Source organism: Peptoniphilus obesi ph1 (assembly GCF_000311865.1).
GTDB classification, from domain to species: domain Bacteria; phylum Bacillota; class Clostridia; order Tissierellales; family Peptoniphilaceae; genus Peptoniphilus_E; species Peptoniphilus_E obesi.
The window spans coordinates 1-49,007 of record NZ_HE978582.1 but is presented as its reverse complement, the minus strand read 5'-3'; the positions used below and the strand labels follow the sequence as shown (position 1 = coordinate 49,007).

General features: G+C 30.8%; 44 protein-coding genes and 8 pseudogenes. 46 read left to right on the top strand and 6 right to left on the bottom strand.

From position 1 onward, the window contains the following. The 18 genes and pseudogenes from HGPB_RS06080 to HGPB_RS05995 all read left to right on the top strand — a co-directional run. On the top strand, positions 1 to 498 hold a 498-nt coding region (locus HGPB_RS06080; RefSeq protein ID WP_019132813.1), incomplete at its 5' end, for a copper amine oxidase N-terminal domain-containing protein. A 14-nt stretch (positions 499 to 512) separates the two neighbouring features. Continuing rightward, positions 513 to 1,250, top strand: coding sequence for a CD1107 family mobile element protein (locus HGPB_RS06075; protein WP_019132812.1), 738 nt, complete (start codon positions 513 to 515; stop codon positions 1,248 to 1,250). Between the two features lie 73 nt (positions 1,251 to 1,323). Further along, entirely contained in the window at positions 1,324 to 1,935 is a 612-nt protein-coding gene (locus HGPB_RS06070; RefSeq protein ID WP_019132811.1) for a DUF6088 family protein, read from the top strand. Further along, the gene (locus HGPB_RS06065) at positions 1,928 to 2,911 is read left to right on the top strand and encodes a nucleotidyl transferase AbiEii/AbiGii toxin family protein (protein WP_019132810.1); all 984 of its coding nucleotides are present in this window, start codon (positions 1,928 to 1,930) and stop codon (positions 2,909 to 2,911) included. The genes HGPB_RS06070 and HGPB_RS06065 overlap by 8 nt, the downstream gene beginning before the upstream one ends. A 92-nt stretch (positions 2,912 to 3,003) precedes the next feature. Next, positions 3,004 to 4,725: a DNA topoisomerase 3 gene (locus tag HGPB_RS06060; protein WP_019132809.1), complete on the top strand. Its 1,722-nt coding sequence runs from the start codon at positions 3,004 to 3,006 to the stop codon at positions 4,723 to 4,725. Continuing rightward, complete coding sequence (locus HGPB_RS06055; protein WP_019132808.1) at positions 4,718 to 5,656, top strand: DNA cytosine methyltransferase; 939 nt, start codon at positions 4,718 to 4,720, stop codon at positions 5,654 to 5,656. The genes HGPB_RS06060 and HGPB_RS06055 overlap by 8 nt, the downstream gene beginning before the upstream one ends. 56 nt (positions 5,657 to 5,712) lie before the next feature. After that, positions 5,713 to 7,215, top strand: coding sequence for an SIR2 family protein (locus HGPB_RS06050; RefSeq protein ID WP_019132807.1), 1,503 nt, complete (start codon positions 5,713 to 5,715; stop codon positions 7,213 to 7,215). Between the two features lie 2,354 nt (positions 7,216 to 9,569). After that, a pseudogene (locus HGPB_RS09160) lies at positions 9,570 to 13,574 on the top strand (helicase-related protein); the annotation flags it as partial. Positions 13,575 to 14,150: 576 nt separating this feature from the next. After that, positions 14,151 to 15,821, top strand: coding sequence for a group II intron reverse transcriptase/maturase (gene ltrA, locus HGPB_RS06040; RefSeq protein ID WP_019132805.1), 1,671 nt, complete (start codon positions 14,151 to 14,153; stop codon positions 15,819 to 15,821). Positions 15,822 to 15,909: 88 nt separating this feature from the next. Continuing rightward, positions 15,910 to 17,283 (top strand): annotated as a pseudogene (locus HGPB_RS06035) (helicase-related protein); the annotation flags it as partial. 43 nt (positions 17,284 to 17,326) lie between these two features. Continuing rightward, positions 17,327 to 17,986: a DNA-binding protein gene (locus HGPB_RS06030; RefSeq protein WP_019132803.1), complete on the top strand. Its 660-nt coding sequence runs from the start codon at positions 17,327 to 17,329 to the stop codon at positions 17,984 to 17,986. 323 nt (positions 17,987 to 18,309) lie between these two features. Further along, positions 18,310 to 18,522 carry a helix-turn-helix domain-containing protein gene (locus tag HGPB_RS06025; RefSeq protein ID WP_004838415.1) on the top strand — a complete coding sequence of 71 codons (213 nt, stop codon included), beginning with the start codon at positions 18,310 to 18,312 and terminating at the stop codon, positions 18,520 to 18,522. Positions 18,523 to 18,542: 20 nt separating this feature from the next. Then, a complete protein-coding gene (locus HGPB_RS06020) occupies positions 18,543 to 19,241 on the top strand; it encodes a response regulator transcription factor (protein ID WP_004835594.1) in 699 nt (232 codons plus the stop codon). A 3-nt stretch (positions 19,242 to 19,244) separates the two neighbouring features. Next, positions 19,245 to 20,153: a sensor histidine kinase gene (locus tag HGPB_RS06015; protein ID WP_004835597.1), complete on the top strand. Its 909-nt coding sequence runs from the start codon at positions 19,245 to 19,247 to the stop codon at positions 20,151 to 20,153. Positions 20,154 to 20,278: 125 nt separating this feature from the next. Next, positions 20,279 to 21,040 carry an ABC transporter permease gene (locus tag HGPB_RS06010; protein ID WP_425357416.1) on the top strand — a complete coding sequence of 254 codons (762 nt, stop codon included), beginning with the start codon at positions 20,279 to 20,281 and terminating at the stop codon, positions 21,038 to 21,040. A gap of 14 nt (positions 21,041 to 21,054) precedes the next feature. Next, entirely contained in the window at positions 21,055 to 21,978 is a 924-nt protein-coding gene (locus HGPB_RS06005) for an ABC transporter ATP-binding protein (RefSeq protein WP_016648533.1), read from the top strand. Further along, the gene (locus HGPB_RS06000) at positions 21,971 to 22,702 is read left to right on the top strand and encodes an ABC transporter permease (RefSeq protein WP_019132802.1); all 732 of its coding nucleotides are present in this window, start codon (positions 21,971 to 21,973) and stop codon (positions 22,700 to 22,702) included. The genes HGPB_RS06005 and HGPB_RS06000 overlap by 8 nt, the downstream gene beginning before the upstream one ends. Then, positions 22,703 to 23,455: an ABC transporter permease gene (locus HGPB_RS05995; RefSeq protein WP_019132801.1), complete on the top strand. Its 753-nt coding sequence runs from the start codon at positions 22,703 to 22,705 to the stop codon at positions 23,453 to 23,455. A 44-nt stretch (positions 23,456 to 23,499) separates the two neighbouring features. Here HGPB_RS05995 and HGPB_RS05990 read toward each other — a convergent pair whose 3' ends face one another. The 3 genes from HGPB_RS05990 to HGPB_RS05980 form a co-directional block, all read right to left on the bottom strand. Continuing rightward, positions 23,500 to 24,831 (bottom strand): relaxase/mobilization nuclease domain-containing protein, encoded by a 1,332-nt coding sequence (locus tag HGPB_RS05990; RefSeq protein WP_019132800.1) that lies wholly within the window; start codon positions 24,829 to 24,831, stop codon positions 23,500 to 23,502. Position 24,832: 1 nt separating this feature from the next. Then, entirely contained in the window at positions 24,833 to 25,189 is a 357-nt protein-coding gene (locus HGPB_RS05985) for a plasmid mobilization protein (protein WP_019132799.1), read from the bottom strand. A 281-nt stretch (positions 25,190 to 25,470) separates the two neighbouring features. After that, positions 25,471 to 26,463, bottom strand: a complete 993-nt coding sequence (locus HGPB_RS05980; protein WP_019132798.1) for a helix-turn-helix domain-containing protein — start codon at positions 26,461 to 26,463, stop codon at positions 25,471 to 25,473. 264 nt (positions 26,464 to 26,727) lie between these two features. Between HGPB_RS05980 and HGPB_RS05975 the strand changes: the two genes are divergently transcribed. From HGPB_RS05975 to HGPB_RS05910, 14 genes and pseudogenes are all read left to right on the top strand, one after another. After that, positions 26,728 to 27,339, top strand: coding sequence for an MptD family putative ECF transporter S component (locus HGPB_RS05975; protein ID WP_019132797.1), 612 nt, complete (start codon positions 26,728 to 26,730; stop codon positions 27,337 to 27,339). After that, positions 27,339 to 28,082 carry an energy-coupling factor transporter transmembrane component T gene (locus HGPB_RS05970; RefSeq protein ID WP_019132796.1) on the top strand — a complete coding sequence of 248 codons (744 nt, stop codon included), beginning with the start codon at positions 27,339 to 27,341 and terminating at the stop codon, positions 28,080 to 28,082. The genes HGPB_RS05975 and HGPB_RS05970 overlap by 1 nt, the downstream gene beginning before the upstream one ends. Further along, positions 28,079 to 29,563: an ABC transporter ATP-binding protein gene (locus tag HGPB_RS05965; RefSeq protein WP_019132795.1), complete on the top strand. Its 1,485-nt coding sequence runs from the start codon at positions 28,079 to 28,081 to the stop codon at positions 29,561 to 29,563. Before HGPB_RS05970 ends, HGPB_RS05965 begins: the two co-directional genes overlap by 4 nt. Before the next feature lie 169 nt (positions 29,564 to 29,732). After that, positions 29,733 to 30,344, top strand: coding sequence for a TetR/AcrR family transcriptional regulator (locus tag HGPB_RS05960; RefSeq protein ID WP_019132794.1), 612 nt, complete (start codon positions 29,733 to 29,735; stop codon positions 30,342 to 30,344). Between the two features lie 16 nt (positions 30,345 to 30,360). Next, entirely contained in the window at positions 30,361 to 32,103 is a 1,743-nt protein-coding gene (locus tag HGPB_RS05955; protein WP_019132793.1) for an ABC transporter ATP-binding protein, read from the top strand. Continuing rightward, positions 32,103 to 33,827, top strand: coding sequence for an ABC transporter ATP-binding protein (locus tag HGPB_RS05950; RefSeq protein ID WP_019132792.1), 1,725 nt, complete (start codon positions 32,103 to 32,105; stop codon positions 33,825 to 33,827). The genes HGPB_RS05955 and HGPB_RS05950 overlap by 1 nt, the downstream gene beginning before the upstream one ends. 398 nt (positions 33,828 to 34,225) lie before the next feature. Continuing rightward, positions 34,226 to 34,636: a sigma factor-like helix-turn-helix DNA-binding protein gene (locus HGPB_RS05945; RefSeq protein WP_009345230.1), complete on the top strand. Its 411-nt coding sequence runs from the start codon at positions 34,226 to 34,228 to the stop codon at positions 34,634 to 34,636. A gap of 435 nt (positions 34,637 to 35,071) precedes the next feature. Further along, on the top strand, positions 35,072 to 35,281 hold the full coding sequence (locus HGPB_RS05940; protein ID WP_009345237.1) for an excisionase: 210 nt from the start codon (positions 35,072 to 35,074) through the stop codon (positions 35,279 to 35,281). 77 nt (positions 35,282 to 35,358) lie between these two features. Further along, complete coding sequence (locus HGPB_RS05935) at positions 35,359 to 36,594, top strand: tyrosine-type recombinase/integrase (protein ID WP_019132791.1); 1,236 nt, start codon at positions 35,359 to 35,361, stop codon at positions 36,592 to 36,594. A gap of 144 nt (positions 36,595 to 36,738) precedes the next feature. After that, a pseudogene (metG, locus tag HGPB_RS05930) lies at positions 36,739 to 37,203 on the top strand (methionine--tRNA ligase subunit beta); the annotation flags it as partial. Between the two features lie 231 nt (positions 37,204 to 37,434). Beyond that, positions 37,435 to 37,572 (top strand): glycine zipper domain-containing protein, encoded by a 138-nt coding sequence (locus tag HGPB_RS08995; protein WP_019132789.1) that lies wholly within the window; start codon positions 37,435 to 37,437, stop codon positions 37,570 to 37,572. Between the two features lie 14 nt (positions 37,573 to 37,586). Next, positions 37,587 to 37,907: a hypothetical protein gene (locus HGPB_RS05920; RefSeq protein WP_019132788.1), complete on the top strand. Its 321-nt coding sequence runs from the start codon at positions 37,587 to 37,589 to the stop codon at positions 37,905 to 37,907. A gap of 103 nt (positions 37,908 to 38,010) precedes the next feature. Further along, positions 38,011 to 38,931: a toll/interleukin-1 receptor domain-containing protein gene (locus HGPB_RS05915; protein ID WP_019132787.1), complete on the top strand. Its 921-nt coding sequence runs from the start codon at positions 38,011 to 38,013 to the stop codon at positions 38,929 to 38,931. A gap of 44 nt (positions 38,932 to 38,975) precedes the next feature. Next, a complete protein-coding gene (locus HGPB_RS05910) occupies positions 38,976 to 39,470 on the top strand; it encodes a hypothetical protein (RefSeq protein ID WP_019132786.1) in 495 nt (164 codons plus the stop codon). A 343-nt stretch (positions 39,471 to 39,813) separates the two neighbouring features. Here the strand turns inward: HGPB_RS05910 and HGPB_RS05905 are convergent, their stop codons facing one another. Then, complete coding sequence (locus HGPB_RS05905) at positions 39,814 to 40,242, bottom strand: Dps family protein (protein ID WP_019132785.1); 429 nt, start codon at positions 40,240 to 40,242, stop codon at positions 39,814 to 39,816. Positions 40,243 to 40,562: 320 nt separating this feature from the next. Between HGPB_RS05905 and HGPB_RS05900 the strand changes: the two are divergent. From HGPB_RS05900 to HGPB_RS05850, 14 genes and pseudogenes are all read left to right on the top strand, one after another. Beyond that, positions 40,563 to 40,703 (top strand): annotated as a pseudogene (locus HGPB_RS05900) (DUF3847 domain-containing protein); the annotation flags it as partial. A 241-nt stretch (positions 40,704 to 40,944) separates the two neighbouring features. Next, on the top strand, positions 40,945 to 41,556 hold the full coding sequence (locus HGPB_RS05895) for a class I SAM-dependent methyltransferase (RefSeq protein ID WP_019132783.1): 612 nt from the start codon (positions 40,945 to 40,947) through the stop codon (positions 41,554 to 41,556). Positions 41,557 to 41,559: 3 nt separating this feature from the next. Next, positions 41,560 to 41,808 (top strand): annotated as a pseudogene (locus tag HGPB_RS05890) (tyrosine-type recombinase/integrase); the annotation flags it as partial. 144 nt (positions 41,809 to 41,952) lie between these two features. Next, positions 41,953 to 42,417: pseudogene (metG, locus tag HGPB_RS05885) on the top strand (methionine--tRNA ligase subunit beta); the annotation flags it as partial. A gap of 182 nt (positions 42,418 to 42,599) precedes the next feature. Beyond that, positions 42,600 to 42,834, top strand: a pseudogene (locus HGPB_RS08645) (DUF3847 domain-containing protein). A gap of 194 nt (positions 42,835 to 43,028) precedes the next feature. After that, on the top strand, positions 43,029 to 43,343 hold the full coding sequence (locus tag HGPB_RS05880) for a hypothetical protein (RefSeq protein ID WP_019132780.1): 315 nt from the start codon (positions 43,029 to 43,031) through the stop codon (positions 43,341 to 43,343). Next, entirely contained in the window at positions 43,330 to 43,578 is a 249-nt protein-coding gene (locus tag HGPB_RS09065) for a response regulator transcription factor (RefSeq protein ID WP_081578482.1), read from the top strand. The genes HGPB_RS05880 and HGPB_RS09065 overlap by 14 nt, the downstream gene beginning before the upstream one ends. A gap of 34 nt (positions 43,579 to 43,612) precedes the next feature. Continuing rightward, positions 43,613 to 43,834 carry a hypothetical protein gene (locus tag HGPB_RS05875; RefSeq protein ID WP_019132779.1) on the top strand — a complete coding sequence of 74 codons (222 nt, stop codon included), beginning with the start codon at positions 43,613 to 43,615 and terminating at the stop codon, positions 43,832 to 43,834. Between the two features lie 35 nt (positions 43,835 to 43,869). After that, a pseudogene (locus tag HGPB_RS08635) lies at positions 43,870 to 44,031 on the top strand (ClbS/DfsB family four-helix bundle protein); the annotation flags it as partial. A gap of 109 nt (positions 44,032 to 44,140) precedes the next feature. After that, entirely contained in the window at positions 44,141 to 45,703 is a 1,563-nt protein-coding gene (abc-f, locus tag HGPB_RS05870) for a ribosomal protection-like ABC-F family protein (RefSeq protein WP_019132777.1), read from the top strand. Positions 45,704 to 45,825: 122 nt separating this feature from the next. After that, the gene (locus HGPB_RS05865) at positions 45,826 to 46,167 is read left to right on the top strand and encodes a cupin domain-containing protein (RefSeq protein ID WP_019132776.1); all 342 of its coding nucleotides are present in this window, start codon (positions 45,826 to 45,828) and stop codon (positions 46,165 to 46,167) included. Next, positions 46,157 to 46,918 carry a DNA/RNA non-specific endonuclease gene (locus tag HGPB_RS05860; RefSeq protein ID WP_019132775.1) on the top strand — a complete coding sequence of 254 codons (762 nt, stop codon included), beginning with the start codon at positions 46,157 to 46,159 and terminating at the stop codon, positions 46,916 to 46,918. Before HGPB_RS05865 ends, HGPB_RS05860 begins: the two co-directional genes overlap by 11 nt. A 10-nt stretch (positions 46,919 to 46,928) precedes the next feature. Continuing rightward, positions 46,929 to 47,555: a tRNA (guanosine(46)-N7)-methyltransferase TrmB gene (gene trmB / locus HGPB_RS05855; protein WP_019132774.1), complete on the top strand. Its 627-nt coding sequence runs from the start codon at positions 46,929 to 46,931 to the stop codon at positions 47,553 to 47,555. 70 nt (positions 47,556 to 47,625) lie between these two features. Next, complete coding sequence (locus HGPB_RS05850; protein ID WP_148497899.1) at positions 47,626 to 48,126, top strand: hypothetical protein; 501 nt, start codon at positions 47,626 to 47,628, stop codon at positions 48,124 to 48,126. A 25-nt stretch (positions 48,127 to 48,151) separates the two neighbouring features. On the opposite strand, the gene HGPB_RS05845 is transcribed toward HGPB_RS05850, so the two are convergent. After that, positions 48,152 to 48,355 carry a DUF4177 domain-containing protein gene (locus tag HGPB_RS05845; RefSeq protein ID WP_019132772.1) on the bottom strand — a complete coding sequence of 68 codons (204 nt, stop codon included), beginning with the start codon at positions 48,353 to 48,355 and terminating at the stop codon, positions 48,152 to 48,154. 14 nt (positions 48,356 to 48,369) lie between these two features. Next, a complete protein-coding gene (locus HGPB_RS05840) occupies positions 48,370 to 48,822 on the bottom strand; it encodes a VOC family protein (RefSeq protein WP_019132771.1) in 453 nt (150 codons plus the stop codon). Positions 48,823 to 49,007 lie beyond the last annotated feature (185 nt).

Sequence of the window (49,007 nt, the reverse complement as noted above, 5' to 3'; positions counted from 1 at the left end):
AAGATGAAAAAGCAAGAGGAACAACAATCCAAAAAACAAGTTAAAGATGAAAAAGAATTTGCAGTTTTCCAAGTAGACAAAAACTTTTATAACATTATCAATAAAGATGGTAAGACAACAGTATATATGGATGTAAAAACTTATGTAGACCAAGGAAGAACTATGATTCCAGTAAGATATATTGCTTATACTCTCGGTTTTAATGTTGAGTATGACAACTCTACTCGTGAAGCTATTTTCTCAAATAAAGAGAATAATATCCTAGCTAAAAAGACATTAAGACTAAATATTGATACTGGTGTTATGAAAGATTCAGATGGAAAGGTCTACAATTCAGATGTTAAGCCAGTGATTATAAATGGAAGAATTCATGCTTCAATTTCAAACATTGCCAAAGCTTTTGGAGCAAGTCATGGAGATATTAAAGATGGCAAAAACCAAACAATAGAATGGGACAATGCTAGAAAAGCAGTCTATGTATTTAAAAATGTAAAATAAGAAAGGATAGAAAAATGAATATGAGCATTAAACGAGGAGTAGCCATAGCGTTACTCCTTTTTACACCATCAAAAGAAGAAATTCCTTATCAAGATGTTCCAAGAATACCAGGAAATACAGGTGAAGCAAATAAGCCTTCAAATAATCCTCCTAAGAAAACACCACTTGTAAAAGGTGGTAATACAAAGGCAGTAAATAGTCTAGCAACACAGGAAAATAAGGCAAGAGGTTCAGTAATTGAAAATGTAGATAGGAATGGAAAAGATATTACACCAAGTGGAGATACGGAAAAAGATAAAGAAAATCCAGTAGATGTAAGACAATTTTTAACATTTCAAACTAAAAGTGGAAAAACTATGCACTTAATAGTGGATCACTCATCAAACCAAGATAATGTAAGGCTATTGACAGAAGTAGGAGAGCAAGACCTACTTAATATGATTGAATCAGAAGATAAAAATACTATAAAGGTTGAAGAACCTAAGAAAGAAGAAGTGAAAAAAGAAGAGCCTACGGTTGTTCCAGTAAAAGAAGAAAAGAAAAGTGGAATAGGTTCATTTCTAATTGTTGCACTTGTAATTGGAGGAGTAGTAGGGGCAGGATACTATTTTAAGGTAGTTAAAGCAAAAGAAGATAGAATGTTGGAAGATTTTGAAGAAGATGATGAGGATTATATTAGTGAGTCAGAAGATGAATCTGACAATGATGAAAGTCATGAAGAATCTTTAGATGAAGATGATGAACTATTATAAGGATATTAAATTTAAGTACAATTGAACTCTTGTCACGAATATGATATAATATCCGTGACAAAGGAGGATTGTAATGAGTTCATATACAGAAAAAATATCAGATAAAATAAATGATTTTGACTCACATAAAGTATTTTTTGCAAATGACTTTTTAGATATTGCATCTAATGCTACGGTTAGACAAATATTAAAAAGATTAGCAGATGAAGATAAAATCAAGCGTGTCATCGATGGTTTTTATTACAATCCAAGATATAGTGAATTAATTGGAGAGTACGAAGCAGTATCAATTCACGAGTTAGCACTTGCTATAGCAAGAAAATACAATTGGAATATTGCACCATATAATAGTACAGCCTTAAACTTATTAGGACTTTCAACACAAGTTCCAACTCACTATAAATATATATCTAGTGGAAGATACAAAGAATATAAAATTGCAGATACTATTTTAGAGTTTAAAAAAGTAAATCCTGGAGAAATTGCCAATATGTCTTTGAAGACAGCGACAGTTATTCAAGCAATTAAGTCTTTAGGTAAAGAAAATATAACCAACGAAGTTATACAAAAGATAGGAGAAAACTTAACTGAAAAAGAAAGAAAAGATTTAATGAAAGAATCAAAATCAGTTTCATCATGGATATATGAAGTGATAAGAGAAATTTGTGAGGGCAAAAATGAATAAGTTTTATATAGAAAACAAAGAAGACTTAAGAGTTTTAATAGTCAATACTGCAAGAAAGAAAAATATATCTGAAGCAGTCATTGAAAAAGACTATTGGGTTACTTTTATCTTAGACTATCTATTTAATGAAAACAAATGGAAGGAATATTTAACCTTTAAGGGTGGCACATCACTTTCAAAATGTTTTGGACTCATTGAAAGATTTTCTGAAGACATAGATCTAATCTTAGACTGGCGAGTATTAGGTTACGAAGAAAAAGAACCTTGGTTAGAAAGATCAAATACTAAACAGGATAAATTCAACAAAGAAGTTAATGAAAAGACAGAAATATTTTTAAGAGATGAATTATTAAAAGTTTTAGAAGAAGATTTAAAGAACATGGACTTTGAATTTTGGGTTGATAGTCTTGATCCACAAACAATTCTATGCAAATATCCTAAAATTTTTAAATCTAATTATTTGACGCAAAATATAAGGCTTGAAATAGGAAGCCTTGCAGCATGGACACCTGCAATCGAAGTTAAAGTTTCGCCAATAATTGGAGAAGCCTATCCGAATGTTTTTAAAGAAAAAACTAATATAAGAACAGTATCAGCAGAGAGAACTTTTTGGGAAAAAGCAACCATTTTACACCACGAAGCAAATAGACCAGAATTTTCTCCTATGCCACATAGGTATGCAAGACACTTTTATGACCTATATAAAATAGCAAATTCAGATTTTAAAAATAAAGCCTTGAAGGATAAAGAATTACTAAAGAAAGTGACTGAATTTAAAATGAAATTCTACCCTAGAAAGTGGGCTAGGTATGAAGATGCATTAGTTGGCAAATTGAAGTTAGTTCCAAAAGAGTATCGATTCTCTGAAATAGAAAAAGATTATAAGGCTATGGCAGAAATGATTTATGGAGACTATCCAACATTTGAAGAGATTATAAAAGTTCTTCAAGAACTAGAAAAAGAAATTAATAAGTAAATCGAATTCTCCCGAAAATAATACAATATTCGGGAGAAAAACTTTGAGCGAGAGAGAAATCTTTCGCTCTTTTTTTATTTATGGAGGTATGAATGAAGTTAGTAATAGCAGAAAAGCCAAGTGTAGCAGTTACAATTGCAAAAGTAATTGGAGCAAGAACAAGAAAAAACGGATATTATGAGGGGAATGGATACATTGTTTCATGGTGTGTAGGTCATTTAATTCAAATGGCAAGTCCAGATAAGATAGACGAAAAATGGAAAAAATGGACAATAGAAAATCTTCCTATAATCCCAGAAGAATATATTTATAAAGTATCTAAAAACACTAAAAAACAATATGGAGTTTTAAAGAAACTTTTAAACGATAAGAACATCGACACAGTTATAAATGCTTGTGATGCTGGTAGAGAAGGAGAGCTTATTTTTAGGCTTGTATATAATCAAGCTAAATGTAAGAAGAAGATTCAAAGACTTTGGATATCTTCAATGGAAAACAAAGCTATTGAAGATGGCTTCAGAAATCTTAAAGATGGAGAAAACTTTGAAGACCTATATAGATCGGCAAATGCAAGAGCTATTGCGGATTGGCTGGTAGGAATGAATTTAAGTAGACTTTATTCTTGCATTTACAAGGAAACATATTCTGTTGGTAGAGTACAAACTCCAACTCTATATTTAATAGCTAAAAGGGATAGTGAAATAAACCTATTTAAGAAGCAAAAATATTATACAGTTGACCTATCTTATAAAGGATTGAAACTTGTATCAGATAGGATTGATAAAATTGAAGTTGCAGAACAACTATTAAACTTGCTAGAAGATGAAATAGTTATTACAGATGTAAAAGATAAAGATATAAGCACAAAACCAGATAAGCCTTTTGATCTCACTACCTTACAAAGAGAAGCAAATAAATATTTTGGATATTCAGCAAATGACACTTTAAATCTGGCACAAGGTCTTTATGAAAAAAAGCTAATCACATATCCAAGAACAGATAGTAGGTATTTAACCGATGATATGGTTAATACTATGAAAGAATTATTAGAAGGAGTTGAAGATGATTTTAAAATCAATGAATCAAATTTTAAGTCTATTTTTAATTCATCTAAGGTTACAGACCACTATGCAATTATTCCTACTATATCTGGCATTGGAAAAGCTAAAGATTTATCTGACAAAGAAAGTAAAATTTATAATCTAATTAAGGATAAATTACTTGCTTCATGTTCGGATAACTTAAAGGAATCAAGTAGAAAAATCAGATATGAATATGATAAATTTAACTTCAATGCAAGTGGCAAGACTATAATCGATGAAGGTTATACCAAGTATCTAAAGCCTTATGGAAAGGAAAGACAAGAAAATGAATTACCAGATGTAAAGACTGGAGATAAAATTAAGCTAACTTCTAAAAATATATCGGAGAAATTTACCAAAGCTCCAAGTCATTATAATGAAAATACACTTTTAAAGGCTATGGAGAGTGCAGGAGTAGAATCCCTGGATAAAGAAATAGAAGTGGAAAGAAAAGGCTTAGGAACACCAGCTACAAGAGCAGGAATTATCGAAAATCTTATCCATAAGGATCTCATAAGAAGAGATAAGAAAAATCTACTTGTAACAGAAAAAGGCAATAGACTTGTATCAATTGTAGAAGATAAGTTTAAGTCTGCAGAAACGACATCTGAATGGGAAATGAAACTTGCAAAGATTAGCTCTGGAAAAGTAGATAAAGAAGACTTTTTAAGAGAAATAGAAGATAGTATAAGGGAGCTTGTAGATAGGTACAAGAATAATCTAAATGAATAAGGTAAAAATATTAGAGCTTTTCGGTGGCATAGGTGCTATTAGAAAGGCTTTTATTAATTTGAAAATACCTTATGAAGTTGTTGATTATGTAGAAATAGATAAGGCTTGTGTTAAATCATACAATGCACTTTATGGAGAAGACTATAAGCCAAAATCAGTAGTAGGATATAAAGCTCCTAATGAAAAGATAGACTTAATTATGCATGGAAGTCCTTGCCAAGACTTTTCAAGAATAGGGAAAAAGCAAGGAGGAGCAAAGAATTCTGGAACTAGATCAAGCTTACTATTTGAAACAATTAGAATAATAAAAGAAATGAAAGAAAAACCTAAATGGATAATTTGGGAAAATGTAAAGGGAGTCCTTGATAGAAATATGAGGGACTCCTTTTTTATTTATCTAAAGGAGCTAGAGAACCTTGGATATGAGAGTAAGTATGAAATTTTAAATGCAATGGACTTTGGGATACCTCAAAAAAGAGAAAGGATATTTGTTGTTTCATGTCTTGGAGCAAATAGCTTTTCTTTTAATAAATTGGAGAGGAAAGAAACAAGACCACTAAGTGAATTTTTAGAAAAGGATGTAAGTGAACTTTATACAATGACCCAACCTTATATGCTGAAATTTTTAAATAAAGGTATAGATAATAGTTTTAGAGGGCGACTAAAAGTGATTAAAGATTTTTCTTATACTATTTCTACAAAACAGATGAGAGTACCTAATTCTGGAATAATAGATATTGGAAATGGTCAGTATAGGTATTTAACAGAAAGAGAATGTCTAAGACTAATGGGTTTTGATGATAGTGATATAGACAAATTAGAGAAAGTACATCCAAGAAGAAAAAATTGTACTTCAAGCAAGCTATATAAGCAGGCCGGCAATTCTATTGTGGTTGATGTTTTAATGGCAATTACTAAAGTGTTAATGTAGGTTAGTGTAATTAATATACTAAAGATGATATAATAAATAATAGAAAGGACATAACGATGGATATTAGAAAATTTATTTCAAAATTTAAAAATCATCCAGTTCTTTTTATTGGTACTGGCATGAGTTTAAGGTATTTAGAAAATTCATTTAGCTGGGATGCCTTATTAAAAAGAATTTCTTTTGATTTAACTAACAGCGATGAATTTTTTTATGATATAAAATCAAAGTATCATGATGAATATGGATATAAATATGACTTAATAGCATCGGATTTACAAAAAAGATTCGATGAGGATGTGATGAATGATAGAAATGGGAAATTTAAATATATAAATGATGAATTTTATGAATTGATGGATAAAGGTAGAAACATAAGTAGATTTAAAATTTATATATCTAAGATCCTTAATGAACTTGATTATAAAAACATTGATGAATTAAATGAATTTAAAAAATCAAGAAAGAATATCAGCTCTATTATAACTACAAATTATGACGTTATGCTCGAAGATATATTTGGATTTAAACCATTAATAGGTAATGATATTTTATTAAGTGACCCATATGGATCTATATATAAAATTCATGGATGTGTTACTCAACCTGATAAAATAATAATTACCAATCAAGACTATAATAAATTTAACGAAAAATATGAATTAATAAGAGCTCAACTTCTATCTTTATTTATGCATAATCCAATAATATTTATGGGTTATAGTATAAGTGACAATAATATCAAGAGTATATTAAAAACCATTTTTACTTATGTTGATCCAAATTCAGATGAAGCGGAAAAAGTCAGAAGGAATTTTTTATTAGTAGAACATGAGAAAGATTCTGATAATACTCAAGTAGTAGATCATGATATAGATATCCAAGGAATTCCAACAATAAAGATAAATAAAATAAAGACTGATAATTTTACTTTAATATATAAAACCTTAGCAAACTTACAATTGCCAGTATCTGCAATGGATATAAGGAAAGTTCAAAATGTTTTTAGAGATATAAAATCAGGTGGAGATATAAAAGTTAGTATAACTGATGATTTAGACTCTTTAAAAAATTCAGAAAAAGTTATAGCTGTGGGATCTGTTAATACAATAAAATATTCATTTCAAAATACAAGCGAGATTATGAAAAATTATTTTAAAATAATTGAAGAAGAAAACTTTCAGTTGCTTGAAGTTATAGATAAACTAACAATTCAATCTCAACAATTTTTTCCTATTTTTGGTTTTTCAAAAATAAATAAAAACATTAAACGCACAGAAGATCTTAAAGAAAAACAAAGAGAAAAGATGAGAGTTTTAGAAAAAACAATGATGGAAAAGAAAAATTTAAAGGAAACTCCGAATACAATTAGAGAAATTTTAAAGAGTGAGACGATAGGAATCAGTTTAAAACCTAATTTAATAGCTTATCAAATTTTAAAAGGTAATGTAACTTTGGAAGATGCAGAAAATTATTTTAAGTCGTTGAGTGAAGAAGATAAGACAAAAACAGAATATAGAAGGCAATTGTGTGCGTATGATCTAAAAAAATATGATAAATAACACAAGTAATAATATACAATAAAAAGTCGGTAGATAAACAAAAATCTATCGTCTTTTTTATTACTCTAAAAAGGAGGTAGAAAATGCAAGTAAATGATTTTAAGAATATACAAGAAGCAATTAAGTATGAAGTTTTGCAAGATGAAAAAGAATATTTAAAACTCTTAAAAGTTATAGGCAATAATCAGAAATATGATTTTTCTAGTCAATTGAGTATATATAACAAAGAACCTGAAGCTAGAGCTTGTGCGACTTTTGATATGTGGAAGAAATATTTTGGAAGAGTTGTTATGAGAGGTCAAAAGGGTATTCCGATTTTAGTTGGAAGTGATGTAAATCAAAGAATTTCATACATCTTTGATATTAGTCAGACCACATCAATGGATAGGAATATTAATGAGGTTAGCTTATGGCAGTTTGACCACGAAAATCATAACGATGCTTTAAAAGAAATAATAAATGCTTCCTCATTTGAAGCTAGTGATTCACTTAATGAAAATATATTTTCTTTAAGTCGAATTTATGGTGATGAATATATTAACTTGGCTCTAGCTGATTTGAGGATAGATATAGAGGATAGACTGAGTTTTGAAAAGTTTATGAGAGACTCAATATCCTATTCAGTAGCTAATAGGTTTAATACAGTGTATCCTATGGATATGGAAAATTTAAAAAATAATTTTTCTAGGATTAATACAATTTCTTTAGAACAGATAGGTCTTGTAATATCAAGGGTTAGTGAAGATATTATAGATAGCACAATAGAAAAATCTAAGGAAATGGATCGTGCTAGGCTGCTGACAGAAAGGGCCGGTGGCGACTATAATAGAGATATAGAAAATATAAACGAAGATAGAGGAGGTCAAAATGATTTATATAGACGAGATGATAGGTCAAGAAGTAGAGATGGACGAGTTTTCACAGATGGAAGCGACAGAAGAAATAGCGATGAAGATCGAAGAGAAAACATTGGATATGATGGAGAAGGATCTGGAATTTATGGAGAGATTTCCGAATCCGACATACGCAGTTCTAAGACTGTCTTACCTAGTAGGGAGCGAGGACATGGAGAACTGGAAGAAACTTCAGGAAATGTACGAGGAGAAAACACTTTTGAACCATCTGAAGGAAATCCAGAATCAGGCAGTGGACTTTATCAAGAGAGAGAAAGTCAAAATGATGAAAGCACAAGGATTGACAGAGAAGATGATGAGAGAGAATCCAGAGGAATACCAAGGACAGATGAACAACTTGATGGCAACAGTCAAGAAAATGGCAATCAAGGAATACGTGGAAGCTTAGAAAACGAAATAAGCCAAGAAAAGGAAGCTGATGAAGCTTCTTTTTTTGATGGCAACAACAATGAAAACAGAAAAGATTACTGGATTGTAGAATTTAATGAAAACCACGAATTAGTTCCCGATTATAGTGGGCAGATAGTAACTAAAGATTTAATTAATGTCCTAAGACAAAAGGATATTGATGTTAAAGACCATAATCAAACTCTTGGAGAAAATGAATTTGGAGAAATGACTGATGATTATATCGGATATTTCAAATTCTATTTTGACCACTATGTAGATGGCGAAGTTGTCGAGCATTATAGGATTGACCTTGGTGATGGTGAAGAAGTAAATGAGCGTGAATTTTCATATTTAGAAGAACAAGTTGCACTAAGTGAGGAAAAATCTTCACAAGAAGAAGTTAAGGAAAAGATAGAGCCTAAGTTTAAGATAGGCGATCAGGTTAGATATAAAGATAAAGACTTTACTATTACAGATTTTGATGAACTAAGTGGAGGACTTAAAACTGTAACCATTAGAGATAATATGGAATATATGGGAGGTATGATTAGGGGTTCAGAAGTAATTCCATATAGAAACGATTCATACCTTGAAGAAATCTTTGAAAATCTAAGTCAAACATCAGAAAAACTAGCAGTAAAGGTTGGTAAGGAATTTATTTTAGAAGATGAAGATATCTTTGATGGAATTAACTTAATTGAAACAGGAACCAAAGTAGAAGTTAATGGAGAAGAATATCCTTTATATAAGGGCGAAACATTTGAAGAAAGTAGAAAGATTGATGAGCTTTTAGATAGTGGAAATTATGAGATATACAAATTATCTGAGCATGAAAAACAAATTGAAAGACAAGTAGAACAAGAAAGCTTTATTGATAACCATAATCCTGAAATTGACCAAATGATGGATAGGTACAATGTGCCAAGGGAAGCAGCCGAAAACTTATTGAGGGGTAAAGAAGATTTAAAGAATCTAGGCTATGAACCTAATAAGGAAAGGCTAAGTTTTGCTAGAAATTATGATTTGAAAAATCATATCTACTCAGAATACCTAACACCATCAGAAAAGCTAGATAAAAATATCAAAGCTATTAAAATGCTCAAAAGACTTGAAAATGAAAATAGGAGTCCAAGAGAGTATGAGCAAGCCTATCTGGCTGACTATTTAGGTTGGGGAGGTCTTGCCGATGTCTTCGATGAAGAAAAGGGAGGACAATGGCTTGAAGCAAGAAATATTTTAAAGGAAAATCTAACGAATGAAGAGTATTTGAATGCTAAAGAGTCTACTCTAACATCATTTTATACACCTAGAGAGGTAATGGATGGGATATATAAGACCCTAACAGATATGGGATTTAAGACTGGAAATATCCTTGAACCATCTGCAGGAGTTGGTAACTTCATTGGTAATATGCCAAGTGAAATAAAAGGCTCTAAAGTATATGGAGTAGAAAAAGATAGTCTAAGCGGAAGAATAGCAAGAGAGCTTTATCCTGAAGCCAATATTCAAATTAAAGGCTTTGAAGAAACAAACTTCTCAAATAATTTCTTTGACTTAGTTATAGGAAATGTTCCATTTGGAGATTTTAAAGTTAACGATCGTGAATATAACAGAAATAACTTTCTGATTCACGATTATTTTTTTGCAAAGTCAATAGATAAGGTTAGGAATGGAGGAATTATTGCCTTTATAACCTCATCTGGAACTATGGATAAAAAAGATGAATCTGTTAGAAAATATATTAATGCAAGATGTGAATTTTTAGGAGCTATGAGGCTACCTAATACAACATTTAAAGGACTTGCTGGTACAGAAGTTACTTCAGATATTATTTTTCTAAAGAAGAGAGATTCAGTTATAGAAAGAGATGACGATTGGATACACCTATCAACTGATAAAAAGGGTTTGACTTATAATAAATACTTTGTAGATAATCCTCAAATGGTATTAGGGGATATGAAAGAAGTATCTGGTAGATTTGGAAATACTATTACTTGTGATGAAAAAGAAGACGAAAATCTAAAGGATTTAATGGATCTTGCAAGTAAGGAAATATCTTCAAATTCAAAATATGAAGAGGTCGAGCTATTGGAAGATGAAGAATTAAGTCTTCCAGCAACAGATGATGTTAAGAATTTTTCCTATACCATTATTGACGAAGAAGTCTACCTAAGAGAAAACTCAGTCTTAATTAAGCAGAATATATCAGATAAAAATAAAGAAAAGATAAAAGATTACCTTGATGTAATGAATGCTTTAAAAGATGTAATAGAAAAGCAAAAGGACGATTTTTCAGACGAGGAAATAAAAGAATCACAAGCAAAGTTAAATGAAGTCTATGATAACTTTTCAAAGAAACATGGCTTTATTAACTCCTTATCAAACACTAGAGCCTTAAAGGAAGACTCAAACTTTCCTTTAGTTTCATCAATAGAAATACTTGATGATGAGGATAATTTCAAAGCTAAGAGTGATATATTCTCAAAAAGAACAATAACAAAGGCAAAGGTAGTAGACCATGTAGACACTTCCCTTGAAGCTTTAGTCTTATCAGTTTCACAAAAGGGATATGTAGATTTTGAATATATGGAATCTATCACTAATAAAGATAGGGATACTTTAATTGGTGAGCTTGAGGGCGAGATATTTTTAGATATTAAGGACACAGACCTAATAAATAACAGAATGCCCTTTGAAAACTTTGACAATGACAATCCATTTCATTTTTCATATGTATCGGCTGATGAGTATCTAAGTGGCAATATTAGAGAAAAAATCGGCTACCTCAATTCATATATCGGAGAAATTGAAAATGTAATAGATTTAGCACCTTCTGAAAAGAAAGACACGTTATTAAATGAGTTAGGCAAACTAAAATATCAAAGAGAGAAATTACAAGAAGTTATGCCTGAAGAACTAACTGCTTCTGATATAAATGTAAGGTTAGGAGCAACTTGGATACCTCAAAAAGATATAGAAGACTTTACTTTTAATCTTTTAAAAACACCAGGTTATGATAGGTGGAATATAAATGTTAGGTTCTCACCACATACAAGTGAATGGAATATTGAAGGTAAGAGTGTTGACTCAACTAATGACCTTGCTAACATGACTTATGGTACAAGTAGAGTAAATGCCTATAAGATAATTGAAAATGCTCTTAATCTAAAAGATACGAAGGTATTTGACCAAGTAATAAATGATGATGGGTCTAAGACTTCTGTATTGAATAAAAAAGAAACTATGCTTGCAAGTCAAAAGCAAGAATTGATTAAAGAAGAATTTAAGAATTGGATATTTGAAGATCCTGATAGAAGATATAGGCTAGAAAAGATTTATAATGAAAAATTCAATTCAATTAGAAATAGAGAATTTGATGGTTCTAACTTAACTTTTGATGGAATGAATACTGAAATCAGACTTCGAGAACATCAAAAAAATGCCATAGCAAGGACTCTTTATGGAGGAAATACACTGCTTGCCCATGTAGTAGGAGCAGGAAAAACTTTTGAAATGGTGGCTTCTGCTATGGAATCTAAAAAGTTGGGACTTGCAAGTAAATCATTATTTGTAGTTCCTAACCATCTAACTACTCAAATTGGTAGGGAGTTTATGCAGTTATATCCGTCAGCAAATATTATGGTGGCCGATAAAAAAGACTTTCAACCCAAAAATAGGAAAAGATTTATTGGTAGGATTGCAACGGGAGAATATGATGCGGTCATCATAGGACACTCTCAATTTGAAAAAATACCGATGTCTAAGGAATACCAGGTAAGACATATACAAGACCAAATTGATGATATAGTTTCCTTTATTGATGAGAATAAAAGAAATAGAGGGGAAAATTTCACAGTAAAACAACTGGAAAAGACAAAGAAGAAACTCTTGGTAAGACTGGAAAAACTAAATGATGACTTTAAAAAAGATGATGTAATAACCTTTGAAGAACTAGGAGTAGATAAGTTATTTATAGACGAAGCTCATAATTACAAAAACTTATTCTTGCATACCAAGATGAGGAATGTTGCGGGTATCGGTCAGAGTGAAGCCTTTAAGTCTTCAGATATGTATATGAAATGTAGGTATATGGATGAAATGACAGATGGAAAGGGAGTTGTATTTGCTACTGGTACACCAATATCAAATTCAATGACAGAGCTTTATACTATGCAAAGATACCTTCAATATGACGATCTAAAGGCAAGAGGATTAGAACATTTTGACGCTTGGGCTTCTACTTTTGGAGAAACAGAAAATACCTTTGAATTATCTCCAGAAGGCACTGGATATAGGCAAAAAACAAGATTTTCAAAGTTTTATAATTTACCAGAATTGATGTCTATGTTTAAAGAAGTAGCAGATATAAAGACTTCAGATATGTTAAATTTGCCAGTACCAGAAGCAAGTTTTGAAGTTATTAAAACAAAACCTACTGAGGAACAAAAAGAAATACTAGAAGCTATTTCAGATAGAGCTGACGCAGTTAGAAATAATCAAGTCGAGCCAACAGAAGATAATATGCTAAAAATTACAAATGATGGTAAAAAACTTGCCCTAGACCAAAGATTAATAAACCCACTACTTCCAGATGATCCTAATTCAAAGGTAAATGTATGCGTTAAAAATATCTTTTCAATCTGGGATAAGACAAAAGAAAGCTCATCAACCCAGTTAGTATTTTCAGATATGTCTACACCAAAAGGAGATGGAGAATTTAATATCTATGATGATATTAGGAATAAGTTAGTGAATATGGGAATACCTAAAGAAGAAATAGCTTTTATCCACGAAGCAGATACAGACAAACAAAAAGATGAATTGTTCTCTAAGGTAAGAAAAGGAGAAGTAAGAGTATTATTAGGTTCTACTCAAAAAATGGGAGCAGGTACAAATGTACAGAATAAATTAATAGCTTTACATGATTTAGACGTCCCTTGGAGACCGTCTGACCTAGAGCAAAGAAGTGGTAGAATTGTTCGTCAAGGTAATGAAAATGATAAGGTAAATATCTTTAGATATGTAACAGAAAATACATTTGATGCCTATTTGTGGGTGCGACATGAAGTCGCTTAATTTAACTGTTTGGCATAATGACCAAACCAACTATTCCGTTAGTTGAGCCAAGTATCGACTGCACTTAGGTGTGGTAAGCCGATATTAAAGTAGCCCTACTTGAGGTTGAACCGTGAGGGAATACCGAAACTGCCAGCAACAAGGCGGTTAGGGAGCAAGGCTTGATATTATGGCTAACATATGTGAACTACTGATAAATGTCGTTAAAGCGAACAGGCTAAAGTTGCTGACAAGCCTGAACCAAAATGGTGCGTAGTCGGATAATCCTTTCCACAGTGGGATTACACGGACAAAATGACTACCGGCAGAGAGGTAGAGCCTAAGTTATCAATGTTAATTAAGTGGAACATGGTAAGCCTGTACCGTTGCCAAAAGGCAAGGTAAATCGTAAGAAATGCTGATAATGGTGCAGGTAAAGGATAATGGAAAAAGCGAACGCCATCTTGTAATGAGATGGATAGGGGTTCAAAATTTGCCCTAACTTGAAAGAGTGCAGACTTCCATTTGGTTTTTAATCACAAGAGAACTTGTAGAATTTTTGAAAGGAGAAAGCAAATGAACAGTAAAATGTGTGCTACTACTAACAGAGCTAAAGACTGGGAAAGTATAGATTTTTCAGTAGCAGAAAGCTATGTTAAAAAACTACAAATGCGTATTGTGAAAGCGTGGAAAATAAGTAAATACGGAAAGGTAAAATCTTTACAGCATTTACTCACAACTTCATTTTATGCAAAAGCCTTGGCTATTAAGAGGGTAACTGAAAATCAAGGCAAGAAAACAAGTGGTGTTGATGGTGAATTATGGCTAACATCACAGGCAAAGTATAAGGCGATAGAAAAGTTAAATTTAAGAGGATATAAACCTAAGCCTCTTAGAAGAGTGTATATACCAAAGAAAAATGGTAAGAAAAGACCTCTCAGCATTCCTACAATGACGGATAGAGCAATGCAAACCCTATATAAATTTGCACTTGAACCAATAGCAGAAACTACTGCTGACCCTAATTCTTATGGATTTAGGGCAAAAAGATGTACACAAGATGCTATCGAGCAGTGTTTTACATCACTTAATAAAAAGAAATCTGCAAAATGGGTACTTGAGGGAGATATAAAAGGTTGTTTTGATAATATAAGTCATGAATGGATATTAAATAATATCCCAATGAACAAGAAATTATTAAAACTCTGGCTTGAGTGTGGATATATAGAAAAACAAAAACTATTTCCAACAGAAACAGGAAGCCCCCAAGGCTCGCCAATATCACCTATTATTTCCAATATGGTATTAGATGGTTTAGAAAAAGCAATCAAAGAGAAATACCATAGAAGAACAGTAAATAAGAAAACATATTTCCCAAAGGTTAACTTTGTTAGATATGCAGATGATTTCATCGTTACAGGGGAAAGTGCAGAATTGCTTGAAAATGGTGTAAAGCCAATCATTGTAAAATTCTTGGCTGAAAGAGGTTTAGAATTATCAGAGGAAAAGACACTCATAACACACATAAATGACGGTTTTGATTTTCTCGGAGTTAATATTAGGATGTATAAAGATAAGTTGCTTACAAAACCATCTGATAAGAACTTCAAGGCTATTGTCGATAAAATCAGACGAATCATAAAAGATAATCCGTCAATGAAACAAGAAATTTTGATTAGAAAATTAAATCCAATCATTATAGGTTGGGTAAACTATCAGAAATATAATGTTTCATCTAAAGCCTTTGAAAAACTTGACTATGAAATATATAAAAGCTTGTGGACCTGGTGCGTTCGTAGACACCCAAAGAAAGGTAGAAAATGGATAGCTAAGAAATACTTCCATACCATTGGAAATAGAATCTGGACTTTCAGTGTAGCAACTGGTGACAGAATGGAAAATGGCGAGAAATACTATCTTCGTCTTAAATATGCTACAGACACTGATATTAAAAGATTTACCAAGATACAAGCTGAAGCAAATCCATTTGATGAAAATTGGCAAATATACTTTGAAGAAAGGGAAGAGTTAAAAATACGAAACGAACTTAAAGGACGTACAGTTATAAATAGACTGTATAAAACGCAAAATGGAATATGCCCTGTTTGTGGAGAGAAGATAACTATTGATACAGACTTTAGAGTACATCAAACAATACAAAATAATATTACCCTTAAAACTTTAGTACACCCTTGGTGTCACAGAAAATTGCATATAAATGATGAAGAAAACACGCTGGCTCTTTAATTAGGGCTTATAAAAACTTGAGCCGTGTGAGGGGAAACTCTCATGCACGGTTCTTAGAGGGGAAAGGGATAGTAATATCCCCGACCTACTCGACCAGACAATAGAGAATAAGCAAAAATTCATTTCTCAAATTATGACTTCAAAAACTCCAGTAAGAGTTGCAGAAGATGTTGATGAAGCAAGTCTATCTTATTCAGAAATTAAGGCTTTGGCTACTGGAAATCCTCTAATTAAAGAAAAAATGGATTTAGATAACGAAGTTACAAAGCTAAAAATGCTTGAAGCAAACTACAAGTCTAATAAATACAAGCTTGAAGATAAGGTAAATAAAATTTATCCTCAAAGTATTTTAAAAACTGAAATGGAGATAAAGGCAGTTAAAGAAGATATTGCAAGTGTTGAGAAATTAGGAGAAGGAGATAGCAAGTTCACTTCAATCAGTCTTGGAGAAAATAAAATTTTAGATAAGAAAGAGGCTGGAGAGAAGTTATTAGAAGAAATAAAAAAGGTAAAGATAAATGATAGCAAGATTATTGGCAAATATAGAAATTTAGACTTACAAGTTTCATATAACTTTATGACTAATACTCACACCTTTAAACTTCTAGGAAAAGCAGAATACTTCGGAGAGTTTTCAAACTCTACTGATGGCAATATAACAAGACTTGATAATGCCATTGAAAAAATGCCTTCAAGACTTGAAAGATTAAATCAAAACCTTGAAAACTATAAAGAATCTTTAGAAAATGCCAAAGTAGAATTGACCAAGCCATTTGAAAAAGCAGATGAGTTAAGGGATAAGACACTAAGACTAGCTGAAATCAATAAACTTTTAGATATGGGAGAAGTGGAAGAATTAGAAAATCAATCACCACTATTAGAAGATTTAAGAAGGGCGATAGTTGATTATTCTAACTATGAGTTTTCAGAATCTAATAGCTATGAAGACTTTGACAAACTATACCCTGATTTAAGCCATGTAGGACTTGCCTATACAGAAACACCTGATGGTAAGCACTCTATTCAATATGAGGTAAATTTGGAAGAAAAAACATGGACTCAGTATGTAGATAATGTAGCTATTAGAACAGAATCTTTTGTAGAAGAAGATATATCTAACTCACAAGCTATTAAAGATATGACTGAAGCCATAAAGATGTCAAGTTTTGATGATCTGGTATCAGTAGATGAAGAAGATTTAAAACAAGCACTAGGACTAGAAATAGATGATGACGGAAATTTCTATGATCCACTAGCAAAAGATCTTGATAATGACGGAATACCAGATAGGTATGATAATGATTTTAAAGACAGTGATTACTTTGAATCAACTTATGATGTAGAGGATAATCTTCACGCAAGGGAAGAGAAACCATCAATATTGGGACAAATATCAAAATTCAAATCAGAAGAAGAAAAAGATAAAAACCAAGAAAAAAGTGAAAAAGGACAAGAAAGGTAGAGGAGGGCGAATAGCTCTCCTTATTTAGTACAAGGAGGAAAATATGGAATACAAAGATATTAGAGAAAATTTAGAGGAAATGATGAATGATAATTACAAGGACTTTATAAAAGCACTTGTTAGTATAGAAAAAGGTGTTAATGATGAAAAGGCACTTGAAGAAGTCTATGTTTTATATATGAACAATGACACAACAGGTCTACTAAGTGATGACTTTGACTATATGATTGATGATATGAAAGAACAAGGTAAGATTGTTGAAAATACCAATGAACTTGAAGAAAAAGATGACCTCATAAATCTCGTGGGTAATATAGCAGGCAAAGTAGAAAATCTTGAAAGAGAAAATGCAAATGGAGAAAAGTTCAAGGTAAGCAACTTTTCAATCGTTTCAAAAGATGACGATGGGAATAAAATTTATACCAATTGTTCAGCTTATGGAGATAAGACAAAAGATTTAGAGAACCTAAAAAAAGGAGATTTTGTTAAAATATTTGGACAAGTAAAAACAAGCATTGACAGCAACGGAAAGGAACATAAAAATGTTCGTATTTTATCTTCTAAGCTCTTAAAAGCAAAAGAACAAATGAAAGGACAAGAAAAAAAGAAAGAGTCTGTGCTTGGAGAAATCAAAAAATATCAGACTGAAGATAAGGGAAAGCCTAAAGAAAAGAAAGAAACATCAAAAGAAGCTGAAAGATAAACTTATGGTCGGTGTGGTCTTAGTACTGCACCGACTCTTTTTTTGTTTGGAGGAAAAAAGAGGAGAGAACACTATCTCTCCATATCCTTGCCCATATAAATTCCTAGTTTTTTCGTATCCTGTAAAGATCGTCCATTGTTTTTTTGAGGAAGAATACTCTCGCATAAGGGTATTCTTTTTTTGTTCAGTTTATTAAGTCTGTATAAAGACAAAATGTAAAAAATGGTTGTAAACAATCTTTTAAAAATCAAATAAAAATTGAATATAATCAATAAAAGTGATATAATTACTCCAAAAATCGTTATAAAGAAAAGAGGATTAGTATGGCATTGAATTATAAACCATTATGGATACTATTGGCGAAGAAGAGTTTGAAGAAAACAGATGTAATAGTTATGGCAGGGATTACCACTAATGTTATGGCACAGATGGGAAAAAATAAGCCTATAACACTTAAAAACTTAGAAAAAATATGTAAGTCTTTAGATTGTACACCGAATGATGTATTTTCCTTTGATGATAATTATATTGAATAAGAAGTATGGAGTTATGAGATATGAGAGAGATAATAATTATAGATGATGATATTGCATTATGTAATTTAATTAAAAAGTGTTTAAGTACTGATGGATATTCTGTTGATATTGCCAATAATGGATTAGACGGATATAAGAAAATACGAAATGCAAATAATTTGTGTCTGATTTTATTAGATATTATGCTTCCTGATTTTGATGGGTTTCAAGTTCTGGAGATGATAAGGGAAGAATGCACTATTCCGGTTTTAATGCTGACTGCGAAGTCTGATGATGATTCAAAAATTTATGGACTTAAACAAGGTGCTGATGACTATTTGACAAAGCCATTTAATATAAATGAACTTAAGGCAAGAGTTGAAGCTATGGTTCGTAGATATATAGATTTCAATCAGAAAAGCACAGACCAGTCTGATATACTCACAATAGATGGTATGCAAATAGATAAGGAAAATAGAATTGTAAAAATAAGTGATAATAACATAGAATTAACAAATAAAGAATTTGATTTATTGTATTTTCTTGCGTCTAATAAAGGGAGGATTTTTACAAAAAAACAAATATATACGAATGTTTGGGAAGAAGATTATCTTTTTGATGATAGTAATATCATGTCTTTTATCAGTAAGCTTCGAAAAAAAATAGAGCCTAACCCTGAAGAACCAACTTATATTTTGACAGTTAGGGGCGTGGGTTATCGTTTTAGTAAGGGGGTATGATATATGGATGTAAAAATCATCATAATCTTATTATTGATATTTGTAATTTTTTGTTTGTTAAAAAAAATTACCAACATAAAAAAAGAAATAAACAGTATTCAGGAAGTACTCGTTGATATAAAAAATGGTGATTACAATCGCAGAATTTTAATTAAGAAAAATGAAACTACAGAAAAGATCTGTCATGATATAAATGAGATAACTCTACAAAGTCAGAACAAGCTAATAGAACAAAAGCAGTCAGAACAGGCGTATAAATCGCTTATGACAAGTTTGTCTCATGATGTGAAAACTCCTTTAGCATCTATGGTCGGGTATTTGGAAGCAGTGCAAGAGGGAATTGTTACGGGAGATGAGAAGGAAGATTATATAAAAATTTCTTTAAGTAAGGCACATTACTTGAAGGATTTTGTAGAAAAACTCTTTGATTGGGTAAAGTTGGATTCAGGAGAATGGAAGTTTTCTTTTGTAGATAAAGACCTGAATGAATTAACAAGAAATGTGATAAGCGACTGGATTCCTATTTTTGAAGAAAAACATATAAGTTATGAAATTGAAATTCCGGAACAGGAATTCTATATAAAGATAGATGAAAATGCCTATTTTAGGAGCTTAAACAATATTATAAACAATATTATTATTCACAGTAATTGTGATAGAGTACACTTGAAATTAGAAGAATCGGATACAAAAGCTACTTTGATGATTTTAGATAATGGAAATGGTATAAGTGAAAAGGACTTACCATATATATTTGATAGGATGTATCAGGCAGATAGTTCAAGATTAACAAAAGGATCGGGACTTGGCTTATCAATTGCTAAAGAATTGTTAAGAGTGAATAATGCCAAAATAAGGGTAAGTAGTATACCTAACATAAAAACTGTCTTTACTGTGGAGTTTGCAATGTAATTAGCTGATTTAGAAAGCCCCTTTTGGGGCTTTTTTTATTGAAACAAGATAAAAACAAGGGTGTCGCAAGATTATGGCAAGGTTAATCATTTATAATATTTATTGTAAGGAGGTGCGATATGTTCTTGATAAAAGCTGAAATAAAAAAATGGAAGAGAAGTAAAATTTTGATAGGTATTATTATACTAACTGTTATCTTGAATTTGTTTGCAATTGAAAGAGCATTTTCAATTTCAAGAGAAAGTCCTATCATGGATAGTTTTGGAGACTTATATTGTTTAGCGTTTAAGAATATAACTTTTGTGTTCTTGCCAATCGTAATTGGAATGATTTCTACAATGTTATTTTTTGACGAAAGGAAGAATGACACTTTAAAGAATGTACTAATAACTTCGGTTAGTAGATTTGAAGTATTTTTTGCGAAATTTATTTTGATAGAATTACTGACTATATTTTTGATGGTATTAACATATATGTCATCAGTTTTGGGTGCAGTATTAAGTGCCGGATTCGTAGATTTTAATTTAATTACATTAAAAGAGGCAGCAATATTATATATGCTTGCAGCTTTATTAATTCCGATTGCAATGCTTCCGGTAATTTATATTGCTACTTTTTCTAAGAGTTATGTTTTACCTATTTCTATGTGCTTGCTTTATTTAGGAATTGGGATATTTGGAGCTTCGATATTAGTTCATATACATCCGCTTGCAAGTTTATTAGGGGTTTATCAAAATGTATCATCGGCTGCCAAAGAAATGGTAGAAAACAGTATAGGTGGATATTCGTTAAATGTATCGCAGTTTAGTTGTTTGTTACATATTTTAACAATTGGAACACTATTTTTTGTGTTCTCTATAAAATCTATGAAAAGACAAAATTATTAAGGAGAAAAAAGAAAATGAAAAACTATATTATTGAAACAAAGAATTTAACAAAAGTGTATGGAGAACAAAAGGCTGTAAATTCGGTAAATTTACACATTGAAAAAGGTTCTATATACGGGCTATTAGGACGAAATGGAGCAGGAAAGACCACTATTATGAAGATGATACTGGGACTTACTGATATTACGAATGGTGAAGTAAGTGTTTTTAACCAAAATATAAAAGGTAATGAGAAAAAGATTTATCCAAGAATTGGTGCGATTATTGAAACACCCGGATTTTATCCTAATCTTACAGGGACGGAGAATTTGGAAATATTTGCACTGCTTAGAGGAACGGCTTTCCCTGATGCGGTAAAAAATGCTTTAGAAGTAGTTGGCTTACCACATAAAGATAAGAAACTATTCGGAAATTACTCTTTAGGAATGAAGCAGAGACTTGGGATTGCTAATGCAATTTTACATGATCCAGAGGTTTTAATTTTAGATGAACCGACAAATGGCTTAGATCCCATTGGAATAGCGGAAGTTAGAAATTTTATAAAAGATTTAAGTATAAAAAAAGGAAAGACAATTTTAATCTCCAGTCATATTTTATCTGAAATAACACTTCTCGCTGATACAGTTGGCATTATAGATAAAGGGGTTCTTTTAGAAGAAAGCAGCATGGAAGAATTAAATAAAAAAAATAGAAAGTATATTATGTTGGAAGTGTCTGATGTATCAAAGACGACTATTGTGTTGGAAAAAGAGTTCGGAATAACCAACTATTCTGTTGAAGATAATAATCATGTAAAGATATATAGTCACGGATTAGATATGGCAAAAATTAATAAGTCATTAGTTATGAATGGAATATCGGTGGCTTCATCACAAACCTGTAATGATTCTTTGGAAGATTACTTCAAGAAGATAACCGGAGGAGAGGGAATTGCTTAATTTAGTTAAAGTAGAGTTTCTTAAATTGAAAAGGAAAAAGATTGTTTGGATGATGTTTCTGGCAACACTCTTAATGCCATTGCTTGCCACTATATACTTTGGGAATATAGACCTTTCAGACAATGCAATGAAATATTTCAAATGGACAATCTTTAGTTATAATTTATGGCTGATTTTACCAATTATATTAGGAATATTTTCCACAATGATTGTGTCTATGGAGTATGAAAATGACACTTTTAAAGCATTATGGATTGTTCCGATACAAAAGACGAAGCTTTTAATTAGCAAATTTATAATTGTGTTTTTATATACTTTAGTCTTTATGGGTTTATCAATTCTCATTACACTTCTTTTTGGAAGAATTATTCATCATATAGAGATGGATCACTTTTTATTGATTTTTCTCATTAGAAAGTGTTTTGAGATTAGTGGACTTTTATCAGTTTCCATGCTGCCTATTTTATCTATCGCATTTTTAACAAAAAAATACATTTTACCGATTTGCATTACGATTGTTTATGCCTTTTCGGGATTTGTAATTTTAATGGTTAATATGTATATACACCCATTATCAAGCTCTACAGCAATTGTTTTGAGGGATGTCCCGGGAATAATATTAAATCAGGATATAAATATATTTTATTCTCTTCTTTGTATAGGGATATGGGTCGTCGGATTTACAATAGTTACAAAATTATTATTGAAAAGGAGAGGATGGTAAATGAAGACACTTTTATTAGCTGAATATAAAAAACTTCACAGATCAAAATTGATATTTTTGCTTGTATTTGCACTCATAATGACTTTGGGAGTTGTTTTTCTTCAAGGACAATTTACATTTAGTAGGGAAAAGTATATAGACACATTTGGATGGTATATTTTACAGGTGCATTCTTTGACCACATATTTTGTCTTGCCAAGTTTGATAGCATTGTTTGGAGGATATATTATTTGTCGTGAGGAACAAGAAGATGTACTGAAATCATTAAGGCTAATACCGATAGACGAGAGTAATATGATTACTGCAAAAATGATAATTACTCTATTAGGTAGTATTTTTGTTTATTTAATACTATTTACGGCATCCTTAATTATAGAAGCGGTATTGCATTTACACGCAGTAAATATGAGTGAAGTAGTTCACTATTTTGTTGTATATGTATTAACTGGAATAAGCGTTTTTATGGTAATATCTCCAATTATTGCACTTATTGGACTTGTTAAAAGGAGCTACTGGATAGCTCTGATTATCGCTGAGATATACTCTTTTGTGGGAATATTTTTTGCCTCAAAGGAAATTTTAAGAGCCATTTATCCAATATCATCTGTGTTTATTTTGTCAGGAGCGTATGAAACATCCATGTTGGAATTTGCGATTAGTGTACTTGTAAATTTTGGTTGTTGCTTTATTTCATATAAAATATTAAAGGGCATGAAAGTTGGCAAAAAGAAAAGAATTAGCAAAAGAATATAGTTGGAAAAATAAGTTGAAAGTAATTTTAAAAAGAGGAGAGGACACTATCTCTCCATCTCCTTATCCATATAAATTCCGTAATTTTTTCGTATCTTATAAAACTCATCCATAGTGGATTTTGAGGAAGAATACTCTTGCATAAGGGTGTTCTTTTTTTCTTGTAATTTATCGAGGTTTGATAGTATTTCTTTTGTGTTTGGCAGTTTTTTATAGTTTTCTAAAATTTCTTTAGCAGCTATTTTGTAGACGGAAAGTTCGCTATAATATTCTTCTGCAAATTGTTTGTCCTCAGGATTTTTCTTGTGGTATTTATATATTTCACGATACTTATTTATAGTATTTATATTTTCCATATCTTGGGATAAACTCTTCATTTCACTTTCAATTTTCTTTATTTTATCTAATAAGTCTTGTCTATCATCAGCAGATTTTTTGATCAGGTCATCGAGTTGAGTAATTGAATTAATTCCTTGTTCTCGAAGTTTAATTATTGAATCTGCCATTGTTTTGATATTGTGTTTTCTTGCCCAAACTTCATAACCTTTAGAGGATTGAGCTTTCTCATTAGTAGATATATCAATAATATTTCCTACACGTTTTTTAATAGGATTAGCTTTATTTTTGAGAGCTAAATCTATTCTTTCTTTGATTTTTTCTTCGGTATAATCTTCTCCGATAGTCTTAGCTCTTGTAAATCTTTGCTTATCTTTATGACGAAAAGCAATGTGTTTACCAAACTTAATTTCATAATCAAGATATTCCATATTTTCTAAAAACTCTTCCCACGAGTTAGACTTATTAATCATTCTATCTATATCAAATTGCAGTTTAGACTTCCAAGAATTTCCTTTCTTTTTTTGGTCATATTCGTACCAAGACTTACTAGCAGTTTTATATTTTCTTTTGTAAGCTTCATAATTTTCATCAATAACTGAAAGCTTATTTTCTTTACATAATTCGTCACTTTGATACCTGATTTTGTGGTAAGATTTTTTGTTAGATTGGTAACATTTACCAGTCTTGCAATTAACATTATTAAAAATAATATGGTTATGGATATGCCCTCTATCTATATGAGTTGCAAGAACAAATTCATAATCTTCTTTTAAAATTTTCTTACATAATTCCATTCCAATTTCGTGAGCTTTTGTAGGATCGACCTCTCCTGGTAGGAAAGATTGGATTAAATGTCTAGCTAAAACTGTACCTTTAGTATCATTATCTTCTCGAGTTTTCAAAAATTGAATATGGGCAGTAGATGGATGACATTTGAATGAAGATACTAGGATTTTTTCATCAGTTTTTTCACTATTGGTTATATAATCTATTGCCAAATTTAGAGTTGATTTTATAGGATGTATCTTTGTAATTGCCATACTAATCACCAGAACTTTCTTTTGATTTATTAAGAAGTAGGGAATGGATCTGCCATATTTCTTTTGATAATTTTTCTATCTGATTATTCATAGATTCAATTTCATTTTTGTAAATAACACCAGTTGTATTAGTTGCTTTTGCGATCTGGTTTATATTATTTGTTGCATTTGAAAGCAACCATTGTAGGTTTCTAAATGGTTCTAAGTCCACAACATAAATTTCTTTTTCCAATACACATTTTCTAAGAAAGTGGGACATAGTTTTGCAATTAGCAAGTTTCATTTTCTTTTCAAAAACTTCTTTTTCTTCCTTAGTTAATTTTATTTCTATTCTTTCATTTCTAAATCTATTTGACATTTTATTCTCCTTTATAAAATATATTTCGGGGTCTTAGGGTTCTCCCTAACAAGGTAAAAATTAAAAAAATGGAGCATTCCATAAAGGTTTGCTCCATTAATTTTTTCGTAAGTGTCCGTACACTTACTGTGCTTGCTACATAAGCTACATAAGAATAAATTAGATATCAAGCGTTAAGCAAGTTTTGAATTTGTAACTATATTATAACAAATAATCGTGGGCTATTCTATATAAAGATTGCCAAAATACAGATAATGATTGAGGTTACAGAACTGTTAATATCATAAATGGTTTTTAGAAGTTGAAATTGTAGAACTAATGCTGTGAAAATTAGAATTATCTTTTCTATATTCACGTGGCGTGCATCCTACATGTTGTTTGAAAATATAAGTAAAACTGCTTTGATGAGAATACCCCACAGCGCTAGCGATTTGTTGTATTGATAAATCATTTTCTAATAATAATCTTTTTGCTTTATCTATGCGGCAGTTCTTAATAAATTCTACAATTGTATATCCATATATTGAGTGAAATAGTTCAGACAGTTTAGATTTGCTCATATTGCACATGCGTGCATACATTTGAATGTTCGTTGGATTGGAAAAGTTTTGTTCTAAATAGTGACCAAGACGATGAAGTGCTTCTGAATCTTCTTTGTCTATAACATTGTGAACAGCATTGCTTTTCCAAGATAAAAATGCTTCGATTATTTCTAATATTTTAGCCTCATAGAATAGTTCCGAGATTTCTGATGTTGGTGTGTATGTGGCAATATCATCAAGTATTGTTGAGATTTTTGGTATAAATAGGTCTGTACCAATTCGAGGGACTATTTCTGAAAGTGAAGAAAAGTCTTGATGAAATATTTTTGGAAGGTATTCTTCATAATATTCAGGGAAAATTGAAACTCCAACACTGTCTAACCAAATCCCAGCAGGAATTATATATTCATGCTCGCCATTATCAAGGTAATAACCAATAAGTTGATTTTTTTGATTACAAGAATTTTTTTTAATTGCTCTTGCAACATAAAATGAACTTTGGGAAAGTACCAACATTTTAGGGTGATAATATCTGTAATGCATTTCATTATAAAAACAAAGATGGTAAATATTTATAGAACAAAATGCATTTACAGGGTATGTCCATAGATATCCTTCGCCAGTACTATCTTTTGGCACCATGGTAAAACCACCACTGGGTTTGATACCAGATTTATCAGGATTTAGATTTAGTTGAGAAAATAAACCGGAATAAAATTTATCAGCATACATTTGCGGCGCTCCTTTTTATAAAATGTCCAAAATGTTTAGTATAATGTCCAAACAAAATTTGGAGATATTGCAAAGGATAACTTTGCATATTATAATAAATATATGAGTTAGCTAGGTCTAACCTTTTGTATATATTATATGCTGAACCACAAGGGAAATCAAGTAAAATGAGTTTATAAATTAATAATATGTATTGGATAAAATACTAAATGATGTTTCTTGAGTATCAAGCGTAAATATAAAAAATTAAGGAGGATGTATTACATGACAGATAAGAAAGGTTTGAATCCAAACAGATTAAATGGTAAAGATTTAATCAATGCTGGGATTTTTTCAGCGATTTATGTGGTTATTATTATTGCAGTCGCATGCACTTTGGGGTTGATTCCAATTGGCTTTTTACTTCTTACTTTTGTTGTCCCATTTGTAGAAGGTATTCCAATGATGCTTTATTTTACAAAGATAAAGAAATTTGGAATGCTAATAATTTTACAGGCAGTAATTGGGATTGCCATGATTTTAACAGGAATGGGATATGATCTATTGATTTGGGCAATCATAACAGGAATTGTTGGAGAACTTATTTTGAAAGCTTCCAAATACCAAAAGAGCATGGGGTGTGTTCTTGCATATGCAGTATCGAGTATATGTATTGCGGGAAATTATGTACATTGGCTCACAGCGAGTCAGGAATGGTTAAAGAATAAGGCAGCTAGCTATGGAGAAACATTTATGTATTCTGTTTATGGATGGTTTCATAGTAACTGGTGGTTATTCCCTCTTTTGATTGTTTCTTGCTTTGTGGGCGGCTTTCTTGGCGGGATGATTGGTCGTAAGGTTTTGAGGAAACATTTTGAAAGAAGCGGGTTGGTGTAATGATTTCTGAACTATATCAGAAAAATGCAACGGCGGATAAACTATATCTTGATCCACGAACAAAGATATTGATGTGTTTGCTTGTATCAACTACTTTGCTCAGTGGTTCTCCTGTTGGATATTTAAAAGTTTTTCACACGATACTTTCACTTTTGCCGTTTGTTTTTTTGATTGTTTTAAAGAAGGTGCGAGCAGTAGTTTATTTTTTTGCTTTGTATCTTTTTGCACTATTTGTTCCAGATCTTCTTGCACCGCATTTACCAACTTGGTTTAACCTCTTGTTTACGGGAATAATTGCATTTTCGGTAGAAATTATTCCTGGTTATATGATGGCATATTTTATTTTTTCAACAACATCTGTAGGCGAGTTTATTGCAGCTATGGATAGAATGCATGTTACGAAAAAACTTACAATTCCTATTTCGGTAACATTTCGTTTTTTTCCTACCATTAGAGAAGAATATGTAAATGTGCGAGATGCTATGAAATTGCGAGGGATAGGTTCTTTTCGCAACCCTCTTATGATGTTAGAGTTTAGGATGGTTCCATTTTTAACAAGCATTGTATCTATTGGTAATGATTTGGCTGCTTCTGCACTTACAAGGGGACTTGCAGCACCTAATGAAAGAACTAATGTAAGTAATATTGGGTTTACGCGGAGAGACTATCTTGTTTTCGGCAGTTTAATTATTTTTTATATCCTTTATTTTATTCTTATGTTCAAGCAAAAGGGGGCTTTATGATTAAATTTGAAAATGCAAGTTTTGTATATAAGAACGGGCAGAGAAATAATGGTATGCGAGATGTGAGCTTAAATATTCCGGAAGGTCAAGTTGTCCTGCTTTGTGGTGAATCTGGTTGTGGAAAAACAACTCTTACAAGAATGATAAATGGTCTAGTTCCGCATTTTTATGAAGGGGAAATGTCAGGTGAAGTTTTTGTTTGCGGAAACAATGTAGCTGAATGTGAACTGTATCAGCTAGCGTATTATGTAGGATCAGTATTTCAGAATCCAAAATCCCAGTTTTATACAGTTAAAACAGATACAGAAGTAGTATTCACATGTGAAAATCTCGGAATGGAGAAACAACTTATTTTTGAACGTTTTGAAAATATTGTTGAGGCTCTTGATATTACTGCATTGCTAGGGAAAAGTCTTTTTTCTCTATCTGGCGGGGAAAAACAGAGGGTTGCTTGTGCTTCCGCTATAGCACCTAATCCTCCAATAGTCGTTATGGACGAGCCTACTTCCAATTTAGACACGCATACTATCGCACAGCTGCGAAAGATTATTAAAAAATGGAAGCAGGATAGAAAAACGGTGATAATTGCTGAACATCGTTTGGAATGGCTTATGGATTTAGCTGATCGTGTGATATATATGAAAAATGGACGAATTATAAATGATTATACAATAGAACAATTTAAGAAAATCAGTAAAGAACAATTAAAAATTATGGGGCTTAGAAGTAAGCCTGAATTTCAAAAAGAGAATAGAGCAACGGATAATGCTGGAAAAATAGAGTTTGTTGATTTTAGTTATACTTACAAAGGAGAAAATAAACCGGCTCTTTCTATTCCTTATATAAACCTTCCGGAAAACTCTATTATCGGCATTGTTGGAAACAATGGAGCAGGTAAATCTACTTTCGGACATGCTTTCTGTGGTTTGGAAAAAAGGTCGAAAGGGGATATCTTTCTAAATGGAGAAAGTTTTAAAAGAAAAAATCGAATCGAAAGTACTTATATTGTTATGCAGGATGTAAATCAGCAGCTTTTTACCGAAAGTGTATTTGAAGAAGTCAGGTTATCTATGGAGAGGTTAGGATTGTCTCATGAAGAACAGGAGAAAAGAACAAATATTATTCTGAAAGAGTTAGGGTTGGAAGAATTTAAAGACTCTCATCCCATGTCTTTGTCCGGAGGGCAAAAACAACGTGTTGCAATGGCTAGTGCGCTTGCATCTGATAAAAGATTTCTCCTATATGATGAACCAACTAGTGGACTTGATTATATGCATATGATTGAGGTGGCAGATGCTATAAAGCGTATGAAGGCGGCGAGACGAACGCAATTTGTGATTACGCATGATTCGGAGCTTGTTTCAAGATGCTGTGATTATATTCTATTTCTTGAATGTGGGGAAGTAAAATGTATTGGAAATATAGATGATATGGCAATACAGGAGACACTTCAAGAATTTTGGAATCAGGTTTACATGTAGATGAAATGATGAATTAAGCTTTAGGTTCTTTTTTAAAATAATGGACAAAATAAATCAGCAACTTTGATTGTTTGTTTTGATTTTGCTTTTGCAAGAGGTACTAAGATGCCTCTTGCAAAAAAAATAACATAATTGATAGTACTATTATCAATGTACAAGGGGGAATTTTATGGCGAACCAAGATATTAGCATTACTCCTAGATTATTGGAAAATGCAAAAAAAGAATTTAAACGAAATGGGTTTGAAAAAACTTCTTTAAATGTAATTTGTAAAAATGCAGGCATAACTACTGGAGCGTTATACAAGAGATTTAGTACTAAAGAAGATTTATTTAATAGCCTAGTTGAAAAACCCGCAAATAGACTCAAAGAATTCCTTGATAAAGAACATAGAGATTACAAAAAATTACACAAAGAGGAGCAAATAAATTGTGTCTTTAAAAATTGGGAGAATGAAGATAGATTTATTGGATTGATATATGAATACAAGGAAGAATTTTTAATGATTTTAAATTTATCAGGTGGAACAAAATATGAGTTCTATTTTGATGAAATTTCTAAAATAATTACAGATGCAACCATACAATTTATTAGAACTAACAATAAAAGTGATGTAGATGAATTTATTTTGTATGAACTTGTTCATATATTAGTCAGTTCATATATAAAGGGAATTTTAGTACCTCTTTCCCAAAATATGAATTTAAATGAAGCTAATATTTACATTCAACACGTTAAAAAATTTTTCTATGCTGGATGGAAAGATTTGCTGAGAATATAAGATTTGGAGAAGAAAAATGTTTAAATTATACAAAAAATTATTTAAGTATGTTCCTGAAAGAAAAACATTCGCATATGGTTCAATGCTATTAGCTGCTATTTCCACAATATGTTTAATGGCTTCTTACTGGTATTTGTGGGATTTGTTTTGCGAATTATTAGTTACCAAAGATTATAGTGCGGCTATAAAAGATAGTAAATTGATTGTAATCTATATGGTATCGTATGGAGTTATTTACTTTGTGGCATTGATGGTATCACATATGCTTGGTTTTAGATTAGAAACAAATATCAGAAAAACTGGGTTAAAAAATCTAATCAATGCTTCTTTTGCTTTCTTTGATACGAATCCGTCAGGGAAAGTAAGAAAGATTATTGACGATAATGCTGGAGAAACACATTCTACAGTGGCACATTTGATTCCTGATAATGTTGTTGCAGGAATGTTGCCAATTTTAATGTTTATTATGACCTTTGCTGTTGATTATAGACTTGGTATTTTGTTGGCTATAACAATTGTAGTAGGTATTTTTCAATACAAATCAATGTATGGTGGAGAAGAATTTATGATGGCATATTCTAATTCTCTGGAGAAAATGAGTTCAGAGATAATTGAATATGTTAGAGGAATGCAAGTATTGAAGATTTTTGGGATAACCGTTCGTTCCTATAAAAGTTTATTGGATGCAATTCTCCAATACTCAAAAAACACTTATGAATATTCCTTAAGTTGCAGAAAGCCGTATGTGTCATTTCAAACGTTATTTAATACCTATTATTTGATATGTATTCCTTGCAGTATGTATTTTATAACAAAAGGAGAACAAGCTGGGATGATTCTTGCAAAAGTAATCTTCTTTACTTGTTTTTCTGGGGTTATATTTTCATCATTTATGAAAGTTATGTTTGCTTCACAAAATAACTTTAATGCCGGACAGGTAATAGATCGTTTAGAGAATTTGATAGATGGAATGAAGAATGAAAAATTAGAACATGGTGAAAGAAAAGAATTTAAACATTATGATATTGAGTTTGATAGGGTTTTCTTTAAATATGATGAAAAATATATTATAGAAAATTTGAGCTTTAAGTTAGATGAGGGAAAAACTTTTGCTTTAGTTGGACCATCTGGGTCAGGGAAGTCAACGATAGCGAAATTGATATCAGGTTTTTATTCTTTAAATAGTGGCAGTATAAAAATTGGTGGTTATGATATACGAGAATATAGCGAGGAAACATTACTTCAAAATATTTCATTTGTATTTCAAAACTCAAAATTATTTAAAGCCTCTATTTATGAAAATGTAAAAATGGGTGACCAAAATGCGACAAGAGAAGAAATTATGAATGCTCTGCATTTGGCAAAGTGCGAAAGTATTTTGGCAAAATTTCCTGAAAAGGAGAATACCATTATAGGCTCAAAGGGAGTGCATTTATCAGGTGGTGAAGTACAAAGGGTTGCCATTGCAAGAGCTATTTTGAAAAAATCTAAGATTATTATACTCGATGAAGCTTCAGCTGCCGCAGATCCCGAAAACGAGTATGAACTTCAACAAGCTTTTTCAAATTTAATGAAAGGGAAAACAACCATTATGATTGCTCACAGATTATCTTCAATTAGAAATGTTGATGAGATATTGTTCATTGAAAATGGCAAAGTTATTGAGCGAGGTAATGATACAAATCTAATGAATTTAAATGGAAGATATAGAGAACTTCAAAACTTGTATGAAAAAGCAAATGATTGGAGGGTAATGTAATGAGAAAATATTTACAAAAGAAATTTCAATTAACTGAAGCCGGAGCAAAAGGTCTGGAAAAATCCGTATGGTCTTCATTTGCATATTATGCTATTTATATGCTTCCAATGATTTTAATGATGTTTTTTGTGCAATCTATTTTAGAAAATAAAGGGCATGGACTTGAAACTTATGTTTTAGGAATTGGGATAATCATAATACTTGTTTATGTGGCAACAAATATGAATTATAAAACCACATATAACGAAACTTATAAAGAATCTGCCAATTTAAGAATCGAAATAGCGGATATACTAAAAAAATTGCCATTAGATTATTTTTCAAAACATGATATCTCTGATCTTTCACAGACAGTTATGGCAGATGTTGCGGCAATTGAACATGCTTTAGCTCACGCAATAGGTCATACAATTGGCTATGTTTACTTTTTCATTGTGATAGGCGTGATGATGTTAATAGGAGATTTTAAACTTGGAATTTGTGTGTTACTTCCACTGATTATTTCAGCAGGTATTTTATATTTATCAAAAAAAAGCCAAATAAAGGTGAGAGGAAATCATTACGAAAAATTAAGAGAGATTTCAGAAGAATTTCAATCATCTATTGAAATGAGTCAAGAAATAAAAAGTTATGGATTAAAGGAAAATACGATAGAAAACATTTCTAAAAAGCTTGACGAATCCGAAAAAATTCAAATGAGAGCAGAAATTGTTCAAGCTTTCCCAGTAAGCTTGGCTGGATGGATCACAAAGTTATCTATAGGTATTACAAGCGTTGTTGGACTCCATATGTTTATAAGTAATGAGGTGCCTTTGTTATATTTAGTTGGATATATTATTGCAGCAACTAAAATCTCTGAAGGTTTAGAAGGTATTTATATGTATCTTGGAGAAATTTTTTATCTTGATGCAAGAATTAATAGAATTAAAGAGTTAAGAAATACTAAAGCCCAAATTGGAAATAATGTAGATTTTGATAATTATGATATTAGTTTTCAAAATGTGGATTTCTCATATTCAGGGAAAAATAAGAAAGTTATCAATAATGTTACTTTTACAGCAAAACAGAACCAAATTACTGCACTTATTGGACCATCAGGTTGTGGAAAATCAACATTATTAAAATTGATGTCAAGACTTTACGATTATGATAGCGGTCAGATTTTAATTGGGGGTCATGATATTAAAACAGTAGATACTGAGTGCTTATTTAAAAAAATTTCAGTCGTATTTCAAGATGTTTTGCTGTTTAACACTTCTATTATGGAAAATATACGCATAGGAAATACGAATGCAACGGACGATGAAGTGAGAGAAGTAGCTCGAATTGCCGGTTGTCAAGAAATTATAGACAGGCTTCCTGAGGGCATACAAACAATTGTGGGAGAAAATGGGGCAAAATTATCAGGAGGTGAAAGACAGAGAATTTCAATTGCAAGAGCCATTTTGAAAGATGCACCAATTATTCTTCTTGACGAAATTGCAGCTTCATTGGATGTAGAAAATGAAGCAAAAATTCAAGAAGGATTAAATAAACTTATAAAGAATAAAACGGTTGTCATTATTTCACATAGATTAAAATCTATTCAAAATGTAAACCAGATAATTTTGCTTGATGAGGGCAAAGTTGTGTCAAATGGTACACATGATGAAATTTATAATGAATCACAGTTATATAGAAATATGATTGAAAAATCTGATTTGACTGAAATGTATTCGTATTAGGAGAAATAGTTAAATATGAAAGAACAATTAATAGCAAAAGACCGATAGATTTATTCTTTCAGTTATCTATTCCAACAGTAATAACAATGATAGTTATTGGTCTTTATCCACTTATTTATGGAGTACTTATGATGCTTATATTTATCTATAATGAACGGAGGGAAAGGGAGATGAACAAGTGTATAAGTTACCTTGTAGAATTGAAATGGAATAAAAATACTCCTTTTTTCTATAATTCTTGTAGTTGTCTGTCTTTATATATTCTCGTCTAAACAATTAAATATAGTAAAAGAAAGAACGGATTTCTTTCATTTCAGAGGACTTCTTATGCCAAGATGCAGGAGTCCTCCTTTTTTGTCTGAATAACAAATAGACAAAAAAGAAATGGAGGAAACTTTATGGCAAAAGAGTATTACCTTTATGTCAACGGACAAAGGGTTAAAGTCAGCGAGCAGATATATAAAGTCTACTGGCGAGAAAAAGAACACGAAAAGTATTTGGAGCAGGTGGACAAGAAAAACCACTTGCTCTTTTTTTCATCTCTAAATCACGATGGGAATTTTGAAAATAATCTAGAAGATAAAAATGTTGATGTTGAAAAAGTTGTAGCTACACAAATAATGATTGAAGCACTAAGAAATGCTATGTCAAAGTTAAATGAGGAGGAACGGGAAATAATCGAAAGATTATATTTCAATGATGAAACACTTCGTGCAGTAGCAAAGACTCAAAATATATCACATCCTGCTTTAATAAAAAGGCGAGATAAGATTTTAGAAAAACTAAAGAAATTTATAGAAGAAATATAGTTTCTGGTTACCAAAGAGGGCAAATTTTCCTTTATAAAGTGAGGGGAGTTTTGTCCTCTTTCTATGTTAAAAGAAATTTAAACAATACTTGAACCATAACAATTAAATAGACCAAGACAAGACATTAATCATTTTTGGAGCGTGATAACCTATTCGCCAAGATCTTTCTGCTGAATAATTCGGCAAAACAAGTACTGCTAAGCTAAAAGCAAGGGAAGAAGAAAGGGAGCGATAAGTAAGAGTTTGAATATAGGGATGGATACCCTATCCGCTTAGAAGAAAATGAGGATAATGATACTTCTAAGGTTGAAGCCGGCTCATCCTGAACAGAGGCGGAGGTGAGATTCCTATGTTGCTAATCCAAGGCACTTGTCAATGTCAAAAAACTTTAAAAATATTAAAATAAATATTTTAAATATATTATTTGGAGGATTTATGATTAACGAAAATATAAAAGGTGTTCGTGTTTCTGAGAAAGCATTTCTAACATTAAAAGAAGCATCTGAATATTTTAATATTGGTCAAGATAAAGTTAGACAATTAACGGATGAAAATGATTGCGATTTTGTATTATTTAATGGTAGTAAGCGTCTTATTAAGAAAAAGTTAATGGAAGAATATTTAAATAGACAGTTCTCTATCTAATCTAAAACTATATATAAAACACGCTTAATGCGGTATAATAATTTTAGCGTGTCTTTTATCAAAAAAGGAGAATTTTTATGGTAAAAAGACGCAAAGATAGTAAAGGGGTTGTTTTAAAAGACGGTGAATATCAAAGGTCAAATGGCACTTATGAATTTAAGTGGCAAGACAAAATAGGGCGTAGAAAATCTATCTATGCGAAAACTCTAAAGGAATTAAGAGAAAAGGAATTGGATATTTTACGCAATACTATAGATGGAATCAACAACGAAGGAAGTAGCTTGTCTGTAAATGATACTTTTAAGTTATGGACAAAGGTAAAAAGAGGTTTAAAGGATAATACCTTTAAAAATTACATCTATATGTATCAACAATTCGTCGAACCGACTTTTGGTCGTATTAAACTATCTGATATTAAAAGATCTGATGTTAGAAGTTTTTATAACAGATTAAAGGAAGACCAGGGATTGATGGTTTCTACCATAGATTGTGTCCATACTGTGCTACATCAGGTTTTAGAATTAGCAGTGGATGACGAATATATAAGGTTTAATCCATCTGACAATGCTTTGAAGGAATTGAAAGTAGCTTATCGAAATGAATCTCCGAAGAAAAAAGCCATGACAATAGAAGAACAGGTGCTATTTGAAGAATATTTATCTAATAGTGACGAATATAAAAAATGGTATCCAATATTCATTGTTATGCTTTGGACAGGAATGAGAGTTGGAGAAGTTACAGGATTGCAATGGGACGATCTAGATTTTGATAATGGTCTTATAAATGTAAATAGGACTTTGGTATATTATAGTAAAGGTAAAGGATTAAACAATAGATATGCTATTAATACACCGAAGACAGCATCAGGTAAGCGAAGTATTCCTATGGTTCAAAAAGTAAAAGATGCTTTTCTTATGGAAAGAGAGTTACAAAAGACTTTTGGAATTGAATGTTGTGATTCAATCGATGGATTTAAAGACTTTGTATTTTTAAACAGATTCGGAAAGGTTCACAATAATGGAACACTTAATAAAGCTTTAAGAAGAATTGTTAGAGATTGCAATTTAAGTATAATGGATAAAAATAAATCGAACTCTAATGATATTCTATTAGTTCCACATTTAAGCAATCACATTTTCAGACACACCTTTACTACAAGGCTTAATGAACAAAATATAAATACAAAAGCAATGCAGTCTATTCTAGGTCATTCTGATATTAGTACAACAATGGATATATACGTAGATGCAACAGAAGACTTTAAGATAGAACAGATGGGAGAATTTGAAAAAGCGATGAAATTTATATTTTAGAATTTACGACAGCTTACGACAAATTTACGACAATTTGCTAGAAATCTATAGGCACTTATAGAGAGTTAGCAAATTGTCGTAAATGGAGAAGTACCATAAAATAGACTTTTATAGAGATTTAGACAATTATCTAAGGTAGAGGGGATTTTCCCAACAATGAAACCACTAGGAGAAGAAAAGAAAGATCTAGAAAATAAAAAGAACAGTCTAGACCAAAACATAGATGAAAAAATCGACTTCTCAAAAGTAAAAGTTGAACCACTATTTGAAGACATGATAGACTTTGAAACATTCTCAAAATCAGACTTTAGAGTAGTGAAAGTTAAGAACTGCGAAGAAGTTCCAAAATCTAAAAAACTTTTAAAATTCACACTAGATGACGGTTCAGGAAAAGACAGAACAATCCTTTCTGGAATAAAGGAATACTACAATGCAGAAGATTTAATAGGAAGAAATCTTGTAGCAATAGTGAACCTTCCTCCAAGAAAGATGATGGGAATAGAATCAGAAGGTATGATTATATCTGCAATTCATGAAGAAGAAGGAGAAGAAAGGCTAAATCTTTTAATCCTTTCAAATAGAATACCAGCAGGAGCAAAATTATATTAAAAGAACACGCTAATTATGAAACTGGGGTTTGTTATGAATCCCAGTTTATTTTTAGAGGTATTTATGAGATGGATAATTAGAATAATTTTAACGAGCATTTTTGGAAATTATTAAAATCATCTTGCCAATTGTACTTTTTGTTTTAACTGCAGTCTATGTTATTAAGATAGTGAATAAAATGCAGCACAAGACAAGAACAACAACGAAGAAGATAACGATGAAGAAAACTACATGTCTGAGGGCATGGCAATAGGGATTGGCTTAGGTACAGCAATCGGAATAGTATTTGGTCTAGAAAACATAGCGATGTTTATATCCATCGGTATGATGCTTGGCATGGTTGCAGGCATTAATATAAAAAAAGACTAATTTACAACACATCTATGACAATATCGGGGTTTAGATCGACCTCTGAACAACTCTTAGAAAACTATCTTGAAAGTAGAGATGATGTAGATTGGTACTATAAAAACGGAGATACAGGGCAACAATATTTATCAGTTATTTACGGAAATAATCTAAGTAAAGAATATCTTTTTTATCCAGACTATATAATCAAAAAGAAAAATGGAGATGTATGGATAATTGAAGCTAAAGGTGGAGAAAGAAAAGGTGTAAGTAAAAATATTGATAAGCAAATCGAAAATAAATTTTATGCTTTTAAGGATTATGCAGATAGGCGTAAAATAAATGGGGGTTTGTAAGAGATAAAGATACAAGGCTCTATATTAATAATACAGACTACACAGAATAAATGAATAATGAGAATTGGAAAAGACTAGAAGATTTATTTTAATGAGGTGTTAAATGATAGAAAACAATGTTCCAAAAGTATTTATATCATATTCGTGGGAAAGCAAAGAACACTCTGATTGGGTTAAATCTTTAGCAGATAAATTATTGGCAGACGGTATTGAAACTATAATAGATAGTTATGATGTAGGTCAAGGGGATAGACTTCCAAAATTTATGGAAAGCTCGATAAGAGATAGTGATTATGTAATTATAATATGCACTGAAGAGTATAAAAGGAAAGCTAATAATAGAGAAAAAGGTGTAGGTTATGAAAGTCATATAATATCTGCGGAACTCTACAATAATCACAATGATAGGAAGTTTATTCCGATCATTAGACAAGGAGATTTCAATACAGCTTTACCTACTTACCTAGACGGAAAACTTGCAATAGATTTAAGAGGTAATCCATTTAATGAAGATTCATATAAGGATCTTATTGCATCGATATTTAAAGTTAAAAAGAAACCTAAAGTAGGTATAAGACCATATTATGTTGATGAATATGAACCGATAACAATTGAGGGAGAGGATATAAAAATCGTAGGCATTATAACAAATGAAGTTACCCTGCCAAGAAATGATGGAACAAGAGGTTCTGCTTTGTATAGTATCCCTTTTAAATTATCTAGCAAACCAACTAGCACATGGTCTGAATTGTTTTTAAGAAATTGGGATTACCCACCAAGTTTTACATCAATGCATAGACCTGGAATAGCCAGAGTTGATTCTGATAGAATTATTTTAGATGGAACAACAATCGAAGAGGTAAAACAATATCATAGAGATACCTTGATTTTGTGTGTAGAAAAAACAAATGAAGAAGAAAAACAAATTAGAAGAAGAGAAGAACAATTAAAAAGAAAGAAGCAAGAAGAAATAGAAAATCACTATAGAAACATAAATGATATTTCAAAAGATATAAGATTTTAATTGCACAATGATTTATACCTTGAGAGAGGAGGTAAACTAAATTGATGAAAACACTTGGTATGTTAACAATCATCTGCTTAACAGCATCAATTATGATGGTGAATTTTATACTTATTATACCGAAATTTGGCTCGAAGCATTTCGGCGCACCTGATGATATCAAAGTTATGATGAGTAAGTTGCCAGATAAACCGATTTGGGTCAATATAATCGGCGGACTTATCATGATACTTGGATTGCTAGCCATTGCAGCCGTTCTAGGCTGGGCAATTGTTGATACAATAAAATTTAGTTTAACTTTTCAGCAAGCCTTTGTTAGATTTTTAATACTATTTGAAGGATATAAGCTTTTTGATATTATCTTTTTTGATTATCTCATGCTTACCAAGTTAAAATTGCCGACTAAAGTTTACCCAGAGACAGTTGGTGCTAAGGGGTATGATAATTTTGGATTTAATGCGAAAAGTCAGATTGTAAAAATTATAATCTTCTTTTTCGTGAGCCTAATTTTGGCATATTTACTGACCGTTTTGGGTTAACTAGAAATTTATAACTTGTAATGTTCAATTCGACTTCTTGGCTATCTGTTTTAAGGGGCTGTAGCTTAAAAAGAACCAATTATCAGAAATAGATAGAAGCTATGAACAGTTATATGAAGACAGGTTAGAGGGAAATATAACCGAAAGAAACTTCAATCTAATATGTGAGCATATCTAAAAAACAAGACAAGAACCAATCCTATAGGAATGGCTAAATACTGACACATAAAAAAATGTACCAACCTTTGCCATTTTATCAGGATTTAGGTTGATACACAAAATTATTTGCAGGCCCTAATTATAGGATAATAGTAATTCAAAGTTCTGCAATAGTTCATTTTGCCTATTTAAGACTTGATTCCACAAACCAAATTTGTTTGTTATAGTCCTCTATATGATCTTCCATAGCATTAGCAACAGGGAAATTATCAGTTCCATCTGCTTCTTTTCTAATCTCTAGTGCGAGTTCTTTTTGAAGTTTTATGTCGGATAGGACTATTTCTAATGCTTCTTTAATAGATATTTCTTTAGAAGTTTCAATCTCTTTGATTGTAGAAAGTTCTAAATATTCCTTTATATTAGCAACTGGAAATTTCCCAGCCATTCTGATTAGTTCAGCAACTTCATCAAGTCTTTCGCCGGTCTTATCATATTCAGATTCAAGATATTCATGTACAGATACAAATTGAGAACCTACGACATTCCAATGTAGATTATGGATTTTAATGTTTAGTACTGCAAGATTTGCAAGATATGTGTTTAATTTTGTCATTTTGTTTCTTCCTTTAAAATGATTTTAATTATCATTGTCGTTATATGCAATAATAAAAACAAGTCAAGTCCATAATATTGAGTAAAATTTACTAGCAAATATTTATTATTTCATCCTAATATCGTAAAAATGAACAGAAGAAAATTATTTCAGAGATACAAAGTCACATCATGCAACAAAAAAGAATAGATAGAAGGATAGAATCTATATAAAAGTAAATATTAGATATTATCGAAAAGAGTATTTTATAAATTTAATAATGAAACTTCGAAAGAGATAGCTAATGTTATCTCTTTTTTAATACAAGAAAGGAGTTTTGTATGAAAAAATTAGAGCAAATAAGACAAGAGTCAAAAGAAATAAAAGAAAAAATTGACCATACAGAAGAAAGATTAAGGCAACTAAAAAATCAAGAAAAAAAGATATTAAACCAAGACATAGTAAAAAGAAGAAAAGAAAAAGTAAAACCAAGTAAAAAAGATATGACTAGAGAAATCAAAGGGAGTAACGAAAAGTTACACCCTTAAATACTACAATAACAAGACTTCCGAAAAGCAGAAGTCCAGACTTCCGAAAAGCGGAAATCAAGAATTTCAATTATCGAAAATCTGGAAAATATCAAGGTGGATAGGATATAAAATTGAATAAACATAAAATTTATGATAAAATTATACTGATAATAGTTATCAATAGGAGATAAAAATGTTAAAAAAATTTTTTGAAAATGTAAAAAATCCGAAAAATAATTTCGGTGGTCGCTTCATGGTGAAAGGAATGAATATTGGTCACGAAAAATTGGCGAAATGGGGCAGATCTTTTCTGAATATTAAAACCTCGGATGTAGTTTTAGATCTAGGATGTGGCGGTGGACGTAATGTTCAATACTTCTTAACAAAGGCTAGAAAAGTATATGGAATGGACTATTCTAAAACAAGTGTAGATATCGCAAGTTCAGTAAATAGCGAAGCTATAAAAAATGGCAGGTGTAAAATTATTGAAGCAGACGTGGCTAAACTACCTTTTGAAGATGAATCCATAAATATAGTAACTGCCTTTGAAACAATTTATTTTTGGAAGGATATAGAAGTATCTTTTAGGGAAATCCATCGTGTTCTAGTAAAGGACGGTCAGTTTCTAATATGCAACGAAGGAGCATATAGAGAGCGTAAAAATATAAAAAAATGGGCGGATATGCTAGATTTTGAAGTTTATTCTCCCGAATATCTCACAGAAACATTGAATAAGATAGGATTTAAATGTGAATACCATCTGGACGAGAAAGAGCATATAGTATTTTTAGCTAGAAAATTATAAAAAAATTTGAGAATAATGAAAAACAAATCTAAATCTAATGATATTCTATTAGTTCCACATTTAAGCAATCACATTTTTAGACACACCTTTACTACGAGGCTTAACGAACAAAATATAAATACAAAAGCAATGCAGTCTATTCTAGGTCATTCTGATATTAGTATAACAATGGATATATACGTAAATGCTACAGAAAATTTTAAGATAGAACAGATGGAAGAATTTGAAAAAGCGATGAAATTTATATTTTAGAATTTACGACAGCTTACGACAAATTTACGACAATTTGCTAGAAATCTATAGGCACTTATAGAGAGTTAGCAAATTGTCGTAAATGGAGAAGTACCATAAAATAGACTTTTATAGAGATTTAGACAATTATCTAAGGTAGAGGGGATTTTCCCAACAATGAAACCGCTAGGAGAAGAAAAGAAAGACCTAGAAAACAAGAAGAACAGTCTAGACCAAAATATAGATGAAAAAATTGACTTCTCAAAAGTAAAAGTTGAACCACTATTTGAAGACATGGTAGACTTTGAAACATTCTCAAAATCAGATTTTAGAGTAGTAAAAGTTAAAAACTGCGAAGAAGTTCCAAAATCCAAAAAACTTTTAAAATTCACACTAGATGATGGATCAGGAAAAGACAGAACAATCCTTTCTGGAATAAAGGAATACTACAATGCAGAGGATCTAATAGGAAGAAATCTTGTAGCAATAGTAAACCTTCCTCCAAGAAATATGATGGGAATAGAATCAGAAGGTATGATTATATCTGCAATTCATGAAGAAGAAGGAGAAGAAAGACTAAACCTTTTAATCCTTTCAAACAGAATACCAGCAGGAGCAAAATTATATTAAAAGAACACGCTAATTATGAAACTGGGGTTTGTTATGAATCCCAGTTTAATTTTTTAATTGGATTAATAGAATTATTAAGCTATATAATAAAATCAATTTAAAGAAAAATAAATATTAGATAATCTTAGACGATAAAAATTAAAAACTCTATTGTCTTTTTTATTTCAAAAAAGGAGATCAGTATGAAAAAATTAGAACAACTAAGACAAGAGTCAAAAGAAATAAAAAAATAATATTGACAATACAGAAGAAAGACTAAGGCAAGAAAAAAATCAAGAAAAAAAGATATTAAAACAAGATATAGTAAAAAGAAGAAAAGAAAGAACTCATAGGCTCATAACAAGAGGACCAATCTTATAAAGCCTTATAGAAAATGCAGAAGAACTAACAGATGAAGAAATAAAAATCCTATTATAAGAAGCAACAAAGACAAAAGAATTTAAAGTGATAGACCTTTAGGTATCGATTTTAGAAGACTAGAAATAAGGTATATATAGGAGATAGAAATATTTTTGCTATAATACTACTATTCAACCAATAGACTAAGAATAGAAAATGAAAAAACCGGGTATAATAATATGAACTATTTGATTACTTTTAAGGAGATTATTATGAAAAGTTTAAAGTGGTATACCATAGCTGCATGTATTTGGATATTTATATTTCCTATAACAGGAATAACTGGGTGGGCTTTTATGATTAGTGGTCCACTTGTTATAGTTGGAAGCATCGTGAAATTTGTGTTCAAATTCTTTGGAATAGACCTGTATTGGTTAACTAGACCTAGCTTTGGTTTAGGAGTTTTACCAGACCTAATTATTTCTTTAATTATTGGATTTTTACTAACTATTATTGGGATAGGGTTATGGAGAATTACTAAGAGATTATATCAATGGTTAGTCTTAATAAAGCCTGAGAATTGTTAGATTTAATTATGAAGAACACGAAGAAGAAGTAGATAAACAACTTGTTCATAATATACCTGTTTTTAGAGAAATAGAAGTTTTAAGAGAGCTTGTAAAGGGAGATGATAAAAAGAAAATTGCCCAAAATCTTTTTATTAGCGAAAGAACTCTTTACAATCACCTGGCTAATATTTATGACAAGCTAGGTATAAATAATGCCATAGAAGCTTATAACAAGGCAATGGACTTGGGTTAAATTGACCCTGTGATGTAAAATGAAAGGATAATTTATGAAAAATACGAGAAAATGCCCAAAGTGTGGAGGAAGTGATATTTTATTTGTGCCAGGATCTACTGGAGCTTATGGAACTGGAAATAATATTATGACCGGTCATACAATTATGTCGGCAGTGTCTGTAGATAGATATATTTGCACTTCTTGTGGCTTTAGCGAGGAGTGGATTGACCTTGACTACATGGATAAATTAAAAAAGAAATATGATGAGATTTAAATGAGAGTTAGTTTTATATGGGGGTGGGATAGATGATTAATGAAGAAGAGATATTTAAAGCTCATATGAGAAAATGGTCAGATGGAGCAACCAAAACTGCTACTTGGGAAGTATATAAGTTTCTTCATGTAAATACAGTAGCTCCCTTTGGAACATTTAGAACTAAGATTAGGAAATGGAAGAAGTTGGCACTATAATATTATAGAAAATTAAGATATCTAGGAGGTACAGAGCAATGGCAATTTATAAATTTTCTTTTAAATAGTTAGAGAGGTTAAGTCCTCTCAAAAAAATAGAGGAGGATTTATGATATATATTGACAAATTAAAAAAGGAAGTTGGAACAAGAGAATTGTTTTTCATTGAAAAACTAAGCATAAATCAAGATGAAAAGATAGGACTAATAGGAAATAATGGAGTTGGCAAAACAACACTATTTAGAATACTTTTAGGAATAGATACTGAATATAGTGGTTATGTAGATGTAAAGATGAAAATTAGTTCTTTATTAAATAATGAAAAGAATGATTTAAAAGTTCAAAAATCCTACAGCCCTGGTGAATATCAAAGGCTAAGATTAGATGAAGTTTTATTAAAAGAGGAAAGTTTTCTTTTAATAGATGAGCCAACATCACACTTAGATATAGATCAGAAAGAAAAATTAGTAAAAGAATTAAAAAATAGAAACAAGGGATTTATAATTATTTCTCACGACCGTGATTTTATTAATCAAACTTGTGATAAAATTTTTGAATTATCAAATAAAAGTTTAGAAGTTTATAATGGAAATTATACGTTCTACCTTGAGGAGAGAATAAAAAGACAAAAATTTCTACAAGGAGAATATTTCAATTATATTTCTGAAAAGAATAGATTATTAAGTGTAGCAAGTGATATAAAAAAACAGTCTTCAAGGGTAAAAACAACACCTAAAAGAATGGGGAATTCCGAAGCAAGACTTCATAAAATGGGTGGTCAAGAAAATAAGAAAAAACTTGATAAACAAGTAAAAGCTATAGAATCAAGAATTAATCAATTAGAAGTTAAAGAAAGACCTAAAGAAGAAAAAGCAATTGAGCTTTCAATGCCTGAAAATAGAAAAATCCATTCAAAAATTTTGATTAGGTCGGAAAAACTTAATAAAAGATTTGGAGATAAAGTTATCTTTAATAATGCAAAATTGGAAATAGAAAATAATAGGAAGATAGCTTTATTAGGTATTAATGGTTCAGGCAAAACCACCCTTATAAATATGATTATAAATAAAGAAGTGTGGGTTCATCCAAACTTGAAAATTGGTTACTATAGTCAATTAGGAGAAAGATTAAATCCATTAAATTCTATCTTAGAAAATGTTTTAGAAACTTCAATTTATGATCAGTCTATAACAAGGATAATATTAGCAAGATTAGGTTTTAAAAGAAATGACGTATTTAAAGATATAAATATTCTTAGTGATGGAGAGAGAGCAAAGGTAAAATTAGCTAAACTAATAACATCAGACTTTAATTTTATAATTATGGACGAGCCAACAAACTTTTTAGATATAAGGGCAATAGAAGCTCTTGAGGGATTGTTAAAATACTATGATAGACCAATACTTTTTGTTACTCATGATATTTCATTTATAAATAACTTAGCAGATGAATTGTTGATGATTGAGAATAAAAAGCTTAATAGATTCATTGGAAATCTGAACCAGTATAGAGAAAGTAAAGCAAGATCTTCTAAAAAGACAAGTTCTAAAGATTTTCTTATAGATTTTAGATTAACGGCGATAAGCAATCGACTTGCTATGGAAATTCCAAAGAGTGAAAGAGAAGACTTGGAGGAAGAATATAAAAATTTATTAAGTCAGAAAAACAAATAGGATATATAGCCTAGGCGATAGAAATTAAAAATCTATCGCCTTTTTTATTTGCCTAAAACTTTATAAAGTATAGTTAAAAAATCAAAATTTCTCATAAAAAATAAAGATGTTATAATAGCTCTATGGATAAAAATTTATTTAATATATTTAAAAATATAAAGTTTTCAGAAGAAAAAGAAATAGAAGAAAATATATATGAAGATGACAAAATAAAAATAATAAGGACCATGTCTCTTAATCAAGTTACTGATCTTTATGACCAAGAAGAAGTAGAAATTGTGTTTTTGCTAGATGGTAGGGCAGAATTAGAATTTAAAGATAAAAAAGTAAGGCTAGAAAAAGGAGATATGCTAGAAATAAAAGCCCATGAAATTCACAGGGTGAGCTGGCAGGAAAAAGCAGTCTACTTGTGCATTTTTATAAAGACAGGCGGAAAAGACTTGGAGGATGAGGATGAAATCTAGACCTAAGAATAAAAAGAATCTAGGAATAAGCCTTGCGCTTGCCTTGGTTATAATCTATTCATTTTTTATAGGAGACCTTGACACAATAAGAAGCATTGAAAAGAGTCTTGGATCCAACGGAAGCATAACAAATAGCCTAGAAGATTTTAGAAATCTTATTTTTCATGATAAATATGAGGTAAAAGAAGCTAGTGATTATTATGAGATCTTAGATGAAGACCCAAATTTTTCCAAAGAAGATTTAGAAAATAAAAGCACCTATCTAAAATTTAGTCCACTCGATAATTTAAACAGGGTTGGAGTTGCAGATGCCTTGCTTGGACCAGATACTTTGGCCAGTAAAAAAAGAGAATACATAGGTCATGTTAAGCCGACTGGTTGGAAACAGAAAAAATATTCTTTTATTGATGGAGAGGCTCTATATAATAGATGTCATTTGATTGGCCACCAGCTTTGTGGAGAAGATGATAATTGGCAAAATCTAATGACTGGGACAAGGGCCTTTAATGCAGAAGGGATGCTACCTTTTGAAAATGCAGTTGCAAACTATATTAAAGATGAAGGCAAAAAAGTTAGATACAGAGTAAGTCCTATCTTTAAAGACGATGAATTAGTTGCAAGAGGGGTAATAATGGAAGCCTATAGTATAGAAGATAATGGAAGAGCAATTAATTTTAAGGTCTATGTAAAAAACTTTCAAAAAGGTGTAAAGATAGATTATAAAACAGGAAGAAATTATTTGTATAAATAAAGAGGTAAAAATGAGACTGAGAAAAAAACATTTTGCAATACCAGAAATGCAGGAAAATCCATATGTAGATTTTAATGGACAAGACCACAAGGGAAATTGGCAAGAAGTATTTGATAATAAAAATGATATATATTTAGAAATTGGATCAGGCAAGGGCGGATTTATATCTCAAATGGCTCAGAACAATAAGGGTATTAACTTTATTGGAATTGATCTTGAAACAAATGCCCTAGTATATGCTGGAAGAAAGTTAAAAGACTTGGAACTAGAAAACGCAAGACTTCTTCCTATAAATGCAGAAAAACTTTTGGATATTTTTGATAAGGAAGTATCAAGAATATATATAAACTTTTGTAACCCTTGGCCAAAAAACAGGCAACACAAAAGAAGATTGACCCACCCAAGATTTTTAGAAATATACAAAAAAATATTAAAAAAAGGATCAATAATTCAATTAAAAACAGATGATTTAGATTTTTTCCAAGATTCTTTAAAATACTTTGAAGATTCAGGCTTTGAAAAACTAGAAATAGACTATGATAAAAAAATTGAAGGAGAAGACTATATAGTAACTGAATATGAAAGCAAGTGGAGATCTAGAAATATACCGATAAAATTTGCAAAGTTTAAATTTTAACTTTATATATATTAGATATAAAGTTAAAACAAAGCTTATTGTAACTTATTTGGAAACTACAGGTGATTTTTTGAAAAAATTTTATAAAAATATACTTGTCTTACTTTTTTGTATTGTAGCAATAACGTCTACATATTTTGCTTATGGCTTTAGTTCTGAGAAAAAATTAATAAATTCTTTTTACGATTTATACTTTAGTCAAAGAGACTTAAAAGAAGACCAAGTAGACGAGATTTTATATAATTTGCCAGAAAGTATAGAAGACCACATAGAAGAAAAAAATTTTGCAGAATATTTGACCAAGGATTGCCTAGACCAGCTTATAAAAAAGAGAAATATTCCAGAACTTAACCTATATAAACTTGATGACTTTTCATATGAAATTGATGATATAAAAAAATTATCAAAAGGCAAATATAGGACAAGCTTAACTGTCTATATTTCAGGAAGAAATGAGAAAATAAAAACAGATATAAGAATAAAAAAAGAAGACGGCAAAAGAAAAATAGACTACATAAACTTAAAAGACTTGCAAAAAATTTTAGAAAGGGCAAACTTAAAAAAGAAATAACAATAATAAAAGGACTGATTAATTTTCAGTCCTTTATTTTTTCAAAAACTAAATCATAAGTTTTTAAAATTCCATATCCTATATAAGACTTAGGAAGTATATTTATAAACCTATGAGATCTTTTTGCATATTCTTCTATAATTTCTTGAGGAGATCTCCCATCTATACTCTCATATCTTTTATTAAAAGCACCCCTAAGATTTACCTCTACAAATTCATATTCAACCATATACCCTCCAAAATTTATTTAATATATTCAACGAGCTCCATTATATTTCCATCCATATCATAAAAATAAACTGCCTTAAAATTTTCTTGATTAGGATCTTCATACTTAAAATACTGAGGCTTGGACACAAATTTTACTCCCTTAGACTTTAAATCTTCATAAGTTTTATCTATATCAACACAAGCAAAACAGATTTCAGAAACAGAAGTCTTAAAAAAACTGCCTTGATCTTTTTCGATTTCGTGATTAAATTCTATCAATTCAACAGGGGGAGCATATAAGTCATCAGATCCATTAAAGTAGGCAAGCCTTGCTACTGTATCTTCTCTTCCAAATAATATATCAGTTTCCTTGCCCTCCATAATAAAATCTCCAGTAAATTTTAAGCATAAGACATCTCCATAAAACTTCTTTGCATCCTCTAAATTTCTAACACTAATTCCAACATGAATTATATCTTTTATCATTTACTTCCTCCTTGTTTAAATTTCTACCCAAAAAGACTTGCAAGATAAAAAATATTTTGTTATTATAATTAAGTCAAGTTAGTGCAAACAACTTGTAAAATTTTTTAAAAATAAATTTAAAAAAGGCTTGACAAGGTACACTGATAAATAGTATACTATATAAGCTGTCTCAATGAGGCAGCGTT

What these genes read in the sequence shown, in the direction of transcription:
- HGPB_RS06075 (WP_019132812.1), top strand. Translation starts at nt 513, where the DNA reads ATGAATATGAGCATTAAACGAGGAGTAGCCATAGCGTTACTCCTTTTT.
- HGPB_RS06070 (WP_019132811.1), top strand. Translation starts at nt 1,324, where the DNA reads ATGAGTTCATATACAGAAAAAATATCAGATAAAATAAATGATTTTGAC.
- HGPB_RS06065 (WP_019132810.1), top strand. Translation starts at nt 1,928, where the DNA reads ATGAATAAGTTTTATATAGAAAACAAAGAAGACTTAAGAGTTTTAATA.
- HGPB_RS06060 (WP_019132809.1), top strand. Translation starts at nt 3,004, where the DNA reads ATGAAGTTAGTAATAGCAGAAAAGCCAAGTGTAGCAGTTACAATTGCA.
- HGPB_RS06055 (WP_019132808.1), top strand. Translation starts at nt 4,718, where the DNA reads ATGAATAAGGTAAAAATATTAGAGCTTTTCGGTGGCATAGGTGCTATT.
- HGPB_RS06050 (WP_019132807.1), top strand. Translation starts at nt 5,713, where the DNA reads ATGGATATTAGAAAATTTATTTCAAAATTTAAAAATCATCCAGTTCTT.
- ltrA (WP_019132805.1), top strand. Translation starts at nt 14,151, where the DNA reads ATGAACAGTAAAATGTGTGCTACTACTAACAGAGCTAAAGACTGGGAA.
- HGPB_RS06030 (WP_019132803.1), top strand. Translation starts at nt 17,327, where the DNA reads ATGGAATACAAAGATATTAGAGAAAATTTAGAGGAAATGATGAATGAT.
- HGPB_RS06025 (WP_004838415.1), top strand. Translation starts at nt 18,310, where the DNA reads ATGGCATTGAATTATAAACCATTATGGATACTATTGGCGAAGAAGAGT.
- HGPB_RS06020 (WP_004835594.1), top strand. Translation starts at nt 18,543, where the DNA reads ATGAGAGAGATAATAATTATAGATGATGATATTGCATTATGTAATTTA.
- HGPB_RS06015 (WP_004835597.1), top strand. Translation starts at nt 19,245, where the DNA reads ATGGATGTAAAAATCATCATAATCTTATTATTGATATTTGTAATTTTT.
- HGPB_RS06005 (WP_016648533.1), top strand. Translation starts at nt 21,055, where the DNA reads ATGAAAAACTATATTATTGAAACAAAGAATTTAACAAAAGTGTATGGA.
- HGPB_RS05995 (WP_019132801.1), top strand. Translation starts at nt 22,703, where the DNA reads ATGAAGACACTTTTATTAGCTGAATATAAAAAACTTCACAGATCAAAA.
- HGPB_RS05990 (WP_019132800.1), bottom strand. Translation starts at nt 24,831, where the DNA reads ATGGCAATTACAAAGATACATCCTATAAAATCAACTCTAAATTTGGCA.
- HGPB_RS05985 (WP_019132799.1), bottom strand. Translation starts at nt 25,189, where the DNA reads ATGTCAAATAGATTTAGAAATGAAAGAATAGAAATAAAATTAACTAAG.
- HGPB_RS05980 (WP_019132798.1), bottom strand. Translation starts at nt 26,463, where the DNA reads ATGTATGCTGATAAATTTTATTCCGGTTTATTTTCTCAACTAAATCTA.
- HGPB_RS05975 (WP_019132797.1), top strand. Translation starts at nt 26,728, where the DNA reads ATGACAGATAAGAAAGGTTTGAATCCAAACAGATTAAATGGTAAAGAT.
- HGPB_RS05970 (WP_019132796.1), top strand. Translation starts at nt 27,339, where the DNA reads ATGATTTCTGAACTATATCAGAAAAATGCAACGGCGGATAAACTATAT.
- HGPB_RS05965 (WP_019132795.1), top strand. Translation starts at nt 28,079, where the DNA reads ATGATTAAATTTGAAAATGCAAGTTTTGTATATAAGAACGGGCAGAGA.
- HGPB_RS05960 (WP_019132794.1), top strand. Translation starts at nt 29,733, where the DNA reads ATGGCGAACCAAGATATTAGCATTACTCCTAGATTATTGGAAAATGCA.
- HGPB_RS05955 (WP_019132793.1), top strand. Translation starts at nt 30,361, where the DNA reads ATGTTTAAATTATACAAAAAATTATTTAAGTATGTTCCTGAAAGAAAA.
- HGPB_RS05950 (WP_019132792.1), top strand. Translation starts at nt 32,103, where the DNA reads ATGAGAAAATATTTACAAAAGAAATTTCAATTAACTGAAGCCGGAGCA.
- HGPB_RS05945 (WP_009345230.1), top strand. Translation starts at nt 34,226, where the DNA reads ATGGCAAAAGAGTATTACCTTTATGTCAACGGACAAAGGGTTAAAGTC.
- HGPB_RS05940 (WP_009345237.1), top strand. Translation starts at nt 35,072, where the DNA reads ATGATTAACGAAAATATAAAAGGTGTTCGTGTTTCTGAGAAAGCATTT.
- HGPB_RS05935 (WP_019132791.1), top strand. Translation starts at nt 35,359, where the DNA reads ATGGTAAAAAGACGCAAAGATAGTAAAGGGGTTGTTTTAAAAGACGGT.
- HGPB_RS08995 (WP_019132789.1), top strand. Translation starts at nt 37,435, where the DNA reads ATGTCTGAGGGCATGGCAATAGGGATTGGCTTAGGTACAGCAATCGGA.
- HGPB_RS05920 (WP_019132788.1), top strand. Translation starts at nt 37,587, where the DNA reads ATGACAATATCGGGGTTTAGATCGACCTCTGAACAACTCTTAGAAAAC.
- HGPB_RS05915 (WP_019132787.1), top strand. Translation starts at nt 38,011, where the DNA reads ATGATAGAAAACAATGTTCCAAAAGTATTTATATCATATTCGTGGGAA.
- HGPB_RS05910 (WP_019132786.1), top strand. Translation starts at nt 38,976, where the DNA reads ATGAAAACACTTGGTATGTTAACAATCATCTGCTTAACAGCATCAATT.
- HGPB_RS05905 (WP_019132785.1), bottom strand. Translation starts at nt 40,242, where the DNA reads ATGACAAAATTAAACACATATCTTGCAAATCTTGCAGTACTAAACATT.
- HGPB_RS05895 (WP_019132783.1), top strand. Translation starts at nt 40,945, where the DNA reads ATGTTAAAAAAATTTTTTGAAAATGTAAAAAATCCGAAAAATAATTTC.
- HGPB_RS05880 (WP_019132780.1), top strand. Translation starts at nt 43,029, where the DNA reads ATGAAAAGTTTAAAGTGGTATACCATAGCTGCATGTATTTGGATATTT.
- HGPB_RS05875 (WP_019132779.1), top strand. Translation starts at nt 43,613, where the DNA reads ATGAAAAATACGAGAAAATGCCCAAAGTGTGGAGGAAGTGATATTTTA.
- abc-f (WP_019132777.1), top strand. Translation starts at nt 44,141, where the DNA reads ATGATATATATTGACAAATTAAAAAAGGAAGTTGGAACAAGAGAATTG.
- HGPB_RS05865 (WP_019132776.1), top strand. Translation starts at nt 45,826, where the DNA reads ATGGATAAAAATTTATTTAATATATTTAAAAATATAAAGTTTTCAGAA.
- HGPB_RS05860 (WP_019132775.1), top strand. Translation starts at nt 46,157, where the DNA reads ATGAAATCTAGACCTAAGAATAAAAAGAATCTAGGAATAAGCCTTGCG.
- trmB (WP_019132774.1), top strand. Translation starts at nt 46,929, where the DNA reads ATGAGACTGAGAAAAAAACATTTTGCAATACCAGAAATGCAGGAAAAT.
- HGPB_RS05845 (WP_019132772.1), bottom strand. Translation starts at nt 48,355, where the DNA reads ATGGTTGAATATGAATTTGTAGAGGTAAATCTTAGGGGTGCTTTTAAT.
- HGPB_RS05840 (WP_019132771.1), bottom strand. Translation starts at nt 48,822, where the DNA reads ATGATAAAAGATATAATTCATGTTGGAATTAGTGTTAGAAATTTAGAG.